52 protein-coding genes (2 of these 52 only partly in view) are annotated in these 57,671 nt (G+C 53.7%); 30 read left to right on the forward strand and 22 right to left on the reverse strand.

Translation table 11 applies throughout. The features are described 5' to 3' along the window. On the forward strand, window positions 1–1,853 hold the 3' portion of the coding sequence (locus tag ACFQPC_RS12155; protein ID WP_382272205.1) for a TonB-dependent receptor. 202 nt of this gene lie to the left of the window's left edge; the window shows 1,853 of its 2,055 coding nt (coding positions 203–2,055); its start codon lies beyond the left edge, outside the window; its stop codon occupies window positions 1,851–1,853. Between the two features lie 37 nt (window positions 1,854–1,890). Here ACFQPC_RS12155 and ACFQPC_RS12160 read toward each other — a convergent pair whose 3' ends face one another. Both ACFQPC_RS12160 and ACFQPC_RS12165 read right to left on the reverse strand, forming a co-directional pair. After that, window positions 1,891–2,376, reverse strand: coding sequence for an asparaginase domain-containing protein (locus tag ACFQPC_RS12160; RefSeq protein WP_382272206.1), 486 nt, complete (start codon window positions 2,374–2,376; stop codon window positions 1,891–1,893). Between the two features lie 170 nt (window positions 2,377–2,546). Continuing rightward, window positions 2,547–5,120, reverse strand: coding sequence for a chemotaxis protein CheW (locus ACFQPC_RS12165; RefSeq protein ID WP_382272207.1), 2,574 nt, complete (start codon window positions 5,118–5,120; stop codon window positions 2,547–2,549). A gap of 361 nt (window positions 5,121–5,481) precedes the next feature. On the opposite strand from ACFQPC_RS12165, the gene ACFQPC_RS12170 reads away from it, so the two are divergent. Then, the gene (locus tag ACFQPC_RS12170) at window positions 5,482–6,252 is read left to right on the forward strand and encodes an L-asparaginase (protein WP_382272208.1); all 771 of its coding nucleotides are present in this window, start codon (window positions 5,482–5,484) and stop codon (window positions 6,250–6,252) included. A gap of 28 nt (window positions 6,253–6,280) precedes the next feature. Here ACFQPC_RS12170 and ACFQPC_RS12175 read toward each other — a convergent pair whose 3' ends face one another. Both ACFQPC_RS12175 and ACFQPC_RS12180 read right to left on the reverse strand, forming a co-directional pair. Further along, window positions 6,281–7,252 (reverse strand): D-2-hydroxyacid dehydrogenase family protein, encoded by a 972-nt coding sequence (locus ACFQPC_RS12175; RefSeq protein WP_382272209.1) that lies wholly within the window; start codon window positions 7,250–7,252, stop codon window positions 6,281–6,283. 144 nt (window positions 7,253–7,396) lie between these two features. Continuing rightward, entirely contained in the window at window positions 7,397–7,639 is a 243-nt protein-coding gene (locus tag ACFQPC_RS12180) for a DUF2061 domain-containing protein (protein WP_382272210.1), read from the reverse strand. 184 nt (window positions 7,640–7,823) lie between these two features. Between ACFQPC_RS12180 and ACFQPC_RS12185 the strand changes: the two genes are divergently transcribed. Next, complete coding sequence (locus ACFQPC_RS12185; RefSeq protein ID WP_049831567.1) at window positions 7,824–8,186, forward strand: hypothetical protein; 363 nt, start codon at window positions 7,824–7,826, stop codon at window positions 8,184–8,186. A gap of 4 nt (window positions 8,187–8,190) precedes the next feature. On the opposite strand, the gene ACFQPC_RS12190 is transcribed toward ACFQPC_RS12185, so the two are convergent. From ACFQPC_RS12190 to ACFQPC_RS12200, 3 genes are read right to left on the reverse strand one after another with little or no spacing between them, the layout of a single operon-like run. Further along, window positions 8,191–8,895 (reverse strand): phosphatase PAP2 family protein, encoded by a 705-nt coding sequence (locus ACFQPC_RS12190; protein WP_382272211.1) that lies wholly within the window; start codon window positions 8,893–8,895, stop codon window positions 8,191–8,193. Beyond that, entirely contained in the window at window positions 8,892–9,755 is an 864-nt protein-coding gene (locus tag ACFQPC_RS12195; protein WP_382272212.1) for an acyl-CoA thioesterase, read from the reverse strand. The genes ACFQPC_RS12190 and ACFQPC_RS12195 overlap by 4 nt, the downstream gene beginning before the upstream one ends. Before the next feature lie 34 nt (window positions 9,756–9,789). After that, window positions 9,790–10,791, reverse strand: a complete 1,002-nt coding sequence (locus ACFQPC_RS12200; RefSeq protein WP_382272213.1) for an LLM class flavin-dependent oxidoreductase — start codon at window positions 10,789–10,791, stop codon at window positions 9,790–9,792. Between the two features lie 277 nt (window positions 10,792–11,068). On the opposite strand from ACFQPC_RS12200, the gene ACFQPC_RS12205 reads away from it, so the two are divergent. Continuing rightward, on the forward strand, window positions 11,069–11,383 hold the full coding sequence (locus ACFQPC_RS12205; protein ID WP_382272214.1) for a hypothetical protein: 315 nt from the start codon (window positions 11,069–11,071) through the stop codon (window positions 11,381–11,383). A gap of 65 nt (window positions 11,384–11,448) precedes the next feature. Here ACFQPC_RS12205 and ACFQPC_RS12210 read toward each other — a convergent pair whose 3' ends face one another. From ACFQPC_RS12210 to ACFQPC_RS12225, 4 genes are all read right to left on the reverse strand, one after another. Further along, window positions 11,449–13,476 (reverse strand): cache domain-containing protein, encoded by a 2,028-nt coding sequence (locus ACFQPC_RS12210; protein ID WP_382272215.1) that lies wholly within the window; start codon window positions 13,474–13,476, stop codon window positions 11,449–11,451. 12 nt (window positions 13,477–13,488) lie between these two features. Continuing rightward, on the reverse strand, window positions 13,489–14,877 hold the full coding sequence (locus ACFQPC_RS12215; RefSeq protein ID WP_382272216.1) for a sigma-54-dependent transcriptional regulator: 1,389 nt from the start codon (window positions 14,875–14,877) through the stop codon (window positions 13,489–13,491). 167 nt (window positions 14,878–15,044) lie between these two features. Then, entirely contained in the window at window positions 15,045–15,179 is a 135-nt protein-coding gene (locus ACFQPC_RS12220; protein ID WP_382272217.1) for an MFS transporter small subunit, read from the reverse strand. A 31-nt stretch (window positions 15,180–15,210) separates the two neighbouring features. Beyond that, the gene (locus ACFQPC_RS12225; RefSeq protein ID WP_382272218.1) at window positions 15,211–16,614 is read right to left on the reverse strand and encodes an L-lactate MFS transporter; all 1,404 of its coding nucleotides are present in this window, start codon (window positions 16,612–16,614) and stop codon (window positions 15,211–15,213) included. Window positions 16,615–17,052: 438 nt separating this feature from the next. Here ACFQPC_RS12225 and ACFQPC_RS12230 point away from each other — a divergent pair, with 438 nt between their 5' ends. From ACFQPC_RS12230 to ACFQPC_RS12245, 4 genes are all read left to right on the forward strand, one after another. Beyond that, entirely contained in the window at window positions 17,053–19,077 is a 2,025-nt protein-coding gene (locus ACFQPC_RS12230) for a TonB-dependent receptor plug domain-containing protein (RefSeq protein WP_382272219.1), read from the forward strand. A 10-nt stretch (window positions 19,078–19,087) separates the two neighbouring features. Next, complete coding sequence (locus ACFQPC_RS12235) at window positions 19,088–20,446, forward strand: ABC transporter substrate-binding protein (protein ID WP_382272220.1); 1,359 nt, start codon at window positions 19,088–19,090, stop codon at window positions 20,444–20,446. Continuing rightward, window positions 20,443–21,816, forward strand: coding sequence for a di-heme oxidoreductase family protein (locus tag ACFQPC_RS12240; protein ID WP_382272221.1), 1,374 nt, complete (start codon window positions 20,443–20,445; stop codon window positions 21,814–21,816). Before ACFQPC_RS12235 ends, ACFQPC_RS12240 begins: the two co-directional genes overlap by 4 nt. Window positions 21,817–21,902: 86 nt before the next feature. After that, window positions 21,903–22,100: a hypothetical protein gene (locus tag ACFQPC_RS12245; protein ID WP_041297232.1), complete on the forward strand. Its 198-nt coding sequence runs from the start codon at window positions 21,903–21,905 to the stop codon at window positions 22,098–22,100. 72 nt (window positions 22,101–22,172) lie between these two features. On the opposite strand, the gene modA (ACFQPC_RS12250) is transcribed toward ACFQPC_RS12245, so the two are convergent. Both modA (ACFQPC_RS12250) and ACFQPC_RS12255 read right to left on the reverse strand, forming a co-directional pair. Beyond that, window positions 22,173–23,018, reverse strand: a complete 846-nt coding sequence (modA, locus tag ACFQPC_RS12250; RefSeq protein ID WP_382272222.1) for a molybdate ABC transporter substrate-binding protein — start codon at window positions 23,016–23,018, stop codon at window positions 22,173–22,175. A 17-nt stretch (window positions 23,019–23,035) separates the two neighbouring features. After that, window positions 23,036–25,165: a TonB-dependent receptor gene (locus ACFQPC_RS12255; RefSeq protein ID WP_382272223.1), complete on the reverse strand. Its 2,130-nt coding sequence runs from the start codon at window positions 25,163–25,165 to the stop codon at window positions 23,036–23,038. A gap of 266 nt (window positions 25,166–25,431) precedes the next feature. Between ACFQPC_RS12255 and ACFQPC_RS12260 the strand changes: the two genes are divergently transcribed. Together ACFQPC_RS12260 and ACFQPC_RS12265 are read left to right on the forward strand one after the other, a co-directional pair. Beyond that, window positions 25,432–25,848, forward strand: coding sequence for a winged helix-turn-helix domain-containing protein (locus ACFQPC_RS12260; RefSeq protein ID WP_382272224.1), 417 nt, complete (start codon window positions 25,432–25,434; stop codon window positions 25,846–25,848). 345 nt (window positions 25,849–26,193) lie between these two features. Continuing rightward, on the forward strand, window positions 26,194–26,472 hold the full coding sequence (locus ACFQPC_RS12265) for a hypothetical protein (RefSeq protein WP_012081498.1): 279 nt from the start codon (window positions 26,194–26,196) through the stop codon (window positions 26,470–26,472). Window positions 26,473–26,551: 79 nt separating this feature from the next. On the opposite strand, the gene ACFQPC_RS12270 is transcribed toward ACFQPC_RS12265, so the two are convergent. From ACFQPC_RS12270 to ACFQPC_RS12280, 3 genes are all read right to left on the reverse strand, one after another. Continuing rightward, complete coding sequence (locus tag ACFQPC_RS12270) at window positions 26,552–27,061, reverse strand: HPP family protein (RefSeq protein ID WP_382272225.1); 510 nt, start codon at window positions 27,059–27,061, stop codon at window positions 26,552–26,554. A 151-nt stretch (window positions 27,062–27,212) separates the two neighbouring features. Next, entirely contained in the window at window positions 27,213–28,415 is a 1,203-nt protein-coding gene (locus ACFQPC_RS12275; RefSeq protein WP_382272226.1) for an NAD-dependent formate dehydrogenase, read from the reverse strand. A gap of 149 nt (window positions 28,416–28,564) precedes the next feature. Further along, window positions 28,565–29,503: a LysR family transcriptional regulator gene (locus tag ACFQPC_RS12280; protein WP_382272227.1), complete on the reverse strand. Its 939-nt coding sequence runs from the start codon at window positions 29,501–29,503 to the stop codon at window positions 28,565–28,567. A gap of 309 nt (window positions 29,504–29,812) precedes the next feature. Here ACFQPC_RS12280 and ACFQPC_RS12285 point away from each other — a divergent pair, with 309 nt between their 5' ends. From ACFQPC_RS12285 to modC, 4 genes are read left to right on the forward strand one after another with little or no spacing between them, the layout of a single operon-like run. After that, window positions 29,813–30,610: a TOBE domain-containing protein gene (locus ACFQPC_RS12285; RefSeq protein ID WP_382272228.1), complete on the forward strand. Its 798-nt coding sequence runs from the start codon at window positions 29,813–29,815 to the stop codon at window positions 30,608–30,610. Between the two features lie 30 nt (window positions 30,611–30,640). After that, window positions 30,641–31,396 (forward strand): molybdate ABC transporter substrate-binding protein, encoded by a 756-nt coding sequence (gene modA / locus ACFQPC_RS12290; RefSeq protein WP_382272229.1) that lies wholly within the window; start codon window positions 30,641–30,643, stop codon window positions 31,394–31,396. A 12-nt stretch (window positions 31,397–31,408) separates the two neighbouring features. Continuing rightward, the gene (modB, locus tag ACFQPC_RS12295; protein WP_382272230.1) at window positions 31,409–32,083 is read left to right on the forward strand and encodes a molybdate ABC transporter permease subunit; all 675 of its coding nucleotides are present in this window, start codon (window positions 31,409–31,411) and stop codon (window positions 32,081–32,083) included. Further along, the gene (modC, locus tag ACFQPC_RS12300) at window positions 32,080–33,156 is read left to right on the forward strand and encodes a molybdenum ABC transporter ATP-binding protein (protein WP_382272231.1); all 1,077 of its coding nucleotides are present in this window, start codon (window positions 32,080–32,082) and stop codon (window positions 33,154–33,156) included. The genes modB and modC overlap by 4 nt, the downstream gene beginning before the upstream one ends. Window positions 33,157–33,162: 6 nt before the next feature. On the opposite strand, the gene ACFQPC_RS12305 is transcribed toward modC, so the two are convergent. Beyond that, window positions 33,163–34,251, reverse strand: a complete 1,089-nt coding sequence (locus ACFQPC_RS12305; protein ID WP_382272232.1) for a substrate-binding domain-containing protein — start codon at window positions 34,249–34,251, stop codon at window positions 33,163–33,165. A 239-nt stretch (window positions 34,252–34,490) separates the two neighbouring features. Here ACFQPC_RS12305 and ACFQPC_RS12310 point away from each other — a divergent pair, with 239 nt between their 5' ends. The 6 genes from ACFQPC_RS12310 to ACFQPC_RS12335 all read left to right on the forward strand — a co-directional run bounded on the left by ACFQPC_RS12310 (window position 34,491) and on the right by ACFQPC_RS12335 (window position 41,450). Further along, window positions 34,491–34,970 carry a formate dehydrogenase subunit gamma gene (locus tag ACFQPC_RS12310; RefSeq protein WP_382272233.1) on the forward strand — a complete coding sequence of 160 codons (480 nt, stop codon included), beginning with the start codon at window positions 34,491–34,493 and terminating at the stop codon, window positions 34,968–34,970. Continuing rightward, window positions 34,967–36,523 carry a formate dehydrogenase beta subunit gene (locus ACFQPC_RS12315; protein WP_382272234.1) on the forward strand — a complete coding sequence of 519 codons (1,557 nt, stop codon included), beginning with the start codon at window positions 34,967–34,969 and terminating at the stop codon, window positions 36,521–36,523. Before ACFQPC_RS12310 ends, ACFQPC_RS12315 begins: the two co-directional genes overlap by 4 nt. Window positions 36,524–36,557: 34 nt before the next feature. After that, window positions 36,558–39,431, forward strand: coding sequence for a formate dehydrogenase subunit alpha (gene fdhF, locus ACFQPC_RS12320; RefSeq protein WP_382272235.1), 2,874 nt, complete (start codon window positions 36,558–36,560; stop codon window positions 39,429–39,431). 27 nt (window positions 39,432–39,458) lie between these two features. Next, a complete protein-coding gene (gene fdhD / locus ACFQPC_RS12325) occupies window positions 39,459–40,286 on the forward strand; it encodes a formate dehydrogenase accessory sulfurtransferase FdhD (RefSeq protein WP_382272236.1) in 828 nt (275 codons plus the stop codon). Between the two features lie 21 nt (window positions 40,287–40,307). Continuing rightward, on the forward strand, window positions 40,308–40,538 hold the full coding sequence (locus ACFQPC_RS12330) for a formate dehydrogenase subunit delta (RefSeq protein WP_382272237.1): 231 nt from the start codon (window positions 40,308–40,310) through the stop codon (window positions 40,536–40,538). Between the two features lie 99 nt (window positions 40,539–40,637). Then, complete coding sequence (locus ACFQPC_RS12335) at window positions 40,638–41,450, forward strand: ABC transporter substrate-binding protein (RefSeq protein ID WP_382272238.1); 813 nt, start codon at window positions 40,638–40,640, stop codon at window positions 41,448–41,450. A 97-nt stretch (window positions 41,451–41,547) separates the two neighbouring features. On the opposite strand, the gene ACFQPC_RS12340 is transcribed toward ACFQPC_RS12335, so the two are convergent. The 3 genes from ACFQPC_RS12340 to ACFQPC_RS12350 all read right to left on the reverse strand — a co-directional run bounded on the left by ACFQPC_RS12340 (window position 41,548) and on the right by ACFQPC_RS12350 (window position 43,025). Further along, a complete protein-coding gene (locus ACFQPC_RS12340; protein ID WP_382272239.1) occupies window positions 41,548–41,730 on the reverse strand; it encodes a hypothetical protein in 183 nt (60 codons plus the stop codon). Between the two features lie 543 nt (window positions 41,731–42,273). Continuing rightward, window positions 42,274–42,516: a hypothetical protein gene (locus tag ACFQPC_RS12345; RefSeq protein ID WP_382272240.1), complete on the reverse strand. Its 243-nt coding sequence runs from the start codon at window positions 42,514–42,516 to the stop codon at window positions 42,274–42,276. 20 nt (window positions 42,517–42,536) lie between these two features. Then, window positions 42,537–43,025 (reverse strand): hypothetical protein, encoded by a 489-nt coding sequence (locus tag ACFQPC_RS12350; protein ID WP_382272241.1) that lies wholly within the window; start codon window positions 43,023–43,025, stop codon window positions 42,537–42,539. Window positions 43,026–43,178: 153 nt separating this feature from the next. On the opposite strand from ACFQPC_RS12350, the gene ACFQPC_RS12355 reads away from it, so the two are divergent. Continuing rightward, window positions 43,179–44,138 (forward strand): LysR family transcriptional regulator, encoded by a 960-nt coding sequence (locus ACFQPC_RS12355; protein ID WP_012081482.1) that lies wholly within the window; start codon window positions 43,179–43,181, stop codon window positions 44,136–44,138. 29 nt (window positions 44,139–44,167) lie between these two features. Here ACFQPC_RS12355 and ACFQPC_RS12360 read toward each other — a convergent pair whose 3' ends face one another. Both ACFQPC_RS12360 and ACFQPC_RS12365 read right to left on the reverse strand, forming a co-directional pair. Beyond that, complete coding sequence (locus tag ACFQPC_RS12360) at window positions 44,168–44,785, reverse strand: type 1 glutamine amidotransferase (RefSeq protein ID WP_382272242.1); 618 nt, start codon at window positions 44,783–44,785, stop codon at window positions 44,168–44,170. A gap of 182 nt (window positions 44,786–44,967) precedes the next feature. Beyond that, complete coding sequence (locus ACFQPC_RS12365) at window positions 44,968–45,819, reverse strand: class I SAM-dependent methyltransferase (RefSeq protein WP_382272243.1); 852 nt, start codon at window positions 45,817–45,819, stop codon at window positions 44,968–44,970. A 73-nt stretch (window positions 45,820–45,892) separates the two neighbouring features. Between ACFQPC_RS12365 and ACFQPC_RS12370 the strand changes: the two genes are divergently transcribed. The 9 genes from ACFQPC_RS12370 to ACFQPC_RS12410 form a co-directional block, all read left to right on the forward strand. Further along, on the forward strand, window positions 45,893–46,330 hold the full coding sequence (locus ACFQPC_RS12370; RefSeq protein WP_382272244.1) for a helix-turn-helix domain-containing protein: 438 nt from the start codon (window positions 45,893–45,895) through the stop codon (window positions 46,328–46,330). A gap of 193 nt (window positions 46,331–46,523) precedes the next feature. Then, window positions 46,524–48,551, forward strand: a complete 2,028-nt coding sequence (locus tag ACFQPC_RS12375; RefSeq protein ID WP_382272245.1) for an AsmA family protein — start codon at window positions 46,524–46,526, stop codon at window positions 48,549–48,551. A gap of 1,140 nt (window positions 48,552–49,691) precedes the next feature. Beyond that, window positions 49,692–51,209 (forward strand): CoA-acylating methylmalonate-semialdehyde dehydrogenase, encoded by a 1,518-nt coding sequence (locus ACFQPC_RS12380; RefSeq protein ID WP_382272246.1) that lies wholly within the window; start codon window positions 49,692–49,694, stop codon window positions 51,207–51,209. Window positions 51,210–51,376: 167 nt separating this feature from the next. Beyond that, window positions 51,377–52,993 carry a GMC family oxidoreductase gene (locus ACFQPC_RS12385; RefSeq protein ID WP_382272247.1) on the forward strand — a complete coding sequence of 539 codons (1,617 nt, stop codon included), beginning with the start codon at window positions 51,377–51,379 and terminating at the stop codon, window positions 52,991–52,993. Window positions 52,994–53,054: 61 nt separating this feature from the next. Beyond that, complete coding sequence (locus ACFQPC_RS12390; protein ID WP_382272248.1) at window positions 53,055–53,816, forward strand: sulfite exporter TauE/SafE family protein; 762 nt, start codon at window positions 53,055–53,057, stop codon at window positions 53,814–53,816. A gap of 152 nt (window positions 53,817–53,968) precedes the next feature. After that, the gene (gene mnmG / locus ACFQPC_RS12395) at window positions 53,969–55,906 is read left to right on the forward strand and encodes a tRNA uridine-5-carboxymethylaminomethyl(34) synthesis enzyme MnmG (protein WP_382272249.1); all 1,938 of its coding nucleotides are present in this window, start codon (window positions 53,969–53,971) and stop codon (window positions 55,904–55,906) included. Then, window positions 55,903–56,565: a 16S rRNA (guanine(527)-N(7))-methyltransferase RsmG gene (gene rsmG, locus ACFQPC_RS12400; RefSeq protein ID WP_382272250.1), complete on the forward strand. Its 663-nt coding sequence runs from the start codon at window positions 55,903–55,905 to the stop codon at window positions 56,563–56,565. The genes mnmG and rsmG overlap by 4 nt, the downstream gene beginning before the upstream one ends. After that, window positions 56,562–57,110, forward strand: a complete 549-nt coding sequence (locus ACFQPC_RS12405) for a lipocalin family protein (protein WP_382272251.1) — start codon at window positions 56,562–56,564, stop codon at window positions 57,108–57,110. The genes rsmG and ACFQPC_RS12405 overlap by 4 nt, the downstream gene beginning before the upstream one ends. Before the next feature lie 65 nt (window positions 57,111–57,175). Then, window positions 57,176–57,671, forward strand: partial view of a ParA family protein gene (locus tag ACFQPC_RS12410; RefSeq protein ID WP_012081471.1) — the 5' portion only. The gene runs 275 nt beyond the window's last position; 496 of the gene's 771 nt are visible here — the first part of the coding sequence; it begins with the start codon at window positions 57,176–57,178; the stop codon falls past the right edge of the window.

The following is a 57,671-nucleotide window of genomic DNA, read 5'->3' on the forward strand; positions in this document are numbered from 1 at the left end:
GTGAACTATTGGAATTTGTGCCCGGCATGATCGTGACGCAGCACAGTGGCGACGGCAAGGCGAACCAATACTTTTTGCGCGGCTTCAATCTGGACCACGGTACCGACTTCGCCACCTACATCGACGATGTACCTGTCAATATGCGCACCCATGCCCACGGCCAGGGCTATACGGATATCAACTTCATCATCCCCGAATTGATAGACCGGATTGACTATAAGAAGGGGCCGTACTTTGCAGACGAAGGCGATTTCGCGTCGGCCGGTGCCGCGCATATGCGCCTGGCCGACAAGCTGACTTCAGGCATCGCTTCGATTACGGCGGGTAGCCACGGTTATCAACGCGCGGTACTGGCCGATTCTTTCGATGCCGGCAGCGGCACACTGCTGTATGGGCTGGAAGTCACGCGCAACAAGGGCCCGTGGGATAACCCGGAAGATTTGCGCAAGTACAGCGCTACCCTGAAATACACCGGCGGTAATCAGTACGAAGGCTTCAGCATTACCGGCATGGCTTACAAGAACAGCTGGAATGCCACCGACCAGATTCCGCAACGCGCGATCAATGCCGGCCTGATCGGCCGCTTTGGCGCAATCGATCCGACCGATGGTGGTAGCACTTCGCGCTACAGCCTGAGTTATGCGATGCATAAACGCAGCCAGGACAGCCTGTTCGAACTGAATGCGTATGCGGTGCAATCCAAACTCAATTTGTTTAGCAATTTCACTTACTTGCTGGACAACCCGCTTGATGGCGACCAATTCCAGCAGAGTGAAAACCGGCGCATGTATGGCCTGAATGCGGCGCAAACGTGGATAGATAAAATCGGCGGCATCACCATGCAAAACAAGATGGGTTTGCAGACACGCTATGACCGTTTGTCGCCGGTCGGCCTGTATGACACTATCGCCCAGGAGCGCACCGCCACTGTACGCGAAGACAAGGTGAAAGAAGCCAGCATAGGTGTCTACGCGGAGAACTCTGCGCAATGGCTGGAGAAATTCCGTACTGTGGCGGCATTGCGCTATGACGCATACCGCTTCAATGTCGACAGCGACATCGCCGGCAATTCAGGCAAGGCACGCGACCACACCGTATCGCCCAAACTGTCGCTGATCTTCGGACCGTGGGCCAAGACAGAATACTTCGTGAACTATGGCAAAGGCTTCCATAGCAATGACGCGCGCGGCACCACACAGACGCAATTGCCAAGCGGTGGCGCATCGACTCCTGTGACACCTTTGGTAGCCACGCGCGGCGCGGAAGTGGGGCTGCGTACCGAGATCATCCCCAACCTGCAAAGCTCGCTGGCCTTGTGGCGCCTGGATATTGATTCGGAATTGCTGTTTGTCGGTGATGCCGGTGAAACCGAACCAAGCCGCGCCAGCCGTCGCACCGGTATCGAATGGAATAACCATTACATCGCGTACCCCTGGCTCTTGTTTGACCTCGACCTCGCCTTGTCGCGCGCACGTTATCGTGATGCGGATCCGGCCGGTGACTACATCCCCGGCGCTATCGACCGGGTCGTGTCATTTGGCACTACCGTCACCGGGCTTGGTCGCTGGTATGGCGCATTCCAGTATCGCTATTTTGGCGCGCGCCCACTCATAGAAGACAATAGCGTGCGCTCCAGGGCAACTGCGATTGCTTATGCCCGTGTGGGATACAAGGTCAATCCCAAGACCAAAGTGACGCTGGATGTATTCAATCTGTTTGATCGCAAAGCCAGTGATATCGACTATTACTACAGCTCACGCCTGAATGGCGAAGTGGCCGGCGGCGTGAATGACATCCACTCGCACCCGGTCGAACCGCGATCGGTACGCCTGACCCTGACGCATCACTTTTAAGTGGCGCGCTGGTTTGCAGCGGATGGGGGAAATCCGGTCAGGTTTTTTCGAAGACGCCGGCACTGCGGTTCTTGCGCACATTATTCCAGGTGAAGATTTGCGCATTCATCGCGATGTACACACCATGCGGCAACGCTTGCGCAATGCCGCATGCGAAGCCGAAGTTGAACAGGGCGTCCGAATTCTTGACTTCATAGGGGATCATCGCACCGGTCAGGACGATGGTCTTTGGTAATTGTGCAGCGCCCAATACTTCGGCGGTTTCACGCATGGTGTCGGTGCCGTGCACCACGACGATGCTGGTTTCATCGGCACGCAGGCAGGATGCTGCAATGCGCTGGCGATCTGCATCGTGCATATCCAGCGAATCAAGGAAGGGGAGTTGTTCCAGCTGTAGCGGCACCGTAATGCGCGCGCGCTTGATGACCTGCGGCAGGTGACCATGACTGAAATTCAACTGGCCGGTAATTTCATCGTAATGCTTATCGAAAGTACCGCCGGTAGCGATGATGCGCAGTATCATTTAGGGTCACACAACAAAGATAGTCCAAAAGCGGATATCGCATCATAACGCGAGCCGGGCGATTGTGAAAAGAGGCGCGCAATTATTGGCCGATAAATTTACAAATGGATGGGCTTGCCTGCACGGCGATATCCGCGCCCATCCATTTTTCAGCTTAATTTCTTCTATGCTTATGCGGCGATTTTCATGGGTTCCGCACCGGCTGCTGCCGGCATCGGTATTTCTTCGTCGTTCAGCACTGCAAACAAATGATCGACGTTGATAGCCTGGATCAGCAAACGACCGCCATTGGCCTGGATGACTTCTGTCACCAGCATGCCATCGCTCGGGCTGGCCAAGGGCGTCGGCGTGATTTGTGACTCCTGGAATTCCGGCACGCCGTGCAATTCGCTGACCAGCAAACCTATGCTTTGCGAGCCGCGCCTGACAATGATGACCTGGCTGCTGCTGTCTATCTCGGAACGATAGCCGCGCATCAGGTGGCCGAGGTCAAAGACCCAGACGAAGCGTTTGGCTTCATTGTCATGATGCAGTCCTAGTATGCCTATGCGTTCTGCACGGCCACCCATCGAGACTGGCGATACGGCCGAAGCCGGCAAGGCTTCTTCCGCATGTTCGGCGGCAATCGCAAACAGCGAACCATCGATGAAGAAGGTGGCGAATTCACGGCCAGGCACCGCATTGATATCGACTTCCAGCGTGGTGTCGACATTGTTGCCGTTATTGAGTTTTTGCCGCTCTTCACCGAAGGATTTGTACACGACCGCCAATACGTCTTCGCGATAGCCATCCGAAGTCTTGAACTCGCGATAGCCGTGCGACACGGTGCAACCGAGGATCGCATAATGACCGTCATGGATCACGATGCGTGAAGTGCTGCTGCCGTTTTCCATCGCCAACAGTTCCGGCGCAATTTCCAGCACATCGCCGACCGGACGGGTCGGATCGGTACTGGAGATAATGCGGCCGCTGCGGTTGATGAAGAGGGCACTGACGTCTTCCTTGTCACCCAGTGCACCTTTGAGCATGGCGGCGAATTCCGGCTCCGCATCAAACACTATGCCGATGCCGCCCACCATTTGCGCCGTATGCTCGGGATGGCGGATCGCGGCGTGATACACATAAGTCGGACGTTCGCCGTACAAGGCCGTGCTTTCAAACGGCGTCACGTAGTACTGCTGGTCGCTGCGCAACATCGCCACGTTTTCCAGCGTCGTGCTGTCTATGCTGGTGCCGACCACTTCGAGGCCATCTTCCTTGAAGTCGGTGCTGGCAATGATCACACCTGCACTATCGTAGATAAAGATACGGGTGTAAACCGTGTAGAGCGAGTTGATGTAATCGAGTATCTCGCTCAGGCGCGCCACGCTCTCCGCCGATTTATGCGGTTCGGCCAGCGCCACTTGCAGCTCCGGCGTCAGTGCCCACCAGCGGCAATCATCCGAGCGTTCGTACAGGTTACGATCCAGCAAATCGACCATCAGGTGCGAGACGAATTCCGAATCGCTGAGGCTGGATGACAATACGGTTTCGTACAGATCGCGTATCGATTGCGAAAACAATTCATTGCTGCGCGCACCGGTTTCACTGATTTGTTCCAGGATGGTTTTGAGTTTCAGCAGCTCACCGTTTTGCCCGGCCGTCATGACTTGTCCATTCCAGACGACGCGCCGTATGGTTTCGGCCGCGCTCATGATTTCAAACAAGGGTGGGCAAAAGGATTGCGCATGCGACAGCAAGCCATCGGCCACATCCGCATCCAGCGATTTCAAAGCGGTGGTCGCCAAACCGGTAAAGCCGAGCTCAACCGGAATCATGACTTGCCCTTGCCAGCCCGGTGGCCCCATATAACCCTGGTAACCATCCGCCGAGAAAGTACGCGCCAGGTATTCACGCCCGCCATACACCACCAGGTGTGGATCGGCATCACGGTTCACCGGCACGGTCGCACCAACCGGGATCCACAAAGGATCAGCACTGGCAATCACGCGATTGCCGCCATCCAGCAGCAGCATATTCGAACGTTGCGCCGGGTCACGATGCGAGCGGAAGATGCCGGCCATCTCTTCTTCAAAATGGAAGCACAGGCAGAGGATGCCGACCACCGCACCGGTTTCCGGATGATGCATGCGGCGCGAGTAAACCAGCGCTTCATGCTTGCCCGGACGCAGGTCGGTGGCACGGAAGGTTTCGACATAGGTATCGGACGCCAGCGTCGCATGCAGCAGGGGATCGGTGGTGCCTTCCAGTGGCGTTGCTTCATCTATCTGCACCAGTACATTGCCGGCCACATCGATCAGCATGATTTCATCGTAGACGGTGTACTTGTTGCGATAGGCACGCAGGCGCGCCCGTATCATGTCGCGGTCTTCATGCAGGCCGGCGACGAAACTGCACAACTCACGGTCGGTCGCGAGGAAGCCGACGTCAGCGGTACGCTCATACAGATTGCGCACCACGATATCAATGACATATTGCGCCTTGGTGCCGATCTCTTCGAGTACATTTGCAACTTTTTCCCGTACCAGGCTACTCACCAGCTCTTGTTCCAGTCGGTTGAAACCCGCACGGGTTGCCGCCATGGTCGGCAGGATGGCCTTGGCCTCGACCGGGCAATTCATCTTGGCCGACGCTTCGATCATGCGCCACATCAGGTTCAACTCACGCAGGGATTGCTCGCAGCGGCTGACGTCACGCATATACGGCAGGAAGGTATCGATTTGTAGCGAGGCTTGCGGGTTCATCACGGGCTCCTGGTCTTAAATTATTCTGTAGCTGCCCCGCGTTTCCGGCTGCAGGACATGACACTAAAATTTCTCGCGTCTTTAGATGCTGCAAAGCAATTTACAGACCACCCGGGCGGCGCAAATCCGCACCTGGAAACGGCATTTCCTGCAGGTGTATTCACAGCTGTCGCCAACACGGTATACTTGGTCGCCGACCTTGCACCAGAACGGTGCAAGCGGGACAGGGCGCGCCATTTCCTTGCGCGAAAAATGCGGCAGCCCGAATATGTGCAACGGAAAATCCCGCTACACTAGCGCGGGGTCGCCAGCTTGATTCAACGCGTTTTGCCCAAACAACTTTATTGACACTGCTTTACCCATGAAACCTATCGCTCCAGGCACCGTCATCTTCCATCGCCATCGCGGCTATGGCGTGATTACGACCGTTAACTTGATGACGGGCTGGATCTCCGCGCGCTTCGGCAATGAAATGCGCACGCTCGACTTGAACCTGTCGACCGATGAGGTACAGCATGCTGATGGTGAAGCGATATTGTTTCGGCGCGCACCACCGGATCCGATGCCGCATGCACGCTTGATGGCGATGGTGCGCGAGTTGCATAAAGCGGGCTACCAGCGCCTGTATCTGTACAGCTGGCCCAAACCCTCCGGCCTGCATTGGCGCTGGCATTTATTCACCGGTCCGCGTAACTGGATGGAGCGTCCATGGCGCGAAGGCTGGTATGGCTCGGGCGCCGAGTACAACTGCAATCCGGTGATGGGTTGGGGTGATGCGCCGGGTGAAACCACTGAAGAATTGGCCAGCACCCTGGCGCAATTCGATCCGACCGGCCTGGCACAGGCACTGGGGCGCGATGAAGACCACGCCGCGTGGTTCGATATGGTGTGCGAAGCCTTGCTGCCGGATTACACCTTTTCGCTGGGCTGGGACAAACAGGATGGCCGCATCCCGGAAGCTTTACCGGTCATTCCGGTACGTCGTGGTGTCCCTGAATACAGCGGCCCCGCCTTGCCATGGCCACCGGGCTGGACCAAGTTGCTGGGCAGCGCACACCTCGCCAGTACCACTGCAACCGTATTGCCCAAGCCGGTGAAAAACAGCAAGGACAAACCCGATACCGTCAGATAAGCGACGGCGCGGTTCTCACACCAGAGCATTACTTCAATACATTCTTCGGCGTGCCATTCGCGAAGTCGACGATGTTTTGAAATGCACTGCCGAAATAGAGTTCGTAGCTGTCTTTCTCGACATAACCCAGATGCGGTGACGCCAATACATTCTCCATGCGCAGCAAAGCGGAGTCCGGCGGCAGCGGTTCATTTTCAAACACATCAAGTGCCGCATAGCCCGGGCGACCTTGCTCCAGTGCCGCCTGCAATGCATCCGCGGCCACCAATTCGGCGCGGCTGGTATTGACGAACAAGGCTTGCGGTTTCATGCACACCAGGTCGTCAGCGGTGACAATGCCCCGCGTCGCGTCATTCAGGCGCAAGTGCAGCGTCAATACATCGGCCTCCCTGAAAAATGCCTGCTGCGACGCCGCGGCGCGGTAACCATCGCGTATCGCCGCTTCACAACTGGCAGGGCGTCCCCACACCATCACATCCATGCCGAAAGCCTTGCCATAAGCTGCGATCATCTTGCCAATGCGGCCATAACCCCAGATCCCCAAAGTGCGGCCTTTCAGTACCGTACCCAGGCTGTTACGCGCCGGCGACAGCGAGGCAATTTGCCACAAACCATCCTTCAGGTTGTTCACGTATTGCGGCAGCTTGCGCATCGCCGCCATGATCAGGGTCCACGTCAATTCCGCCGGCGCCGTCGGGTCACCCACGCCTTCGACTATCGTGATGCCGCGTGCTGCTGCGGTCGGCAAATCGATATGGCCGCTGACCTTGCCGGTTTGTGAAATCAATTTCAGGTTCGGCAGTTTTTCCAGTAACTGGCGCGACAGGACCGTGCGTTCCCGTATCAATACCAGCGCATCGAAACTCGCCAGCCGGATCGCCAACTGACCTACGCCGCGTGCACCATTGGTAAAGATTTTTACTTCATGTCCGGCCAGCAGCGAGTAGCAATCAAGGTGACGCACACTATCCTGATAATCATCGAGTATCGCGATTTTCATGAACACATTCCTGTAGACGTGGGGCAAGTTGTAATGGCGAAGTCAGCACTGCTGAAGCTGCTTATTATCCGATAGCTTGCATCGCAGCGGCCAATAAAAAAGCCGCTGATACTCAGCGGCTTCAGTATGCAAATTTTAAGGCACTCAGACTGCCTGCATGCCGGCATCGGCAGATGAACGGGCGGCATTTGCCTTGCGTGCTTCGACCCGGGCGCGGATGCGCTCCCACATCTTGTCATGCAAGGGCAGCAACATGACATTACAAATAGGTTCGACCACGGCGGCCACACCGCCCAATGCGAGTGAACCGGTGGCGACATACATTACGGCGAATGCAACACTCATGTGCATTGCGACCTGACTAACGGCTTTAGCTGCTGTGACCATGTTGGAATCCTTTCTATCTTCTTTGCCTGAGCCTTGTAACAGATGATAGCGATTCTCATTTGATAGTACAAATTGATTTAATCAAAGAATTTGATAGAAATTGGCTATTTTTGCATTCCCAGCCGGTTCGGTCTGCTTCGCGTAGAATCAGGGTGAGATTCACCCTTTTCCTTTCGGATCCTACGTGCCACGTCGAATCATTGCTTCTATCGCATCTCCTTTTCGTCTGATCCGCAACTCAGCTTATTCACTGTGGGCCATCCAGAGCCGGGAACGTGTGCGCCTGTGGGATGAGATGACGCAGATGCGCGGCCTGTTGCCCTTGTTGATGAAACAACGCAATGGTTATCGCTGGACCGAGCTGGATCGCAAACGCATCAAGGTGCACCTGCACAAGCTGGTCGAACTAAGTCCTTACATGGTCTTGTTTGTGGCGCCTGGTGGTTTCATCGTGCTGCCTGTCCTTGCATGGTGGCTGGACCGACGCCGCCTGAAACACGATGAAGAAACTGCGGCACGCATCAGCAAAGAACTACAGCAACCCTAAACTTTTACCGTGCCACGCGCGCAGGTGGCAATATGATGCGCATCAGCGCATCAATCACGAAACAAGTCGCCCACACCAGCCACATACTCCATAAATTGTGCGACAGGAAGTGCGCACCACGCGCCATTTGCACCAGGCTCATCACCGCACCTATCCCCAGGCTGAACCATAAAATCGCACGCGCAAGTTTTGGCTTGCTGTCACGCAGCGCAAAGTAACCGGCCATCACGGCGAAGCCACCGGAAGCATGACCGCCGGGCCAGCACAGGCCGGAACCGGACATGGCACCGATTGGTCCAAACAGTGGAAACCATTGTGCGGTGCCACCGAAAGTATTGATATCCCACGGGCAGGAATGCACGCTCACGCCTTTCAGGGTTTGCACCACGAAGGCGGCACAACCGGCCATCAGTACAAACAGGAAGAGTGCACGGCGCCACGGCTTCAGTGCATCGACCCAATTGCTGACCACCAGCACGACGGCGGCGATGACGAGTATCCACACGGTAAATAATTTCAGCATCGTATGCCCCCAGAAATCCAGCGGGCCAGAAATACGCAATGGAAAACCATGCGTAACCGGATCGAAGAACAACTGCGCCAGCCGGAAATCCAGCGCGCCGTCGCGCGCGATCCAGGTAAACAATAAGCCACTCAACAGCAAGCCGATCAGGTTGAGCGCGGCAAAACGGACATAGGAAGATTTCATTTTTTATCGTCGCGCAAACGGATCAGGCCTTCTTGCGCCACGGTCGCGAGCAGTACGCCATATTGATTGTAGACATGCAGGAAACAGAGGCCGCGTCCGCCCGATGCATTCGGACTTTCCATTGCAAACAACAGCCAGTCGTCCATGCGGAGCGGGCGGTGGAACCAGATCGTGTGATCAAGGCTGGCGATTTGCAGGCGTGGATCGCTCATCTTGATGCCATGCGGTTGCAAGGCGGTCCACAGCAAACCGTAATCGGATACATATGCAAACAAGCTTTCATGCAGCAGTGGATCATCGGGCAATTCCATAGGTGCACGCGCCCACACCTGGCGTACCGCAGAGGCACGTTCACCACCAAAAATATCGTCAGCTACATTCGCACGAAAGTCCACCGGTGCCGGATGAAAGCTGCGACCACTCGCAATCCCGCGTTGCTGCCACAGCTTGACGCTGGATGGCAGTGTCTCCGGATCAGTCATCACCGGCGCGGCTTTTTGATGCGACAAACCTTCTTCTTCCGCCTGGAAGGAAGCCGACATCACAAAGATGCGGCGACCTTCCTGCGTCGCGACCACGCGCCGCGTACTGAAGGTGCCGCCATCGCGCACGCGTTCAACTTCGTATTCAATCGGTAACTGATGATTGCCCGGCAGGATAAACAGGGCATGCATCGAATGCGGGCGTCGCTGCGGCACGGTGCTGCAGGCGGCATAGAGTGACTGTCCCAAAGCCTGACCGCCGAATACATTCGGGCTGCCCATGAAATGGCTTTGCCCTATGAATTTATCGGTATCGGTTTGCTGCACGGCGAGCAGGCGCGTAATTTCTTCCGTGTTGTATAAGGATTTATCCAACATGAGCTGCCTCTTGGTAGCGACGCATTAAATTCAATCAGGCTTGCCAGACGTCTGCGACGATTTCATACGAGCGCACACGCTTGGCATGATCAAAGACCATGCTATTGATGATGATTTCATCGGCTTGCGTGGTGTCGAGGAAAGCTTCCAGCTTTTCTTTGACTATGCTGGCATCACCGATGATGGATGCACGCAACATGGACTCGACCGAAATGCGTTCATGCGGCAACCACGCATCATCCATATTCTCGATAGGCGGCGGCAGTTTACCCGGCGTACCGCGTACCAGGCTCAGGTGCATTTGCTGTTGCGAGGTGGCGAGGCGTTGCGCTTCTTCTTCCGTTTCCGCCGCAAACACATTCACACCGACCATTGCATACGGCGCATCCAGCGTTTCAGACGGACGGAAAGTCTGGCGGTACAAATGCAAGGCATTCAGCATGTAATCAGGTGAAAACTGACCGGCAAATGCAAACGGCAAACCGAGGTGGCCCGCCAGTTGTGCGCTATAGCTGCTGGAGCCCAGCAACCAGATCGGAATATCGATACCTGCGCCCGGCACCGCTTGCACCGCTGCACTTTCATTCGATGGCTGCAGGAAGGCACGCAGCTCATTCAATTGACGCGGGAATTCGCTACCGTCATCGCTGATCTCGCGACGCAAGGCACGTGCCGTCGCCTGGTTTGAACCAGGTGCACGCCCCAGGCCGAGATCAATCCGTCCCGGATACAGCGAGGCGAGGGTGCCAAATTGCTCCGCAATCACCAGCGGGGCATGATTCGGCAACATGATACCGCCGGAGCCGACACGTATCGTCGAGGTGCCGCCGGCGACATAGCCAATCACGACCGAAGTTGCGGCACTCGCAATGCCGGGCATGCTGTGGTGTTCAGCCAGCCAGTAACGGTTGTAACCACGCTTTTCCACATGCCGGGCCAGGTCGAGCGAACGATGGAAGGCATCGGCAGGCGTGCCGTCAACCAGGATAGGGGATAGGTCGAGAACGGATAAGGGAGTATTTTTCAGGGATTTCATAACAACTATCTGCCGGTGTATGGATGCAATCCGTTAGCGTAAGGAAATGCGCTTGGCGGATGAAAGATAGACAGCATAACGTGAATCGGAAAATCAGGTCGGCCACCGCGTGGCTTCGCACGGGAAGCTTGGTCCCACTTGCTTGTGGCAGCCCATCCCATGTAACTTTTACAAAATCTGCATTATCCGGACCGATTTCCTTATTAACAGTAAATAAACCTTTCCTTCTGTATTCCGCTCACTAGAATGGGACGACCAACCCACTGAAGGAGGTCACATGATGTTCTCCCGTTCCATTCTGGTTTCCGCTTGCCTGGCTTTATTCCTAATTGCTTGCAAGAAGGCAGAAACACCACCCGCTCCCAAACTCGATAGCAGCGGCTCAGTCGCCGCACCAGTCAGTGCGATGCCGCCATCCGAAGCCAGCACACCGGCTGCAGCCCCAGTCGCCGGTACCGGCAGTGGCGATGCCGGCGGATCTACGCAAGCGACGCCAAAAGAGTTAAGCAAGGATCAGGAATCGTCTGCGATGCCTTTATCCGGACAGGCAAACAATCACTCCACCGCACCGAGTGGCAGCGATAAGAAATAAATCTGTACTTGGAAGTAAATAAACCCGCCGGGAGATGGCGGGTTTATTATTTAAACTATCCATTTTCATGCCAGCAGGCGAACCGTAAATTCCGTGCCTGCACCTTCTTCGCTCCGCACCGTGATCGTGCCGCCATACCGTGCCACCAGCGTATAGCTGATCGACAAGCCCAGGCCGGTACCACCCTGGCGCTTGGTGGTGAAGAAGGCATCAAAGATGTGCGCGATATCTTCCTGCCGTATGCCGCTACCGGTATCCGCCACGCGTATCGATACGCCTTGCCTGCCATCCGCTTCACGCCAGTCACTGGTGCTGATGGTCAGGCGACCGCCATCCTTCATCGCATGAATGGCGTTGGTAAACAGATTAATGAGTACCTGCTGCAGTTCGCCACGGTTGATGGGTACTGTCAGCGTCGCTTCCTTCTTATGCACGACCACGATACGACTTTGATTCAACAAATGGCGTACCAGCACCAGCGAATCTGCAACGATTTCATCGATAGCGACGGTTTCGACGTAACCGGCGAATTCACCGGGACTGGCGAATTGCAATAACTTGGTGACGATGGTGTTGATGCGATAAATCTGTTGATCCATTAATTGCAGTTCACCTTGCACCGGTGCCGCCGCTGCACCCAGGGTATCGCGCAACACATCCAGATTACCTTGCAGCACGGCGACCGGATTATTGATTTCATGGGCCACACCGGCAGTGATCTCACCGATCGCCGCCAACTTTTCAGCCAACACCAACTGTTGTTGGGCCTGTACCAGCAGTTTATTGGTTTGTTCAAGTTCGGCGGTACGTTCCACCACTTTGCGATCGAGTTCATTACCCCATGTTTTCAACTCGGCGGTTTGCTGTTGTACCGTATCCAGCAAATCGTCCAGATGGCGCGATAGATTGCCGAGCTCGTCGCGTGCCTGCACGCCGGTGCGCGCATGCATATCACCCAATTCGACGGCCGTCATTGTGTGGTTCATGCTCTTCAGCGGACCATAGATATTGCGCGCCACACGCAAGGAGAAGTAGGCACCACCGATGCCTATCGCCGTGAACAACAGCGCCAGCAAGAGGATGGCGGTTTCCTTGGCCTTGCGGAACGGTTCTTCCAGATATCCGACGTACAGCATGCCGACGCGCTTGCCGAAGCTATCGCTGATCGGCTCATATGCGGAGATATACCAATCATGTACGACGAAGGCCCGATCCAGCCAGGTCTTGCCATCGTTGAGTACATGGTCACGTACGATTTTCGATGCGCGGGTACCGAGTGCACGCTTGTTACCAAACAAACGGACATTGGTCGCAATACGCACATCATCGATAAACAGGGTCGCGGTCCCGGCGCTGCCGTCCGGCAAAGACCCTTCCGCGTAAACCAGGCTATTGATGGTATCTACAAAACCGAGGTTCTGGTTCAACAGCATGCCGCCTTCCAGCACGCCCAGCAATTGGCCATCGTCGTCATATACCGGCGTTGCCGAGTGGATCACCATGCCGCTTTTTTCTGCGGTTTTGTTGGTCGGTGCCGCATTCGATGTATTGAGCAATTCCAGATACGCTTGTTGTGCAGCCTTGTCGCTGAGCTGGCGTAATTGTTCTTCCGAATAAATATCAATCTCGGTCGCTTTCCCGCCTTGCATCGCACTGAACACCACCGGCCAGCTCTCTGCAATCAATTCCGCCGGTTTGCCATTCGAAGATACGATGACGCGTCCTTGCGGATCGAGGAAATTCAGGAAATCGAGATCGAGCGCCTTTTGCTTATCCGCCAGCATGCGCTGCAAATCTGCATGATTATCATCCTGCACTGTGGTGACGAAACGATAGGAGTCACCGAGGCTGGAGACGTCCAGGCCTATGCGTTCACGGACATGGATAAAGTATTCATGTGCGACCGTAAGGTCACTGCTGACTTTGAAAGTAAGCAGGCGGTCGTAATAGCCGATGCCCCAATAAAAGATCAATGAAAAAAGTATCGGCAGCGCCGTCAGCAAAGGTACCAATGCCACCAATAGGAGCTTGGTACGAACCGACAAATTGCCAAGAAAATGACGGCTCGCAAGCCATAGCATCAAACGTTGCACTATCTCTCGCTTTTATACGCCCCACTCGGCGCACTTGCGCTCGAGGGTCTTGCGTGAAATCCCGAGGCGACGTCCGGCCTCGGTCTTATTGCCATCGACTTCGGCCAGTATTTTCAGGATGTGTTGTTTCTCTACCGCTTCCAGCGTGACGTCACTATTCGTCGTCGTACCGGGCGTCGTGTTGGCAGCTGTGACGTCGGAAATATTCCCGAGTATCAACCAACGCTCTATCAAATTGCGCAACTCACGCACATTGCCCGGCCAGCTGTATGAAGCCAAGGAAGCGAACAGTGCGCTGTCCGGTTTTTTCGCGGCCACACCCAATTGCTGCGCCAATTGCCGCACGAAGTACTCTGCCAACGCCGGGATGTCTTCAGTACGCTCACGCAGCGGCGGCATATGTAGTTGCACGACATTCAAACGGTAGTACAGGTCCTGCCGGAAACGGCCTTCCTGCACGGCTTCTTCTACATTCCGATTGGTCGCGGCAATGACACGCACGTCGACCGGTATTTCGCGTTCCGCACCGACCGGGCGTATTCTTTTTTCTTCCAGCACACGCAACAGTTTGACTTGCATCGCCAGCGGCAACTCTGCGACTTCATCGAGGAAGAGGGTGCCGCCTTGTGCATAAAAGAACAAGCCTTCACGCGATGATGCCGCGCCGCTGAATGCACCTTTGACGTGGCCGAACAATTCGCTTTCGATGATTTCCGGGGCAACCGCACCGCAATTGACCGGAACAAAATGGTTGGCGGAACGATTGCTGAGATTGTGCATCGCACGGGCTGCGATTTCTTTCCCTGTGCCTGACTCACCAGTTATCAGTACCGTACTGGGTACTGTTGCCAGCCGCTTGATGGCTTCACGTATCGGTTGCAAGGCAGCCGAAGCGCCGATCAGGCCATCGACACCAGCCAGGTCGACATGGGTATCCAGTTCACGCCGCAAGATAAAATTTTCCCGCCTCAGATGCGCGCGGTCGAAGCAACGTCCTATCGCGCTCAAGATCTGATTGACGCGGAAAGGTTTGAGCAGGAAATCGGCAGCACCGGCACGCAAGGCGCGGATGGCCGTTTCCAGGTCGGCAAATGCCGTGATCAACACCACGTCATTATGCAAACCCAGCTCGCGGATTTCCTGCAACCAGTCGACACCGGATTTACCAGGCAGTGAGTTATCCAGGATGATCAGGTCAAAATGATGCTGGTCCAGCAACACGTTGGCAGCCTCTACCGACTCCACCGTTTCAACACGACTGCAACGGCCAACCAGCGTGCGTTGCAAAAAGCTGCGCATGCCCGGCTCATCGTCCACGATCAGGATGGAACGTTCTTGCCAGCCGCCGAATGCTTCGACGAAGGGCTCTTCTGGATTGTTGACGGGGGTTGCAGCACTCATAATCAATTTTATGCGGGATAAGCCACGAACTATGGATAACGTTTTCTTATAACCCATAATTGCCCATCCTGCAGTGTGCGTCTAGCCCCCGGGCCGGCGAGGCGACGATAAGACAGAAAAAAGCGAGGTACATATGAGTACCTCGCTTTTGTTGGCAACTAATGACCTTAATGGAACAGTGCCATCGCCTTTTGCAGCGTGGACCACACACCCCATACCAACGGTATCGTGACGTAAGCCCAGAATATTGCGATCACTACAGGACTGCTTTGTTTGCTGCTAACGGATGTCTTGGCATTCATATCTTTCTCCTAATCGTCTATTGCGCAAGGCTTAGGCCGCGCTGGCAACTTGTGCGTTGCCGCCAAGCACAGGCTTGTCGGCTTTGGCGGCATCGTCACGCATATAGTGTTTTGCATCCACCGGCTTGATCAACATATTGCAGACGAAGCCAACCAGCAACAGGCCGGCCATGATGTACATGGTGACTGCGTATGCTTCACCTTTGGCGACGCCCTGGTCAATCTGGTATTGACGAATGTAATTAACCAGCACAGGGCCCAACACGCCGGCCGCCGACCATGCGGTCAACAAACGACCGTGGATCGCGCCGACAAACTTGGTGCCGAACAGATCGGCCAGGTAAACCGGCACCGTCGAGAAACCACCGCCGTACATGCTGACGATGATGCCGTAGAAGATGACGAACAAGGCCACGCTGCCGCTGTGACCGGTATATGGGATGCACGAATACAGGATGATGCCAACTGTAAAGAAGATGAAGTAGGTACGCTTGCGGCCGAGATAATCGGAAGCCGACGACCAGAAGAAGCGACCACCCATATTGAATACACTCAGCAAGCCGACGAAACCTGCTGCTGCAGCAACCGATACCGTGTCCTTGAAGGTTTCCTGGATCATCACCGATGCCTGGCCCAACACGCCGATACCGGCCGTCACGTTCAGGCACAAGACCAGCCACAACAAATAGAATTGCGGCGTTTTCATCGCTTGCTCGATGTCCACGTGATGTTTGGTAATCATCTTGTTTTCAACCACCGGTGGCACCCAGCCGGCCGGCTTCCAGTCAGGTGGCGGAATACGGATCGCCAACGCGCCGATCGCCATCGAAATGAAGTAAAGCACGCCCATCACGATGAACGTTTCTGTCACGCCGACCGAGGTCGCGGTCTTGAAATGATCCATCAGGTAGACCGAGAGTGGCGCGCCTATCATCGCGCCGCCGCCAAAACCCATGATCGCCATGCCGGTCGCCATGCCGCGACGATCCGGGAACCATTTGATCAGCGTTGAGACCGGTGAAACATAACCGAGGCCGAGGCCGATACCACCGATCACGCCATAACCCAGGTAAACCAGCCAGATCTGGTGCAATGACACACCGATCGCAGAAATCAGGAAGCCACCGCCGAAGCAGCAAGCCGCAACAAACATGGTCAGGCGCGGGCCGACTTTTTCCAGCCATTTACCGCCGAAAGCAGCCGCCAGGCCGAGGAAAACAATCGCGAGGCTGAAGATCCAGCCCAGCGTGGTCAACTTCCAGTCATCCGGGGCCGGGCTATCGATACCTATCAGTTTGGATAAGGGGCCATTGAATACGCTGAATGCGTAGGCCTGTCCGATACAAAGATGGACAGCCAATGCAGCCGGCGGCACCATCCAACGATTGAAGCCGGGACCGGCGACACTTTTATCTTTAGCAAAAAAATCGAGCATGTAAATCTCCTCATTTGATCTTGTTCGTAACATCACCGTGTTACGAGGCGTTTTTGACGGCGCTCATGCACCGTCTGCGGCGAAGCTTCTTCACCAGGCCCGGATCTATAGGCAATCGACATGCCAGTTGCCTGAATCAATACAAGCTATTGATTCATAAGGTTTGTTGCGGATGCACATAAATTTGGCGGCGCGACAATTTGGCCGCGCATAGCGACAATTTGACCCGACTCTTTGCGCAACAAGACTTTCCTTAAACCTGCCATACCAGCACGCAAATTGTGGCAAATAGTCATCAAACGCCGTTAATTTTCCGTTAAATCATTATGTCGTTTAGATGCATAACGTATATACTCTCGCTTTTTTAAAAAAGGTCGTTATTCCTGATTCGCTACAACGTGGCAGTCAGCGAGGCCATAAAATAGTAGAGGGAGTAAGATGAAATACCCGTTGTCTCGTACCACCATCGCAGCGTCCTTGCTGCTGGCGTTCGGTAGCAGCTTCGCTGCAGAACCTGCCAATGAATCCAATGTATTTAAGCTCGGTGAAATCAATGTAGCCGGTACCGGCTCCAAGGCTCCGGCCGTAGGTGGCGGCTCCGTCACCCGCGAAGATCTGGATGATTTCAATCGCGACACCCTGGTCGATGCGCTCGACTTGCTGCCGGGTGTCACCACTACAGGTGGCGGTCAACGCAATGAACGCATGGTGACAGTACGAGGCTTCGATAGCCGTCAGGTCCCGGTGTTCATCGATGGTATTCCTATCTATGTTCCTTATGACGGCAACGTCGATATGTCGCGCTTCACGACTTACGATTTATCCACCATTGAAGTTGCCAAAGGATTCAGCTCTGTACTCTATGGCTCCAATACCATAGGAGGTGCAATCAACCTGGTAACACGTCGCCCGGTAAAAGCATTCGAAGGCAACATCGGTGTCGGTGTGCGCAGCAACGACAAATTCAATAGCAATGGCAAGAGCACCAATGTCAATCTCGGGACCAATCAGGGTTTGTGGTACGCCCAACTTGGTTTGTCCTATCTGGATCGGGATGCCTACACATTGTCACGTGATTTCCGTCCTGTCACCGAGCAACCTGACCGCGAAAGGCGCAATTCCTACAGCACCGATAAAAAGCTCAACATCAAGGTTGGCCTGACGCCGAATGCAACTGATGAATACGCGCTGAATTACATCAACCAAAAAGGTGAAAAAGGCAGTCCACCTTATAGTGGCAAGGTTGATACCGCCCGATACTGGCAATGGCCGGCATGGGATAAGGAAAGCCTGTATTTCATTTCCAATACGGCAATCGGCCAGAATTCATACATCAAAACCCGTCTCTACTACGACAAGTTCACGAATCGCCTGACCTCATATGACGACGCAACTTACACCAGCGTCACAAAGGGCTATGCATTCCGCAGCTTCTATGACGACCATACCTATGGCGGTAGTGTGGAACTCGGCACCAAAATATCCGATGTGAATACACTGAAGGTCTCGCTGCATGTGAAGAAGGACTTCCACAAGGAACACAACCTTGGCGAACCTGAGCAACGCTCGGAAGACCGCACCACTTCGATTGGTATCGAGGATACGCATAAGCTCACGAACAAGCTGGATTTGATCGTGGGTGCCAGCTACGACAAGCGCAAGGAAGAGATCGCGCAAAAATGGGACAAGACACGCGGCCTGTATGAATTCCCGGTCAAGGATTCGTCCGCCTTCAATCCACAGGCAGGTTTGATTTATCACACCTCGGAAACCGGCAATGCCTACTTCACCATCGCACGCAAATCGCGCTTCCCGACGATCAAGCAACGTTACTCGGGTGGCCTGGGCACCGCCATTCCAAATCCGGATCTGAGCGTAGAACGTGCGATCAACTATCAGTTGGGCATTTCGGAAAAACTGAATTCGAAAGTGCGGGTCGATGCTGCCATTTTTTATAGCGATATCACCGACATGATGCAATCGAATATCGTGGCCGGCACAGTCTGTCCGGATAGCAAGAATGCAGGGAAAGCCTGTAATCAAATGCAAAACATCGGCAAGGTTGCAAGCAAGGGTATCGAACTCGGCCTGACCGCTGCAGTTACCAATACGCTGGAACTGGGTGGCAATTACACCTACCTCGACCGGAAAAACAAATCTGATTCGAAATTCCTGACCGATGCACCGGCACACAAACTGTTCACCTATGCGAAATGGGCGGCAACTCCTAGTATGAATGTGATCGGTAGTGCGGAATACAATTCCAAACGCTACAGCAATGACACCGGCACACGTATTGCGAACGGCTTCAGCATGGTCAACGCCAAGCTCAGCTACACGCTGCAAAAAGACGTTACGCTGGAAGCAGGCGTCAACAACTTGCTGGATCGCAACTATGCGTACTCCGAAGGCTATTATGAAGAAGGCCGTAATTTCTTCGCTAACATGAACTACCGTTTCTAAGAGTTTCACTATGCTACGCACATCACTTTCTCTCCGTAAGCTGCTCGCTGCTGCGATCTTCAGCTTTGCCTCTGTCCTGGTTTCAGTACCGGCATTGGCAGCAGATAAACCCGCTGGCAAGGTCGTGGTCATGACCAGCTATCCGGAAGAAGTGGTGGCGCGTTTCGAAGCTGCTTTTGAAAAAGCGCATCCCGGTACCCGCGTCGAAATACTCTGGCGTCGTTCCGGTGATGCGTTGTCTTACTTGCGCAAACCGAATCAAGGCGATGTCGATGTCTACTGGACACCGGCACAACGCAATTTTCAAATCCTCGCCAAAGAGGGTGCATTCCGCCGTCCCGATCTGGATATGACCGGCCTGCCTGCCAAAGTCGGCGGCTTTCCGATCTCCGATCCTGCCGGCTTCTATCTCGCAAGTGAAATTGCAGGTTATGGCTTTGCGATCAATCCGCAGCGCCTGCAAGACAAAAAATTACCGCAACCTAAACAATGGACCGACCTGACCGGCCCGGAATGGCAAGATGAGATTGTGTTCCCGGTCCCCGGCAAAGTCGGCTTTGCACCGATACTGATCGATATCATTCTGCAAGGATATGGCTGGGATAAAGGTTGGGCCCTGCTGCAATCCATAGGCAGCAATGCGCGCTTATTGGGCCAAGGCGGTGCAAATATTTCCGATGACGTCCGTAACGGCCAAGCCAGTGTCGGCGTGTCTATCGACTTCTTCATCAAATCGGCGATTGCCAATGGCGCGCCGCTCCAGTTTATCTATCCCGGCATTACCGGCTATTCACCGGCACATGTAGGCATCATGAAAGGCGCGCCAAATCCGGCTGCCGCGCGTGCCTTTGCCACCTTCGTATTATCAGATGAAGGACAAAAAATCCTGTTCCACCACGACATCCGTAAACTGCCGGTTCGCCCGGCCGTATATGCAGGCAAACCAGCCGGCTACTTCGATCCATTCGAAGCGGCCAAGGCGATGCCTTTTGTATTTGATACCGAACGCGCATTGGCACGCCAGGGCTTCAACAATACCTTGTTCGATGTACTGATCAGCAATGAACATGCACGCCTGCGTCAAGCCAACGATAAAGTCATACAGGCAGAACGTGCTGCCAACAATACCGAACTCAAGGCCAGGGCGGCACAGGCACGCAGCCTGCTCGATACGATACCCGTAAGCGAAGCGGAAGCCACTGCGCTCGCGCCACAGTTTGTTTTCGCTTTCGATGAAACGACGGATGTCCACCGCAATGATGCAGTCACAGCGCAATGGACTACACGCATCCGACAAAACCGTGAACGTGCAGAGCAACTCGCACAGGAAGTACTGAACGCAACGGCCAAGCAGGCGAGCGCACGGTGAAATTCGGACGTGTAGCCGGCTATCTCGGCATATTGCCGCTAGCCTTATTGTTGAGTGGTGCCGCCAGCGTAGATACCAAAGCACTGAGCGGCGGCAGCGGCACCGTCTTTGACGACAGCCGTGAAGCATACTCGCAAGCCAGTCCGGTGATGGATCCGGACAATATGGCGGCATTCATACAAGGCCGCGGCCTGTTTCGCCAATCCTGGGTAGTCGCACCGGCGAATGACAGGGCGGCCGGACTCGGTCCCTTATACAACCGTATTTCCTGCATTGCCTGTCACGCAAAGAATGGCCGTGGCGGCGCACCTGATGGCCCTGATGGCAGCATGCAAGCGATGCTCTTGCGCCTGAGCATACCGGGCAGCAATCCGCATGGCGGTCCGAAACCGCATCCGGCGTATGGCGATCAATTGAACGAACGGGGCGTGCCTGGCGTACCCGGTGAAGGCATCGGCTTCCTGATCTATGACGAACACGTCGAAACACTGGCGGACGGCAGCAAGGTCTCACTGCGCAAAGCCAATATTCATTTCAAGGAAATGGCTTACGGTGCACTCGGTGCCGATGTCATGGTATCGCCACGCGTAGGCCCGGTAATCTACGGCCTCGGTTTGCTGGAAGCAGTGAGCGACGACACCATACTGGCGCTGGCAAAACAAACCAAGCCTGATGGCATCGCCGGGCGCGTGAATATCGTCTGGGATGCGATGGCGCAGAAAGAAGCGATAGGGCGCTTCGGCATGAAGGCGAATGTCGCGACGCTGACCGAGCAAATTGCAAACGCATTCTCCGGTGACCTTGGTATTACTTCCCCACTGCTACCGCAGGAAAACTGCACCAAGGTACAAACTGCATGCCAGCGTGCGCCATCCGGTGGCGAACCCGAGCTGACACGCGCCGAACTATATGCAACGGTGTTTTACCAGCGCATGCTGGCGGTACCGGCACGACGCGACGTGAATGACAAGCAAGTCATCCAGGGCAGCCGTTTGTTCGTCCAGGCGCGCTGCATCGCTTGCCATGCCTCACCACTCCGCACCCGCCCTGATGCAGCTTTGCCGGCACTGTCCAATCAATTGATACGGCCATATACGGATTTGCTGTTGCACGATATGGGTCCCGGCCTGGCCGATGGCCGCAGCGATTATCTGGCGACCGGCAGGGAATGGCGCACACCGCCGCTATGGGGCATAGGCCTGACGCACAAGGTCAATCCGGATGCCGGTTACCTGCATGATGGTCGTGCCCGCACCTTGCTGGAAGCCATCATGTGGCATGGTGGTGAAGGCAATTTCTCGAAAGAAGCCGTGCGCGCAATGTCGACCGAAGATCGCAGCGCCTTGCTGCGCTTCCTGGAATCCCTGTAAGCACCTGAACGTGAAAAATCCTGCTTCCACTATCTGCGCTGTCATGTGACACTGTCAGCATCACTGAATATATGGAAGACAGGATCATGGCCAAGAAAGAAGAACTGGACCCGGAAACACTCGCACTGATTAACTGGTGCATAGAAGTCGAGGGCTTCCTGGTGGCCGGCGGTGCCACCGTCGCAGAAGCACAAGACCATATTGAAGAACAGATCGAATGGTTCACCGACCTGTTTTATGATGGCTTGACGCCGGAAGAAGCAGCCAAGGAAGCATTGGCCTGAAGTTCCGGCAACATCATATAAAAAGCGCGCCTGATTACCCAGGGCGCGCTTTTTTATTGTGTTCCCGCGGAATCAATTATCGGCGGGCACCGTGACTGGCGTAAAGCCATATTGCGCAATCAATTTTTGCGCCTGCGGACTCAGCAGGAAAAGTGCGAAGCGGTAAGCTGCATCGTGCGACTTTTGTTCACGGGTGATGACCGATAAACCATAGCTGGGCGTAATGGCCAAGGCGGCCGGCAATGGCACGCTACTGAATTTCGGATCTGGTGAGGTCGAACGCGAACTGCAATAGCCTAGCGATATCTGTACCTTCTTTTGTGCAAAAGCGTATTCCATAGCATTCACGCCGGCAGGCACCGGTGGATTATCTTTACCGCCTACCAATTGTTGCGCTTTCGCTTCGAGTATGGCTTGCGCACCCGGACGCAGTTTCTCTGCCTTGGCAAACATCTGCCATGCATAATCGCCGCCCGGATCTGCTTTAGGCGTTGAAGTACCGAGGCCGACTTTTGGATCAAGCAAGCGATCCAGTAAGTTCTTTGTAGTCAGTTTGTATTCCGGCAAAGCCTTTGCACACAGGCGATTGCGCAACATCACCACCGGCTGGGTAGCCCAGCCCTGGTCCGCCAATGCCTGCGGGTGTTCCATATTGGCCGATGCGAAGATGTCGGCCTGCTCGCCATTCTGTATGCGTTCACGCAGCAAACCCGCAGGTCCGAATTGCGCATCTATCTTTTGTCCGGTCTGCTGCGTATAGAGTTGCGCAAGGGCCGTCATCGCACCGGTCAGGCTGCCCGCTGCCAGCACTTTGATTGGCGCCGCTGAAGGCGCAGGTGCCGGCGTATCTGCCCAGGCGCATGTACCAAGCAAAATCAGCGGTAGCGCGAGGACAGGAAAATTGAATTGTTTCTTCATGTTCCGCTTTCAGTAAATTAGAAATCCATTTGCATGGTGGCACGTATGGTGCGTGGCGCACCCAGTGTTCCGGTGCCGGCACCAGTGCCGGTATATCCGTTCTGGCCGCTAGGTGTGATGTTGGCCCAGTAGCGTTCATCGGTAACGTTATTAATAGCTATGCGCCAGGTTGTAGGACGTCCCATCAACAAGGTCGAGTAACGCGCACCGAGGTCGGCCACGGTATAACCATCCACCTTGTATGTATTGGCACTGTTGCCTTCGCGGCTGCCGAGGTGGCTGACATTCAGGTTAACTGCAAGTCCCGGCACTGCTGCGATGCGATAGTCGAGCAGGATATTGCCGGCGATGCGCGGCAAGCCCATGATCTGCTTGTTCGTCGGTGTCGCACTAGCGGTATTCAACAAACGCGGATCCAGGTAAGTCAGGCCGGCGTACAACGTAAGGTCACGCGTCAGGGCACCGTTCGCCGTCAGCTCCAGCCCACGGTTACGTTGGTCACCCTGTACTGCAAATACGCCACCCGCAGGAGCAAACGCAAACGGACGTTCAATCTGGAATAAGGCGGCACCGAAGTTCAGCTTTTCATAGGCAAGCTTGTAACCCAGTTCCCATTGCTTGCTGCGATACGGTGCCAGGGTTATCGCGCCTGAGGTATCGCCTTGCTGCAAGCTATCCGCATACGACGCATAGACCGTCATATTCTTTTGCGGTTTATATGAAATAGTCGCGTTGCTGCTGAGACCGCCATCGTTGTATGACTTGGCAGGTGCCACGGTACCATTTGGATTGCTACCGTATTGATCTATCCAGCTCTGGCTCAGGAACAGGCCGGCCGACCATTGTTCATTGAAACCGATGGTGTCACCTACGGTAATCGCTTGTTGACGCGTGGTTTGTGCCTTGTACCGGTTTTTGAAATTGGGAATGTTACCCGGTTGATTGAAGACCGTCGGATTGTTCAGATTGGAAGTGCCCAACGTAATGGCACCCGTGGTGTACGGTGTATACCTGTCCCATTCAAATCCCGTCGTCGATACCACCACATCATGTGTCATGCCTGCGGCATTTACACGGCCGTTCAAGGCAAGCGTATAGCTGAGGATTTCATCCAGGCTAAAGGTAGTGGTAGCCACTTTTACGCTGTAAGCACCAGCATTATTCGTCAAAGTATTGGTCGGTACGGTCGAAGCACGATCGCTGCTTTGCTTCAGTATGCCTGCCGTCAGGTTCCAGTTTTGATTCAGCCTGTGCTTGATGCGTGCACTGTAAGTTTCGGTGACATTGTCATCGCCGGCAAATGGCTGGCCATAGCCTACGCGTTTTGGATCCGGCGCAGTCGGATACACCACACCGGTACCCAGCTCAAACGTACCCGGCAAACCCTTGCTCGTGTAATGGTAGCGGCTGACATTGGTTTCCAGCTTGGTATCACTCGTCAGTTGCACATCAAACGCCAGGCTCGCCAGCTTGCGATCCAGCTTGCTGCGATCGACATAGCTTTCACCGCCTTCATCCAGCAAATTGACGCGGAAGCCGAAGCGCTTGTCTTCGCCAAAGCGATCACTGATATCGGCGGTAACCGAGCCTGAACCCTGGCTGGCATAACCGACCGAGAAGCGACGCAATGGGGTTTCAGTAGGGCGCTTCAATACATAGTTGAAGGTACCGGCCGGGCTGGCAGGTCCGTATAAAGCACCGGCGAGGCCGTTCAGAACCTCGATGCGATCGAATTGCTCTATCGGGTAATCGGTCGTAGCCGCGATGTTCATGCCGTCGATGCGGGTGTTTTGCACCACACCTGCTTGCAAGCCACGCGTTTGCGGGCGTATGTTTTCACCTTGCACCGAAGGCATGTAGCGGAAAGCTTCGCGCACACTTTTCAATTGCTGGTTCTCCAGCAGTTCGGCCGGAATGACGTTAATTGCGTAAGGCGTATCAAGGACGCTCTTTTCACCCAGTGGCCCGATATTTGCCGTTTCTGTTTTATAGGCTGGAGCGCCTGTAGCGACGACATCAACTGCCTCGAGTACGGCGGCCTTGTCTTCAGCATGGGCAGGTAAAAAGACGCTGGCAACAGCAAGCGCCAGCACCGTCATGCCCGTAGCGCGACGGGCGATATATGGTGTATTTGTTTGGATTTTCATGGCTAATCAAAGGAAGGCGGCAATGTACGCGTGGGCGTGCCGCACGAGGAAATCTGGTTCTCCGCGATGCAAGGTCGTCCTGCATCCGGCGCCAGATTCTAATCGATATAACTATTAACTACATAATGCAATCGTGCCAAGCGTTGTATTTATGATGATATTACGGCCCGCATGATTGTTAAGAAACCAAGAAAATCTATCCACATAGCCTGTATATTCAGATCAAATCTGGGCGAAAATACGCCATCCATTAAAGAGTCCAAGCCATGCCGAAAAGCCAGACTAAAAAATCCAATGCCCCCCAACCACGTGTACGCGTATTGATGGGCGAATTGACCGCCATGGGGCCGGGGCGCGCCGACCTGATCGATGCAATCGAACGCACCGGCTCGATCTCTGCCGCCGGCAGGGAAATGAATATGTCTTACCGCCGCGCATGGACTTTGGTGGAAACCACCAATGCATCCTTCATCGAACCATTGGTAGTAACCAGCACCGGCGGTAGCGGTGGTGGTGGTGCCCAGGTTACCGACTTCGGGCGCGGTGTCGTCGAACGCTATCGCGCGATGGAGCGCAAGGCATCCAAAGCCATCAGCAGCGACTTTGCCGTCTTCAGCAAATTGCTGTCCACCACACCGCCTCCGGCCGCCAAGGGCAAGGCTGCAAAGACCCCACCGAAATAAGGGGCTCTGCAGCAAATTGCCAGCTCATAGCGTCTTGCTATCTACTTGCTCGTTTTGCTTAGCAATAATGCTGCTGCAACCATGCGACATTTCGGCTAATCTTCCTTGATGCATCACAAGGAAAGGCCTGTAAATACTTGCGTTATGTATGTTAACGCTATATCCTTGTGAGCATAACGAAATCGGTTTTGCTCGCTCTGCAAAATACATACCCTTCCGGCACAATTTTCCACGCAAATTACCGACCCCGTTATTGCCTTGGGTTTTCGACCATTGCATCTGAAAATGCAATGAATGAGTCGGCACCCTGGCATATCCAGTTGTATCTTTAACAGGACAAATATCGTGGCTTTGCTTGAATACAAAGGGTACGTTATCTCGGTAACGGCAACCGAACAGACATGGGGCTTCTCATTTGGAGAATGGGGCGGTACCTATCGCGTCTGGCATAAAGAAAACCTGCAACCGATAGAAGGCGTCATTGAAGGATGCGAGACTTCTGCGTTCGAAGCGGAACAACGTACCTTGCGCATCGTCAAGGTCGCGATTGATGAAGCGACATCCAAAACCAGTGAACAACTGATGCAATCGCTCAGCCAGTTGGGCGAGCGTTTTGCGATGTAAGCAAACCCCGCATTGCATCTATTCTTTCATCTGATCTGATGCCATTACATACGACATCAGATCAGCCACTCACTACTGCTTACCAATACTTCGGATACTTATTCTTGCGTACGATATTGTTGTAGAACATCGCAACCAGCACCAGTATGCAAGCACCTATAAGTGTCGGGAAGATCAAAAAATTCCAGCCTGGCATCCCGAGAAATACAATCACCGGATTTGAACCGGCAGGTGGATGTACGACACGAAAAGCCATCATCACGATAATGGCGGTCGCGACGGCCAGCGCCAGAGCCCACCAGTGTTGACCAAATACATACAGATAAAACAAACCTGACAAACTGCTCAGGAAATGGCCGGCGATGACATTGCGCGGTTGCGCCAACGGCGTATCGGGCAATGCAAAAACAATCACGCACGACGCACCGAATGATCCGAGGATCAGGATCGCCTGCGTGTAGTCCGCTGCCAGTGCGATGACACTGATCGCAATGAAACCACCGAGGCCGGACAGCATAACGTTGGTGAATGTAGGTTGGGGTGGCAGCGCCATGCTGCTGGTAAAGAACTTCTTGATAGGATTGGACATGCGGGACCTTGGCTAATAGATGCCTGTAGGCACAGTGGCACGGGCAAAGGCATCTCTAATGAAAAAAATGCCGACGTCAGCACTGCACGTCGGCACTAGTAATTTTTGGCAGTCAGCAGATCCGGTCATCTGCTGGCTTGCCGATTCAGAATTACGCTACTTTGAATTTCGCAGCTTCTTCCGAACCTTTGGTTGCGTTACCGTCACTGTAGGAGTGAGCGCCGACGCCTGCCAGTTTGCCGCCTTGAACGATCAGGTATTCATCACGGATAGGACGACCTTCAAAGTAGCATTCCAGGATTTCGCGGGTACCTGCTGCGTAGCGTGTTTGCGCTGTCAGGCTGGTGCCGGAAATGTGTGGTGTCATGCCGTGGTGCGGCATGGTGCGCCATGGATGGTCTTTTGGCGCTGGTTGTGGGAACCAGACGTCGCCGGCGTAACCTGCCAGTTGACCGCTCTTCAGTGCATCGACGATTGCGTCGCGATCGCACAGTTTGCCGCGTGCCGTGTTGATGATGTACGAACCACGCTTGAAGTTTTTCAAGGTTTTTTCGTTGATCATGTGCTCTGTTTCTGGATGCAGCGGGCAGTTCAAGGTCACTACGTCACACACTTTGGTCAGGCTGTCGAGCGTGCTGTGGTAAGTCAGGTTCAGTTCTTTTTCAACTGCTTCCGGCAGACGGTGACGATCCATGTAGTGCAGCTTGACGTCAAATGGTTTCAACAGACGCAGTACGCGCAGACCGATACGGCCGGCAGCGACAGTACCCACGCTCATTGCTTCCAGATCGTAGGAACGTTCTACGCAGTCAGCGATGTTCCAGCCACCGTCGATTACTTGTTTGTACGAAGGGATGTAGTTACGCACTTGCGACAGGATCATCATGACGACGTGTTCTGCAACGCTGTGGCTGTTGCAATATGTCACTTCGGCGACGGTGATGTTGTGCTTGTTTGCTGCTTCCAGATCGGTGTGATCGGAACCGATACCGGCTGTCACGATCATCTTCAGTTTTTTAGCTTTGGCGATGCGTTCTGCTGTCATGTATGCAGGCCAGAATGGTTGCGAGATGATGATCTCTGCATCGTGCAGTTCTTTGTCGAGGACGCTGTCTGCGCCGTCTTTGCTGGATGTAACAACCAGGGTATGGCCATTCGATTCCAGGTATTTACGCAGGCCGAGTTCGCCCGATACGCTACCCAGCAAGGTGCCTGGTTTGAAGTCGATACCTTTTGGTGTCGGCAGAGTTTGGCCGTCAGGATAGATCGATGGTTGCGCTACGTCGTCACGCGCATAAGTCTTCGGGTAACCGTTGACTGGATCATCGTACAAAACACATAATACTTTTGCCATGTTACTTCTCCATAAGATTGGTTGCATAAAATTGCTGGCTACACCGAATCGAAAATTGCTGGCGGTAGCTGAATTCTCTTTTTCTTCTGCAAGCGGACATCAAGATGTATGTCCAGCGCAGTCATCTTAGGGAGTAAGTTTTTTGCGGTCTAATCGTTTGATGTGATGGGCTGATAGCCGCCACTTATGTATGCATCGAATTGGGCCTGCAGATTGATCTTCTCGGCAATATTGCGTGCCGCCACGACGATAGGCGAACACGGATCATGATCAAGTGAGATTAATCCTATCGAACGGCTTAACTCGGGCACGATCGGAATCGCGACCATTTCATCACGCAATTCAAACAGGCACAGCAAACTATGCGGCACCACGCTGAATAGGTTCGCGTGTCGCACGTGTGAATATAACGCGAATACGGAATCGGTTTCGACCACCACATTCGGATGCACCTCGGCACGGCGGAAGGCGGCATCAACGATACGACGGTTCTGCATATGTGATGTCAGCAGGCACAGCGGAAACTCGGCCGCTTCTTCCCAGCTGATTTCCGCCTTGCCATCCAGCATGGTGCCTTCACGCGCCAGCAACATATAACGTTCGCGATATAAAGGTTGTACATGGAAACCATTCAGGCGCTGATCTTCCAGATAAGTCAGGCCGACATCCAGCTCAAAGTCATCGAGCCGGCGCATGATTTCCTCCGTGCTCAGTGACAACACCAGTTGCCGCAGGTCCGCGTGTTGCGCACGACACTGTCCGGTCAGCAGCGATACGATCGGCATGGTGGTCGGAATTGCGCCGAGCCGCAGGGTACCGGTCAGCTTGATGCGTGACATCGACGCTTCCTGCTTCAGACCTTCCAGTGCTGCCAGGGTCTGGCGCGCCCAATCCAGGATGCGCTCACCTTCCGGCGTGAACCCCTGGAAACGCTGGCCGCGCTGCACGATGGCAATCCCCAGCTCGGTTTCCAGATTCCTTACCGCCGCCGACAGGGCCGGTTGTGACACACAGCAAATTTCCGCAGCGCGGGCAAAGTGTTTTTCCCGGGCGAGGGTGACGAGATAATCAAGCTGACGTACAAACATCGGGATAGCCTGTAGTGAGTGATGACATAAGTAATGTCATGAAGTAATGACAGCGGGGAAAAAGGGCAACGCTGGTTTCATCTTATCCGCTAAAACGCGATTTTCCCGAATGCCCCTGCTGCCAATATGTGCAATAGGCGACCGGAATTCACGATACACAAATAGAATGGCAGTACTTCACCCTGTTCTCGTTATGTCGTTAAAAGTTATATCGTGTATGATACCAATCTTTGTACCTACTTTGATGCCAACTTTTATAGCGACTTTTGCTGAACAGCCCTTCATCATTTTTTAAAGATATAGCCTGTTATGAGCAAGACAACTTCATCCATTATTAAACTGGAAGGTTTGTCCAAGCCGCGAGGTAAGCGCTGGGATCATTTGGAATTACTGGAAAGAATCGACGCCTCCGGGTCAATTTCCGCCGCCGCCACTGCGATGGGAATGAGCTATAAAGCCGCCTGGCAAGCTGTAGAATCGGTGAACAACCTGTCGCACGAACCGCTGGTGATACGCCAGCCGGGCGGCAGTACCGGTGGTGGCACCTGTCTGACCGAATATGGCCGACGGGTCGTTGCAACCTACCGCCGATTGGAGCAGGAATGGGCCGCAGTGCCGGCAACTATAGGCCGCACTATGGATGACTTTGACCAGTACTACACAATGAGCCGGAGATTCGATATGCAAACCAGTGCACGTAATCAATTCCTAGGTACCGTTACCGCCGTCAAAAAAGGCGCGGTCAACGCGGAAGTAACACTCGATATTGGCAACGGTGCAAAACTTGCCGCCATTATCACTAACGACAGCGCCGATCATTTGGCGCTGGAAGTCGGCTCTGAAGCCTATGCGCTGGTTAAGGCGCAATGGATCATCCTGACAGTAGAAACAAATTTTAGAACCAGTGCACGCAATTCCCTGACCGGCACCGTCGTCCGTTGCCAGGAAGGTGCAGTGAATGCAGAGGTTGTGATCGAGCTGCCGGGTGGCAAAACCGTCGCTTCGATCATTACCAATGAAAGCGTGAAAGTACTCGGTTTGAAAGAGGGTGTGCAAGCCACCGCATTGATTAAGGCGTCGCACATCATTCTGGCGGTACCCGCCTAAAAGGTTTTTTAACTCGTTTTACTCATCACCATGAAAAAACTCTCGTACTCACTCCTGTCCGGTCTCCTCGCCCTCGGTATCTCCGCTTCTGTTTCGGCAGAAGAAGTGCAAGTAGCTGTTGCCGCCAACTTCACCGCACCGATGAAAGTCATCGCGGCTGATTTTGAAAAAGCAACCGGCCACAAAGTGACGCCTTCGTTCGGTGCTACCGGCAAGTTCTACGCGCAGATCACCAATGGTGCGCCATACGATGTGTTCCTCGCGGCTGATGATGAAACACCAATCAAGCTGGAAAAAGAAAACGGCATCGTGCCTGGTTCGCGTTTCACTTACGCAACCGGCAAACTGGTGCTGTGGTCAGCCAAGCCAGACTTCGTTGATGCCAAAGGTGAAGTACTGAAAAAAGGCAACTTTGCCCATATCGCCCTGGCAACTCCGAAGCTGGCTCCTTACGGTCTGGCTGCAGAAGAAGCGATGAAGAAACTGGGCGTGTATGACAGCCTGCAAGCGAAATTTGTCCAAGGCGAAAGCATCGGCCAAACCTTCACCTTCATCTCCACCGGCAATGCCGAACTCGGCTTCGTCGCTCTGTCCCAGGTATTTGAAGGCGGCAAAATCAAAAGCGGTTCGGCCTGGATCGTTCCTGCCAACCTGCACAATCCGATTCGCCAGGACGCTGTCATCCTGAACAAAGGTAAAGACAATAAAGCTGCTGCTGAATTCGTCAACTACCTGAAAACAGAGCCAGTTAAAGCAATCATCCGTAGCTACGGTTACGATCTGTAAGAGAGGTATCAATTGTTCACCGATCCTAATATCGGTGCGATTGTCCTGACCCTCAAGCTCGCCAGCCTCACCACAATCATTCTGCTCTTGATTGGCACGCCCCTGGCGTGGTGGCTGGCGCGCACACGTTCCTGGTTGAAAGGCCCGATAGGCGCGATTGTTGCGCTGCCTATCGTGCTGCCGCCTACCGTCATCGGCTTTTACCTGCTGGTGACGCTGGGCCCCAACGGCCCCATCGGACAACTGACTCAGGCTATGGGCTTCGGCACCTTGCCATTCAGTTTTACCGGTCTGGTTGTCGGTTCGGTTTTTTACTCGATGCCCTTCGTTGTACAACCTATCCAGAACGCTTTTGAGGCTATGGGTGATCGCCCGCTCGAAGTGGCCGCCACCTTGCGCGCGTCGCCACTCGATACTTTTTTCAGTGTCACCCTGCCATTGGCTAAACCCGGTTACCTGACCGCTATCGTGATGGGCTTTGCGCACACGGTAGGTGAGTTCGGTGTGGTGCTCATGATAGGCGGCAATATCCCGAATCAGACACGCATGATTTCTGTACAAATTTACGACCACGTTGAAGCACTTGAGTATGCACAGGCACATTGGCTCGCAGCCGGTATGTTGGTGTTCTCGATGCTGGTGCTGATCATACTGTACACATTGAATCCGACCGGGCGGCGCAAATGAGCGATATCCGTGCACGTTTCAATATCAATTACAGTGCGTTCAAACTTGATGTCGACCTGAGCTTGCCCGGCCGTGGCGTGACCGCTTTGTTCGGTCCGTCCGGCTCCGGCAAAACGACCTGCCTGCGGGCGATGACCGGCCTGGAGCGCTTTGCCGGCTCCTATCTGGAAGTCAATGGTGAAGTGTGGCAGGACGATGAACGCGATATCTTCCTGCCGACTTACAAACGCCCGCTCGGCTATGTATTCCAGGAAGCCAGCCTGTTCCAGCACCTGAGCGTCCAGCGTAACCTGGAATACGGCAGGCGTCGGGTTCCTGCCAGCACGCACCAGGTATCGCTAGAGCATGCGGTAGCCTTGCTGGATATCGGCCACCTGCTACAACGCAATCCGGATAAATTGTCCGGCGGCGAACGCCAGCGCGTGGCCATTGCGCGTGCCCTGGCAACCAGTCCGCGCATCCTGTTAATGGATGAGCCGCTGGCCGCGCTCGACAGCAAGCGCAAGGAAGAGATCATGCCTTACCTGGAAAGGCTGCATGATGAGCTGGATATTCCGGTGATTTATGTCAGCCACTCGTCTGACGAAGTGGCGCGCCTGGCCGATCACCTGGTCTTGCTGGAAAGCGGCAAAGTCATTGCACACGGCGCCACCAGCGATTTGATGACACGCCTGGATCTCAACTTTGCGCATGGCGATACGGCCAGCGCATTGGTGGTCGCGACGGTGGCAACACACGATGCCGCATTCCACCTGACCTCAACCGAGTTCTCTGGTGGCCAATTGTTATTGCCACAGCAGGCAGCCACCATCGGCCAGCAACTACGCATACGGATACAGGCACGTGACGTCAGCCTCAGCCTGACACCTCAGCGCGATAGCAGTATTTTGAATATTGTTGCCGCGACCGTGACCGAGCTTTCTGACGATGCACCGGGACAAGTGATGATAGGGCTGGATGCAAATGGTACCCGCCTGCTGGCGCGCATTACCCGCAAATCATGCGAAGCAATGCGCCTGGCACCCGGCAGCCAGGTGTTTGCGCAGATCAAGGGTATCGCTATTCTTAAATAGCAATGTTCAGCTGGCCGGGACTTTCGTATGTCCGAAAGCTTCCGACAGCAACAGGATCTTGCCGGTGTCGCCTGAGTCGTAACCGGCAAGTCCATTAATCACTTTACGGAAGTAGCCCGATTGCACCACGTCTATGACCAGCTGGATCAGCGGGTCATCCATGATGGACAGCGGCAGGGCGAGGAAGTAGCGCTCCCGTATCAAGGGTATGAAATCCAGGCTAAAGCGATGTGCGGCTGTTTGCACGCCGACCCCGACATCCGCCATTCCGCTTGCTATATAAGCAGCAACCGCCGAATGGGTAAATTCATTACTTTGGTAGCCTTCAATATCGAAGGGCGAGATATTCGCGCCGGCCAGCATCAGTTCCAGCAACATCCGCGTACCTGAACCGATTTGGCGATTGACGAAGCGTACGCCGGGCCGTGTCAGGTCTTGCAGGGTTTGTATGCCTTTCGGATTGCCGGGTGCCACAAACATACCCTGGGTACGTACCGCAAGATGGATCAGGCAATGTTCGCGTGGGTTGAGCCATTGTGTGTAGCGCTCCACCGCCTTTTTCTCGAATTCACCGAGCGGAACGTGGAAACCGGCCAGGTCACATTCATTACGTGACAAAGCGGCAACAGCATCGGTGCTGTTGCGATAACGCAAATCGACCGGCAAGTTCGCTTCGGTCAATTGATGTAACAAGGCATCGACCGCAAAACCATGGCTGGCATCGAGCCGGATCGGCTTGGTTTTACCGACGATGGTCTTGCCGATTTCGCTTTCCAGCTCGGAAGCCAGGCTTTCCAGGGTGGGGGACAGGCGCGCACGAATCCGGCGATCAGCCCAGATCAGCTTTTCCGCCAAGGGCGTCAATGTTGTCCCGCGACCACGATCGGTATTTAACAAAGCCGTACCGAAAAGCTTTTCCGCCTCGCGCAACAGGCCCCATGAATAGCGATATGACAAGTCGACCAGGCGCGCAGCCTTCGAGATAGATCCGGTTTTCTGGATCGACATCAAGAGATTGAGCAAAACCGCAGTATCCAGCGGCGCGTCGTTGGTGTGGGTAATTTCCCAGTGGGGATTAATGACAACTTTAAACATACGTCATACCGCCTATGTAGCGTTTACGCCTCTTTTCAGGTTATGCAAAAGATAGCCTATTGAAGCGACTGTTTACGAGTGCTACCTTTCACATGTTGCAAAGGTGCGCCCGCAAACTATATGCTATTAAAAGCATATATACAAGATAATTTTTAACAAGGAAGCAGTATGGTTTCGTTCGATTTCACGACCTCGCGGCATGCGGTATTGCCATCGGTGTCGCTAGCAGGAGACTCTAAGTGAACACCCAAACCCCATTCGATTTGGCCGCGGTCGAGGCCATTATTGCACAGCGCAAAGCTACACCTGGCGCGCTTTTGCCTATCCTACACGACATCCAGGGCGTAGTCGGTTACATCCCGCCTAGCATCGTTCCTGCGATCGCTGAAGGTTTGAACATTTCGCGCGCGGAAGTGCATGGCGTGATCACCTACTACCACTTCTTCCGTCAACACCCGGTCGGCGAACACGTCGTGCAAATCTGCCGCGCCGAAGCTTGCCAGGCACGCGGTTGCGAGGCGCTGGCTGACCATGCGAAAGAATTACTGGGCTGTGATTTCCACGGCACCACTGACGATAACAAATTTACCTTGCAAACCGTGTACTGCCTCGGCCAATGCGCGAGCGGCCCGGCAATCCAGATCGATGACGATCTGTATGCCCGCGTCTCCAAGGAAAAATTCAATAGCCTGATCCAGGCCAAGCGAGGTGTGCAATGACCGTAACCATATTTGTTCCACGCGACTCGACCGCCCTGGCGCTCGGCGCCAATGAAACCGCGGCAGCGATCGCCCGTGAAGCCAAAGCTCGCGGTATCGATATCAAGCTGGTGCGTAACGGTTCACGCGGCATGTTCTGGCTCGAGCCACTGGTTGAAGTTGCAACCGATGCCGGCCGTATCGCTTTCGGCCCGATCGAAGAGCACGAAGTGGCGGGCCTGTTCGACGCCGGCTTCACCACTGGTGGCAGCCATCCGAAAGCACTCGGCCTGACCGAAGAAATTCCTTACCTGAAGAAACAGGAACGCCTGCAATTCGTACGTGTAGGCGTGACCGATCCGGTTTCGCTGGACGACTACCTGGCACATGAAGGCTATGTCGGCCTGAAAAATGCGATTGCGATGGAACCTGCTGCGATCGTGCAGCAAGTGACCGATTCCGGCCTGCGTGGTCGCGGCGGCGCAGCTTTCCCTACCGGCATCAAATGGAAAACCGTACTCGGCGCAGAAGCCCCGCAAAAGTACATCGCCTGTAATGCCGATGAAGGCGACTCCGGTACTTTCTCCGATCGTATGGTGATGGAAGATGATCCATTCATGCTGATCGAAGGTATGACCATCGCTGGTCTGGCCGTGAAAGCAACCGAAGGCTATATCTATGTGCGCTCCGAATACCCGCATTCGATCGCCAATCTGAACGAAGCCATCGTCGCTGCCAACAAAGCTGGCTACCTCGGTGAAAACATCCTCGGCTCCGGTCGCACATTCAACCTGCAAGTACGTAAAGCTGCTGGTGCTTACGTCTGCGGCGAAGAAACCGCGATGCTGGAAAGTATCGAAGGCAAACGCGGTATGGTTCGCGCCAAACCACCACTGCCGGCGCTGCAAGGCCTGTTCGGCCAGCCTACCGTTATTAATAACGTCATTTCGCTGTCGGCTGTACCACTGATCATGTCACGCGGCGCAGAATTCTACAAAAACTACGGTATGGGTCGCTCGCGCGGTACCTTGCCTATGCAACTGGCCGGCAACCTGAAATACGGCGGCCTGGTAGAAAAAGCGTTCGGCGTGACCCTGCGCGAATTGCTGTACGACTTTGGCGGCGGTTCTGAATCCGGTCGTCCTATCCGTGCAGTACAGGTGGGCGGCCCGCTCGGTGCCTACATGCCTGAGTCGCTGTTCGATACACCGTTTGACTATGAAGCATTCGCTGCTGTTGCCTCTACCGTAGGCCATGGTGGCTTGGTCGCCTTCGACGATACCGTCGATATGGCCAAACAAGCACGTTACGCTATGCACTTCTGTGCAGAAGAATCGTGCGGCAAGTGCACCCCGTGCCGGATTGGTTCGACACGTGGTGTAGAAGTTATGGACAAAATCATCGCTAACCAGAATCGGCCACAGCAAATCCACCTGCTGCGTGATTTGTGCGATGTGATGGTAACGGGATCGCTGTGCGCGATGGGCAACATGACACCATTCCCGGTGTTGTCTGCCCTGAACCATTTCCCAGAAGATTTCGGCGATCAAAAAACATTGGCAAACGCAGCTTAAATCAGCAGCCTAAGCTTAGAAACTGGAGCGAAAAATGAATCAACTTAACGGTATCGACTACGGCACGAAAAAAAGCACGTCCGAAGTCATGATCTCCCTGGAAATCGATGGCGTTGCCATCACCGTGCCGCAAGGCACTTCCGTCATGCGTGCAGCAGCTGAGTACGGCATCAACGTACCTAAGCTGTGTGCCACCGACAGCCTGGAATCTTTCGGTTCCTGCCGTCTGTGCCTGGTCGAAATCGAAGGCCGTCGCGGCTACCCGGCATCGTGTACGACTCCTGCCGAAGCCGGCATGAAAGTCAAAACACAAACTCCCAAGCTGGCAGACATCCGCCGTGGCGTGATGGAACTGTACATCTCGGATCACCCGCTGGACTGCCTGACCTGCCCGACCAACGGCAACTGCGAACTGCAAGACATGGCTGGTGTAGTCGGCCTGCGCGACGTACGTTACGGCTACGATGGCAGCAACCATCTGAAACTGGAAAAAGACGAATCCAATCCTTACTTCACCTACGATGCATCGAAATGTATCGTGTGTAACCGCTGCGTCCGCGCTTGCGAAGAAACCCAGGGTACATTCGCTCTGACCATCGACGGCCGCGGCTTCACCTCGCGCGTTTCGGCTGGTCAAAAAGAAGACTTCATCGATTCGGAATGCGTATCCTGCGGCGCTTGCGTAGACGCATGCCCAACTGCAACGCTGACCGAAAAAACCGTCATCATGATGGGCCAGGCAGAACACAGCAAAGTAACCACCTGCGCATACTGCGGCGTTGGTTGCTCGTTCAAGGCCGAGATGAAAGGTAATGAAGTTGTTCGCATGGTACCTAACCCGAACGGTCAGGCCAACCAGGGTCACGCTTGCGTCAAAGGCCGCTTCGCATGGGGCTATGCAACGCATAAAGACCGCATGTTGAAACCGATGATCCGCAGCAAAATCACCGACCCATGGAAAGAAGTATCGTGGGACGAAGCGATCAACTACGCTGCTTCCGAACTGAAACGCATCCAGGCTAAATACGGCAAGGATTCGATCGGCGGCCTGGTTTCTTCGCGTTGCACCAACGAAGAAGGCTACCTGGTCCAGAAGCTGGTTCGTGCTGCATTCGGTAACAACAACGTTGATACCTGCGCCCGCGTTTGCCACTCGCCTACCGGTTACGGCTTGAAAGTAACGATGGGGGAATCCGCTGGTACGCAAACCTTTGAATCGGTGATGAAGTCTGACGTCATCCTGATCATCGGTGCGAACCCTGCATCCGGCCATCCGGTATTTGCATCGCAAATGAAACGCCGCATCCGTCAGGGCGCGAAGCTGATCGTTGTCGATCCACGTACCACTGAAATGGTTAAGTCGCCACACATCCAGGCTGACTACCACCTGAAACTGAAACCAGGCAGCAACGTTGCTATCGTCAACGCGCTGGCGCACGTCATCATCACCGAAAACCTGCACAAACCTGACTTCATCGCAGCACGCTGCGAAGTTGACTCGTTCGAAGAATGGGCAGAATTCGTTTCGTTGCCGGAAAACTCACCAGAAGCAATGGAAGAAGTATCCGGTGTACCGGCTGCTGACATCCGTGGCGCAGCACGTTTGTTCGCTACCGGCGGCAATGCAGCGATCTATTACGGTCTCGGCGTTACCGAGCACGCACAAGGTTCGACCACTGTTATCGGTATCGCCAACCTGGCGATGGCAACCGGCAATATCGGTCGTGACGGCGTCGGCGTGAACCCATTGCGCGGTCAAAACAACGTGCAAGGTTCTTGCGATATGGGTTCTTTCCCGCACGAACTGCCAGGCTATCGTCACGTTTCTGACTCGGTCGCACGTGCTGAATTCGAAGCAGTATGGGGTTGCACACTGGAATCCGAACCAGGCCTGCGTATTCCTAATATGTTCGATGCAGCGATGGACGGCACCTTCATGGGTCTGTACTGCGAAGGTGAAGACATTGTTCAGTCCGATCCGAATACTCAGCACGTTACCGCTGCTCTGGAAGCCATGGAATGCATCATCGTTCAGGATATCTTCCTGAACGAAACAGCAAAATACGCGCACGTCTTCCTGCCAGGTTCGTCCTTCCTGGAAAAAGACGGTACCTTCACCAATGCAGAACGTCGCATCTCGCGCGTACGCAAAGTGATGCCACCGAAATCGGGCTACGGCGACTGGGAAGTCACCCAAATGCTGTCGAACGCACTCGGTTATCCAATGAACTACAAACATCCACGTGAAATCATGGATGAGATCGCTGCCCTGACCCCGACCTTCACCGGCGTCAGCTTCAAGCGTATCGACGAATTGGGCGGCAGCATCCAGTGGCCTTGCAACGCGGAAGCGCCAGAAGGTACCCCAACCATGCACACCGAAGAATTCGTGCGCGGTAAAGGTCGCTTCATCAATACCAAGTACTTCGGTGCTGGCGAGAAGGTCAATAAGAAATTCCCATTGATCCTGACCACCGGTCGTATTTTGTCGCAGTACAACGTTGGTGCACAAACCCGTCGTACCTTCAACAATATGTGGCACAGCGAAGATCGCCTGGAAGTCCATCCACACGATGCGGAAGAACGCGGCATCAAGCAGGACGATTGGGTTGGTATCGAATCGCGTGCCGGTCAAACGGTATTGCGTGCAGACATCACCGAGCGTATCCAGCCTGGCGTCGTCTACACCACGTTCCACTTCCCGGAATCGGGCGCTAACGTGATTACGACCAACTCGTCCGACTGGGCGACCAACTGCCCAGAGTACAAAGTTACCGCGGTGCAAGTAATGCCGGTGGCCCAACCTTCGGAATGGCAACGCTCGTATAATCGCTTCAACCGCGAGCAAGAAAGTTTTGCCGCTGAGAAGATGATTCCACGTGGCTCGGAGTTGTCCACATCGAAGTAAGCTGACTAAACCTTAAAGGTCTGTGTGATGAATGCAAGCACTGACGACGAACGTACGGCACTGGTTCGCGTCCCGGTAGAAAAATGGGATGCGGACCGGCACACCATCTGCGAAGATGACGTCGCAGAAGAAGTGCCAATCGCGTTGGAATACAACGGGATTTCGCATGCCGTCATGCTTGCTTCGCCATACGACCTGGAAGATTTTGCACTCGGCTTTTCGCTGAGTGAAGGCATACTGAAAGACAAGTCCGAACTATACGATTGCGAAGTTGTACCTGGTTGCGAAGGCATACAGGTACAAATGCGTATCGCGACGGAACGCTTTGTCACACTGAAAGACAAACGTCGCAATATGACCGGACGTACCGGTTGTGGTTTGTGCGGCGCAGAAACACTGGAACAGGCAATTCGCCATCCGCAGGCTACGGTTGGACATGCAATGTTTTCGGCCCGGCAGATTTATGCCGGCATGAAAGCGATGAAGTCACAACAACGGCTGCAAAAGCATACCGGTGCCACCCATGCTGCGGCATGGTTGAATCTGGATGGTTCGGTTGACCTGGTGCGCGAAGATGTGGGTCGCCACAATGCACTGGATAAGCTGATAGGTGCGATGGCTGACGACAAGCGTGATTTCACGCAAGGTGCAGCCTTGATTACCAGTCGTGCCAGTTATGAAATGGTACAAAAATCAGCCACTATGGGTATCGGATTCCTGGCGGCGATTTCAGCACCAACCAGCCTGGCCATACAGCTGGCCGAAGAAACCAATGTCACATTGATTGGTTTTGTGCGTGACCAGAGCCACGTCGTTTATGCGCAAGCACATCGCCTGATACGCGAGTCGAAATAAATTAAATTAAGGAAGAGCAGAATGAGCGGTAGCACATTAGATAATCTCATCAAGATGGCGAACCAGATCGGCGACTTTTTTGAAACCATGAGAGACCGTAACAAGTCCCTGGAAGAAATCGCCGGCCATCTGAAACGGTCGTGGGATCCACGTATGCGTCGCGCATTGATGGAACATGTAGACCAACACAATGGTGAAGGCTTGAAGCCTATCGTACTGGATGCAGTACGTACCCACAAAATGCTGAACTGATTCCTATCGGGTTGTCCTGACAGCCCAATACGATTACCATGGCTGCGCTACCCTTTGGGCTCGCAGCCATTTTCATTTATAACACCTACAGGAGAAACCATGTCACGTCGCCCACTATTGCGTTTTGCCGCTGTTGTTCTGGCATCTGCATTCGTCGCGCCATTCGGCTTCGCACAACAAATCATCAAACTCTCGACCACCACCAGTACCGATAATTCGGGCCTGCTGCCTTATCTGTTGCCGGAGTTTGAAGCCAAGACCAATTCCAAGGTGCATGTGATCTCGGTTGGCACCGGGAAGGCACTGGAACTGGCCAAGAACGGCGACGTCGATGTGACGCTGGTACATGCACGTTCCGCGGAAGATAAATTCGTTGCAGAAGGCCACGGCGTTGATCGCCGTGACGTCATGTACAACGACTTCATCATCGTCGGCCCTGTCAGCGATCCGGCCGGCATCAAAGGCAGCAAGGATGTATTGGCATCGATGAAGAAGATCGTCGACAGCAAAGCCAAATTCATTTCACGCGGTGACAATTCCGGTACCGACGTAATGGAAAAAGCGTACTGGAAAGAGATCGGCGTCAAACCGGAGGGCAGCGCTTATGTTTCCGCTGGCCTCGGTATGGGTGAAGTACTGACGATGGCTGGCGAGCTGCAAGCCTACACCTTGTCGGATCGTGCTACCTACGGCGCGTACAAGGCCAAGACCGGCCTGGCGATCGTCGTGCAGGGTGACAAGAAGATGTTTAATCCGTACGGCGTGATCGCAGTTAATCCGGCCAAGTACAAAGACATTAACTACAAGGGTGCGAAGCAGTTCATCGATTACCTGACCTCACCTGAAGGCCAAAAGAAAATCGCTGCTTTCAAGGTTGACGGTGAACAGGTTTTCTTCCCATCGGCCAAGTAAGAAGAATGCATTACGCATGGAACCATGCGTAATGCGCAAGACTCTGTAGCTGACGGGTCTGCATAAAACAAAAGCGCGGAATTCCGCGCTTTTTTATTTACAGCTGTTCAAACAAGTCGTCGCTGGCGGTCTTCAATTCTTTCGCCTCTTCCAGCATCCTGCGGTGTTCTATGCGCTTGCGCATGATGTCGGCATGCTGCTTGGCCGTCATCGGCGGCGTTGTCATCAAATCCTTCAACAAAGCGATATTGGAATAGTTGTTTTTGATCAGACGGCCCAAGTTGCTTGACTCCGTAATTAAGTATCAACATCACTGCACTATCGGAACTGAAGCAGACCAGATAGATGATGTGTAAAACGATTACCTTGCTGTATTTTGCACGAAATTAGCTTCTTTATCATGACATCGGAAAAAATAGCCGATTTAAACAACAGTCATGCTTTAGCGCTATGCTTTGCTACAGACGAAAAAAATCCCGCCGAGCTTGGGGCTCGCGGGACCATGGGTACTTCCTTGAGAGGGAAGAGAGACTTAGAACTCATTTCACCCATATGCGTGAGATGCGTTCTTACCAAAAGCGGTGCTGGCAAGGCGTGCGACGCGTCGCATAGTGGCCTATGCGCAAGGAGCACAACGCGGCCAGCGCCGTTTTTGGTAAGAACCCGAAGGGAACGGGCTATTTGGACGTATTGCTGCGTTGCGCCGCTTGCCAAGGGGACCACCCTTGGCGGCGCGACACGCCTTGCACTACCTCCCAAATAACCGCGTTCGCACTCGCGCATATGGGTGAAATGAGTTCGATAAAAGCGTTTACCGAAACGATCATCCTTGTGGGCTGACCGCTTCGGTATCGGCGTTAAAACTTTTCCGGATGCGCGCAATTCGTGGTCGCAACGCCCGGGTGATGAGAACTGCGGCAAAGCTGCCACCGCCATTCAGCACCACGCCAGATAACAGCGCTTGTACTGCAGGTGACCAACGTAATGCGTGTACGACGTAACTGGCATAAACGTTGCATGCTACCAGTCGCATTAAATTGATCAGATATATTTGATTACCGTTCAACTAAAACTCGAGCTCAGGCGTTAAGCGTAAGCAGCTTGCATACGCAGCTTGGCTGCCAGTTCAGGTTGAGTCTGGGCAATCTGGTTCGCTTTGCGGTTCAGTGCAAATGCGGTTTGAACCGGTGCTTGTGCCGGCACTGCAACGCGCTTGCTGATGCGTTGTGGTGCAGAGTAAGCAGCACGCATACGCAGTTCCGCAGCCAGGGCAGGTTGCGTTTGTGCGATCTGGTTCGCTTTACGATTCAAGGCAAATGCAGTTTGTACCGGGCTTGCTACAGCAACAGCACTTTTCTTCGCGACCGCAACCGATGCGCTAGGTGTGATTGCCAGCAAAACCGTACGCAGCAGCGACAGGGTCAGTGGTTTGAACAGTACTGCCAGCGCCACCACAGCGGCTACCGCGATAATCGCAGGGCGGGCCGGGGTGTAAGCAAGGCCGATTGCAGCCAAAACAGCAGGAACGGCGATCAGCGCCGGGTTCGTGTATGAGTTATTCGATAAAGTTGACATGATGGTTTCCTTTTTTCTCTAATAGTCCTTGTTGTTGCATTGCAGTATAGGTAGGATAGAGATATAAATCTAATTTCAATTTAGGATACCAGTCATCGTTTTCGTGAATATGTCTGCCGGACTCCTGATTGAGCTAATTTTGGTAAAAATAATATGAGTTTTCTGACCCTCGACCTGAACCTCTTGCGCGTCTTTGACGCTGTCATGACGGAGCAAAACCTGACCCGCGCCGCCAATTTGTTGGCAATGACGCAACCTGCGGTCTCCAACGCCTTGCGCCGCTTGCGCGATACCCTGGGCGACGAGCTGGTGATCCGCACCGCACACGGTGTCAAGCCGACGTCGCGGGCCGAAGAGCTATGGCCGGTGGTGCGTCGCGCCCTGTCTGACCTGGAAGCCGCAGTCACGCCCGATACATTTGATGTATCCCGTGCCAACACAACTTTCCGCATGGCAATGGCTGACGCCACCGCCGCCTTATGGTTGCCCTTCCTGGTGAGGGCGATCGAAAAGGACGCGCCGGGCTTGAATGTACGCATGGTGCCGCTGACGACGCGCGAACCACGACCTATGCTGTTGCGCGGCGATATCGACCTGGCAATCGGCTTTTTCCCGGGCGTTGCGGCGCAATTGGCCAGCGGTCAGAACACTGCCGTTTCGCAGATCCGCCATGAACGCCTATATACCGGTGAATATGTCTGCGTGATGCGAAAAAACCATCCTTTGGCCAAAGTCGAACTGACACTGGACAATTATTGTGCGGCGCATCATTTATTGGTGAGTTTTTCCGGCCGGGCGAAAGGTTTAATGGATGAGGCGCTGACCAACCTCGGTCGTGAACGCCGCATCCTGCTCACCGTGAATCAATTCTTCACCGCCGGCCGCGTCGTCGCCAGTTCCGACCTGATCACAGTCTTGCCGCGCCATCTCATTGCTTCCACCGGTATGGCGGAAGCATTGATTGCCAAGGATTTGCCATTTGAATTGCCGGACGTACACGTCGACATGCTGTGGCACGAACGGGATGCGCGTAATCCTGCGCATAAATGGCTGCGTGAACAATTGAGCGCCAGCACCGAAGAAGGCATAGGACGCGTCAAAAAGCGGCGTTAAACCGCCACCACCACCTGCTTGAACTGGGTTTAGTCTATATCGCAGACCAGGTATTCAAGGATGGAAGCCATCAAGGCATTGATTTCCACATAGTTGCTCGGGCTGGCATTGCGCAAGGCCGCTTCGCTTTCAATATAGCGTTGCGGAACCAGTTCTTCGCCACAATGCCGGATGATGGCATCCGCACTTTCAGGCGTGGTTTCCAGATGGAATTGCAAACCGATGACGCGGGTCCCGACCTGGAAGGCCTGGTTGCGACACGCGGCACTACTGGCCAGGTGGATTGCACCTTCCGGTAAGTCAAAGGTTTCGCCATGCCAGTGGAACACATCAACGCTGGCAGGGAAGGCCAGTGCATCCAGCATCGCCGGCTCCGCCACAATCGGGAACCAGCCTATCTCTTTCTGTGCCGCCGGATAAACCTTCGCGCCCAGCGCATTTGCTATCAGCTGTGAACCGAGGCAAATTCCGAGTACTGCCTTGTGGCTGGCAATCGCCTCCGCGATAAAGAACTTCTCGGCGCGCAACCACGGCAATTCTTCTTCATCGTTCACACTCATCGGCCCACCAAGCGCAATGATCAGGTCTATCCCATCCAGGGGTGGGAAGCTCGCGGACTCGAACAAACGCGTGTAGCTGATGCTCATGTTGCGCTGCTGCAGCCATTCTTCTATGCTGCCCAGGCCTTCAAATGGAACATGTTGTAGAACGTGTACGTGCATACCGTGACCAATGTGTGGGTTGATCGGAGAGACGCGGTAATGAAGCCATGCGCATCATTGGACAAGGACTTTAACATGCGTTTGATTTTCGTTCTTGCGACGCGCCTTTATTGCGCATGGGCAGTCACTTTCCAGCAAGCAGCTGTAAATATCACTTGATCCCCAAGCACATAAGATTCAAAGGCATCGCGCACAGTCTCGATCACCCGCTTGCGCGTCACTTCATCTTGCTGCGGCAGAATACGGCCGACCGGTCCCATACGACTCAGGTACAAAAGTAAATCCTGCTCTGCGAAAGAACAAACGATATCGATAGCTTCTATCCTGATTTTGCTCCAGCCGCCCTGTAGCAGGATATCAAGGATGCGCTCCTGATCCGCAAAGGCAAACTGACCCGGCTCGTCCTGTGCGCGTTCAGGGAGTTGTGGCAACAACGGCCTGGCGGCACGTTCCGCAGCCATCATGAATGGATTTTCATCCGCGCTGCGCCACGCGATGAATTTGCACTCTGCCTGATCATTTGCCGCATGCCTCAGGTTTTTAAACGCGGCAATAGGGTCATCAAAAAACATCACGCCAAAGCGCGAAATAATCAAATCAAAACTTGCAGGTGCAAACACATACGTTTGTGCATCAGCGCATATAAAACGCGTCGCCAAAGTTTGTGCCTGCGCAGCTGCTTCAGCTGCTGCAATCATCTGCCGTGAAATATCAAGGCCGACACATAAGCTGTTTGCTCCCAGTTGTCGCGATAACGCCAGAGTAGTGCCGCCGGTACCGCAACCGACATCCAATACCTTTTTTACAGCCTGGCCTGGGTGGCAAACATCCTCAAGCAATAAGCTTTCAATCGGTTTAAACATGTGCTCGACCAATTGCTGTGTCTCAACCCATGCGCTGCCGGCATCACCGTTCCAGATATTTTTTTGTTCGTTAGCGCTATTTGATTCGGCGTTCATGTTGATGTCCTTTCATTAGCTCGCAAGACGCGGAAATGATATCGTGCAACTTAAAGTCAACTTGAGGTCAAGCATGGCAAGACTCGATATCGCTGAAGTCGCCGCACAAGCAGGCGTGCCGGCATCAACTTTGCGCTTTTATGAAGAAAAAGGTTTGATCGCTTCGATCGGTCGCAGTGGCTTGCGCCGCGTTTTCGACTCGACCGTATTGGAGCGCCTGGCTTTGATAGCGCTGGGACGTGCCGCAGGCTTCGCCCTGGATGAAATCGCACTTATGTTCAAGCCGCAAGGCAAACTGGCGATAGATAGAAAGATGCTCGTCAACAAGGCTGATGAACTGGATCACACCATACAACAACTGTCTGCCATGCGCGACGGATTGCGGTATGCCGCCAAATGTTCCGCTCCCAGCCATATGGAATGCCCGACTTTTCGCAAGATCCTGCGCGCGGCCGCTTTGGGTGTAATCGGTGAAAAGAAACAGGCTCCTGTCCGCGTCAGGAAAAAATAGTCTTGCAAAAACGGCCTCGCCTGGATTTCTGCAATGCAATTCTTATCGCAATTGCTGCCGAAGTCCGTGCGGTAACCCACCGCACAACTTGCCCGATAGGCGCACACTGGATATTTCTTCCCGGAATATCTTATTGAACTCGCAAGTTATCGAGGGGTCGTATTAATTCGTTGTCTACTATTTGAGTCCTCCTATGTCTCGTACAAGAAAAATAATGATGTGGAGCGCCATCGTATCTGCCGCGCTATTACTGGTCTGTGTGCTCTTCCTGTTGATGTTTGACTGGAACCGGGCCAAACCGTGGCTCAATGAACGTGTCAGCGAAGCAACCGGCCGCCGCTTTGCCATTAATGGCGATTTGATCCTGACCTGGCAACGCGCAGAACCTGCCACCGGCACCTGGCGCGACTGGATACCGGCACCGCGCCTGAGTGCGCATGACGTTACGCTCGGTAATCCTGAATGGGCGAAAGCAGACAGCAATATGGCGGAGATTGGCCATATCACTTTCTCCGTCAATCCTTTACCGCTGCTGAATAAAACCATCGTCATTCCATCGCTACAACTGGATGACCCCAATCTTGCCTTGCGACGGATAAGCAAGGGCAAGGATAACTGGACCTTCAAGCAAAGCGAGCCTTCCGCGTGGACGCTGGATCTGCAACGCCTGTATTTTTATCGCGGTGAAATTACACTGAAGGATGAAGTCGAACATATCGATGCGAAGGCAAACATCGATACGCTTGAGCCTACAGCCGTCAACGACTTTGTAATGGGTTGGAAAATTTCCGGGACGTTCAACGGTGCACGCATCACCGGTGACGGCAAAGCCGGTGCCTTGCTGGCTTTGAAAAATGTGGATAAACCGTTCCCGCTCGAAGCGAAATTGAATGTCGGTAAAACCTCGATACGCGTCAACGGTACGGTTACCAAACCCCAGGAATTGGCCGCCATCGATATGCGCCTGCATCTGTCAGGCGCCAGCATGGCCGACCTGTATCCACTGACCGGCATCACACTGCCAAAAACACCTGAATTCTCGACCGAAGGCCATTTGATCGGCGTCACCAATAAAGCCGGTGGCAAGTGGGCCTATGAAAAATTCAAAGGCAAGGTGGGCGATAGCGATATCGCCGGCACCCTGGTGTATGAAGCCAAGCAACCACGTCCACTTTTATCAGGCACGGTGGTTTCCAACTTGCTGCAATTAAGCGATCTCGGTCCGGTGATTGGTGCTGATTCAAATGAGAGTAAAAAAGAACGTGGCGTCGCGGCAAATCAGCCTGCGGATAAAGTCTTGCCGGTAGAAAAATTCACCACTGAACGTTGGGGCAGCATCGATGCCGATGTGCAAATCATCGGCCACAAAATCGTGCATAGCGCATCGCTGCCTATCGAAAACCTCGATACGCATTTGAAGCTGCAAGATAGTGTCGTTACCTTATCGCCACTGAAATTCGGTGTTGCCGGCGGTACCCTGATAGGCGATATCAAACTGGATGGTCGTAACAATGTGATCAAGGCTGAAGCAAAAGTCTCGGCCCGTCATTTGAAACTGAAGCAGCTATTCCCGACTTTCCAGCCTATGCAAGCCAGTTTTGGTGAAGTCAATGGTGATACTTCCTTATCCGGTACCGGTAATTCAATCGCAAGCCTGCTCGCAACATCCAACGGTGAAATCAAATCGCTGATCAATGAAGGCACCATCAGCAAACTCTTGCTGGAGCAAATCGGTTTGAATATCGGCAATATCGTGATTTCCAAATTGTTTGGCGATAAACAAGTCAAACTGAATTGCATGGCGACGGATCTGTCTGTCACCAACGGCCTGGTACAAACTCGCACCTTCATTGTCGATACCGATGATGCAGTGATGTATATCACCGGCACGGTCGATCTGGCGAAAGAGCAATTGAACCTGACCATCAAACCGGAAACGAAGGGCTTGCGCATAGTTTCCCTGCGCGCGCCTATCTACGTGACCGGTGAGTTCGCCAAGCCCAAGGTCGGGGTGGATACCGGTGTACTGGCATTGAAAGCGGGTAGTGCGGTGGCACTGGCGGTAGTTGCCCCTGTAACGGCCTTGCTGCCATTGATCAATGTCGGCAATCCGGAGGAAAACAAGTGCACCAGCTTGTTGAAGGAAGCGCGCGGCAAACCTGTCGCGCCGCCACCTGGCAAAACATATAAAGCCAAAACACCTGCCAAGGCACAACCTTAAGCGCTTATCCCCGATTGCCTGTAAACCAGCACGGGGCAAGGAATATGTTGTGCATAAAGCCCTGCAGAAGCGGTGGATAGCTTGTGGATAATCCTGTGGAAAAGGAGGGCTGCATTTTTATCCAACATCTATCCTAGCCAAGTACACCGTTTATGCAGGCTTTATCCAAATTCCAAGTATTTGATTTCAATCAGGCTTTAGTACTTATCCACAGAAAAGTGCCTGTGTTAACTATTACTACTAAACATATATATAAACAATTAACTTAAAACCAGAATCGCGTTTTCTTCTTGAAATTCAAAAAACCAAAGTCAAAAGCCTGGTTAAAAACCAACCAAACATCTACTTTCAGTTCTGGCTTCCTCTCTGCAATAAGAAATTGTCCGTATGCCTTGGTTTTTTCTTTTGTACAGCAGCTACTTCATTCTGATTCTCTTCGTCCCGGTCTTTTTAAAGACAGTTTCTCCTGCTCATAGGAAAACGTAAGTAAATTTCCCCCTGTTTGCCCACTTGTCTTGTTTTTGCAGATCAAATTTTTCTGCTCAATCAAAATTTTTTGCTCCATTCCTTGCTTCAATAAGATCCTGGTCTTCATTTGATGGGCTTGTAGCTGCCATCCTTGGCATTTACAACTGATCGTGACGGGGAAGGGACGTGATTTGACTTAAAAATCGCTGCAGGGCCTTTAAAACCATTTTTGCCTTCATTTTTTATAAACAGTTGTAATCAAAGAAGTCTCGATCGACAGGATGAGTTTGTTTTGGATGTAAGCAATGATTTGCAAAGAGGCTGTTGCTTTTGGTTTTTAAGGTTTGGGGTTTAAAAAGAGGGTTTCCGGTTTTAAGTTAATTGTTTATATATATGTTTAGTAGTAATAGTTAACGCAGGCGCTTTTCTGTGGATAAGTACCAAAGCCTGATTCAAATCAAACACTTGGAATTTGGATAAAGCCTGCATAAACGGTGTACTTGGCAGGGATAGATGTTGGATAAAAATGCAGCCTTCCTTTTCCACAGGATTATCCACAAGCTATCCACCGCTTCTGCAGGGCTTTATGCACAGCGTTTTTCTCTTATTGCCATGTTAATCTTGAGCGGATTACTAGCCGGCATGATGAAACCCTATTAGAAGGAAGAGCTGATGACGACGAGCGCCACGATCAAGCATTACATCAATGGTCGCCTGACAGATACCGCAGGTGGCAGGCAACAGGATGTATTTAATCCGGCTACTGGTGAAGCAAGTGCGCAAGTCGTACTGGCCAGCGATGCAGATGTACAGGCAGTGGTGGCAACGGCAAAAGCGGCGGCGCCGGCATGGGCCGATACCGCTCCCCTGAAACGTGCGCGCATCCTCTTCAAATTCAAGGACCTGATTGAAAAACATCATGATGACCTAGCAGCCGCTATCACCCGTGAACACGGGAAAGTCTTTTCCGATGCGAAGGGCGAGGTGACGCGTGGGCTGGAAGTGGTTGAATTTGCCTGCGGCGTGCCACAACTGCTGAAAACCCAATTTACCGACAATATCGGCGGCGGGATCGACAACTGGAATTTGCGCCAGCCGCTGGGTGTAACGGCCGGTATTACCCCTTTCAATTTCCCCTTCATGGTACCGATGTGGATGGCACCGGTCGCATTGGCAACGGGTAATACATTCATCCTCAAACCGTCTGAGCGCGATCCGTCACCCTCGTTGATGGTAGCCGAGCTGTTACAGCAAGCGGGCCTGCCTGACGGCGTTTTCAACGTCCTGCAGGGCGATAAGCTGGCCGTTGATGGCTTGCTGCAGCATCCGGATGTGAAAGCGGTATCTTTTGTTGGTTCTACCCCGATTGCTGAATACATCTATGCCACCGGTGCCGCACGCAAAGGCGGCAGTTATCCGTTGCGGGTACAAGCATTGGGCGGTGCCAAAAACCATCTGGTCGTCATGCCGGATGCCAACCTGGAACAGGCGGTTGATGCCTTGATCGGTGCCGCTTATGGTTCAGCCGGCGAACGCTGTATGGCAATTTCAGTTGCGGTCGCAGTCGGTGACGTTGCGGACAAACTGGTCGCTGCATTGATTCCGCGGGTCAAATCGCTGAAGGTAAAGAATGGCATGGAAGCCGATGCTGAAATGGGACCGGTTGTCAGCGCCGCGCATAAAGCCAAAATCGAAGGCTATATAGATGCTGGCGTAAAAGCAGGTGCCAAGTTGCTGGTCGATGGCCGCGGCTTGAAAGTAGCCGGGCATGACCAAGGATTTTTCCTTGGCGGTTGTCTGTTTGATCATGTCACACCTGAGATGACAATTTATCAAGAAGAAATATTCGGACCGGTGCTTTGTGTATTGCGTGTCCCGAATTTTGCCGCTGCACTTGAGCTGATTAACCAGCATGAGTTTGGTAACGGGGTTTCGCTGTTCACTTCTGACGGTAATACCGCACGCGAATTTTCACGACGTGTTGAAGTCGGCATGGTCGGTATTAATGTTCCTATCCCGGTACCTATGGCCTGGCATTCATTCGGCGGCTGGAAGCGCTCGATGTTTGGCGATACCCATGCGTATGGGGAAGAGGGCATCAAGTTTTACACCCGTTATAAATCCATCATGCAGCGCTGGCCGGAATCGATAGGGAAAGGCGCGGAATTCGCAATGCCTACCAGTAAGTAATATGTGCTGCCTTTGCTTATGTATGCTTCCTGGCGCTTGAATAAATCCAAATAAAACCAAGCGCAATAAAATTCAGCAAGTCCGTTTATCCATTGTCAGTCGACTGTAAGTACTGTCGGTGATGATGGCGTTTATCCAACGCAACTTCAACACTACTGATTGAGACTATGGCCGAATCTGCAGGGAAGTACGATTACATTATCGTTGGAGCCGGCACTGCCGGCTGCGTATTAGCCAACCGACTGACACAGGATAAAGGCGTGTCAGTATTGTTAATAGAAGCAGGGGCGAAGGACGACTATATCTGGGTGCACATTCCCCTGGGTTTTCGCCACATGATAGATAACCCACGTACCGACTGGCGGTATCGCACGCAACCGGAAGCCGGCTTGAATGGACGCAGCCTGCTTTATCCGAGTGGCAAAATCCTTGGCGGCTCTTCCTCCGTCAACGGCATGATTTACCAGCGCGGCCAATCGCAAGACTACGATAACTGGGCTGACCTGACCGGTGACATGAGCTGGCGCTGGGAACAAGTCTTGCCGCTATTCCGCAAAACCGAAGACCATGCAGAAGGCGCAGATACCTGGCATGGTGTTGGTGGCGACTGGCATATCGAAAAACAAAAGACTTCATGGAAGATACTGGATGCCTTCCGCGAAGCCGCAGCGCAAACCGGAATCCCAAAGATAGATGATTTCAATCGCGGTGAAGGTTGTGCTTACTTCTATATCAATCAAAAAAACGGCTTGCGCCGGAATACGGCACAAGCTTTCCTCCGCACAATTACCCGTCGCGGCAACCTGGAGATCATGACCGGGTCGCAAGTAAAGCGATTGATCATCGAAGATACCGAGCAGGGCAAAGTATGTACCGGAGTAGAATTTATTGGTGGTGGTAAGGAATGGACTGCTGATGTTTCACGTGAAACAATCCTGACAGCCGGTACTTTTGGTAGCCCGCAAATATTGCAACGGTCCGGCATAGGCCCGACCGACTTGCTGCAGGAACATGGCATCCGGGTTTTGCAGGATCTGCCAGGTGTAGGGGAGAATGTGCAGGATCACATGCCTTTGCGCATGCGCTTCAAGATCGCCGGCGCCAAGTCACTGAATACCAGTGGTCGGGGTTACCTGGGGATGGCGGCGATGGGCCTCGAATATATCTTCAAGAAACACGGACTGGTTTCTACCGTACCGTCCCCTTTGGGAGCAATGGTGCGTTCCGATGCAGGGCAGGCCAGACCTAATCTTTCCTATCAAATCCAGCCATGGTCACAGCAGGAAGTAGGGACGGACATGGATGCTTTCCCGGCTTTCACCGTCAGCGTCAGTAATCTGAAGCCAAGTTCACGCGGTCAGGTGAGGATAGGCGCCGCGGACTTGGTGGTTGCACCGACCATCCGGATGAACTACCTCAGTACCGCAGACGACCGGAATATTGCTTCTGCTGCCATCCAATTGACGCGTAAAATTGTGGCTGCACCAGCCTTGCAGCCTTATTCACCGCAGGAAGTAAATCAGGAAACTGACCTCCATCGCCTTGTTAGCGAGATAGCGGTAGCCGGTAGTAATCCGGTCGGCAGCTGCAAAATGGGCGCAGCCGATGATGTCCAGGCTGTGGTCGATAGTGAGCTGAAAGTCAGGGGAGTGGCTGGTTTGCGGGTGGCGGATGCCTCCATCATGCCTGTCATTACAGCTGGCGATACCGGTGCGACCACCATCATGATTGCAGAAAAAGCAGCACAACTGATACGCGCATCAAGCTTAAGTACCCAAGCCTAAGCTATTGCAACCCGCCAGCCCTGGCTATGGGCAAGCGGTTTTATGAACATTTGGATCAAGCATGACTGATTATGTATTTCTGGCTGCGGCCGCATTTGTAGCCGGAATGATAGATGCAGTCGTCGGTGGTGGTGGCTTGATCCAGATTCCCGCCTTGTTTTCCGCTTTCCCGAATGCATCGATGGGTACTTTGCTAGGTACCAATAAGCTGGCCAGTGTTTGTGGTACCAGTGCGGCAGCAGTTGGATTTGCCCGTAAAGTGAAGCTGCAGTGGAGTACCGCGGCACCGGCTGCGATGGCGGCATTCGCCTTTGCTTTCCTTGGCGCTTTCACCGTGACGCAAATTCCATCGGAATTCATGCGCAAACTGCTGCCTTTCATCCTGGTTGCTGTAGCCATTTATACCTACAAAAAGAAAGACTTCGGCAGTATCCACGCACCTATGCATATAGGTTCAAAAGAGAAGTGGATCGCGATTTTGGTTGGTGCGGGGATTGGTTTCTATGATGGTTTTTTTGGTCCAGGTACCGGTAGCTTCCTGGTTTTCCTGTTTGTACGCTTCTTTGGCTTTGATTTCCTGGGGGCGTCTGCTGTCGCCAAGATAGTCAATGTCGCCTGTAATATCGCGGCGATCCTGTGGTTCGGCTATAGCGCCGAATTGTTGTGGAAGCTGGCAGCGGTGATGGCGGTATGTAATGTGCTGGGTTCCTTGTTGGGAATCCGCCTGGCGATTCGGCATGGCAGTGGTTTCGTCCGCAAGATATTCCTGGTCGTCGTATCGGCTTTGATCCTGAAGAGTATTTACGATGCTTTCCTTGCCTGAGCACGCTTAACGGGTGGCAAGCTTTTGTTTCACGTGAAACAAAACGTGGCTTAATTTACGGCTAAATTCGGCTGGCGGGGAAATTAAAGCAAAAAGACTTTATAATCTCGCCTCTGCTTAAGGTCTTACTTAAGATCTCATCGAGGCGCACCATGATCTTTCCTACCAAATTTGATGTCATCGTAGTTGGCGGCGGCCATGCCGGGACGGAGGCTGCCTTGGCTTCCGCACGCATGGGGCAATCAACCCTTTTGCTCTCGCACAATATCGAAACGCTGGGGCAAATGTCCTGTAATCCATCCATCGGTGGTATCGGCAAAGGCCATCTGGTCAAGGAAGTCGATGCGATGGGTGGTGCAATGGCGATAGCTACCGATGAAGCGGGTATCCAGTTCCGCATCCTAAACTCGTCGAAAGGGCCTGCCGTCCGCGCTACCCGCGCCCAGGCTGACCGTATCCTGTACAAACAGGCGATCCGTTCCCGTCTGGAAAACCAGCCTAATTTGTGGCTGTTCCAGCAGGCGGTCGATGATTTGCTGGTGGAAGGGGATCGTGTCGTCGGTGCAGTAACGCAAGTCGGCATTAAATTCTATGCCCGCGCAGTAGTGTTGACTGCCGGCACCTTCCTCGATGGCAAGATCCACGTTGGCTTGAATAACTACTCGGCCGGACGCGCCGGTGATCCGCCGGCCATTTCCTTGTCGGCCCGCCTGAAAGAATTGAAGCTGCCGCAAGGTCGCCTGAAAACCGGTACACCGCCACGGATAGATGGTCGCTCGATCGACTTCTCCGTAATGCAGGAACAGCCGGGTGACCTGGATCCTATCCCGGTATTCTCGGTGATGGGTTCGGTTGCCATGCATCCTAAGCAAATGCCTTGCTGGATTACGCATACCAATGAAAAAACCCATGACCTGATCCGTAGCGGACTGGATCGCAGCCCAATGTACACGGGCGTAATCGAAGGAGTGGGGCCTCGCTATTGTCCCTCCATCGAAGACAAGATCCATCGCTTTGCAGGCAAGGATTCGCACCAGATCTTCCTCGAACCGGAAGGCCTGACGACCAATGAATTTTATCCAAACGGCATCTCGACCAGTCTGCCCTTTGATATCCAGCTGGCACTGGTGCAATCGATGCGCGGCCTCGAGCATGCACATATCTTGCGCCCGGGTTATGCAATCGAATATGACTACTTTGATCCGCGCGGCTTGAAATCGACGCTGGAAACCAAGGTGATCCAGGGCTTGTTCTTCGCCGGCCAGATCAATGGCACCACCGGTTACGAAGAAGCGGCCGCACAAGGTATGTTGGCCGGTATCAATGCCGCCTTGCAAACGCAGGAACGTGATGCCTGGACTCCGCGCCGTGACGAAGCCTACCTCGGCGTCATGGTCGATGACCTGATTACCAAAGGTGTGCTTGAACCTTACCGCATGTTCACCAGCCGCGCCGAGTATCGCCTCAGCTTGCGTGAAGACAATGCCGATATGCGCCTGACCGAAATCGGGCGCCAGCTAGGTTGCGTCGGCGATGCACAATGGGCGGTGTTTGAAACCAAGCGCGAAGCTGTCGCACGCGAGCTGGAACGCTTGCGCTCGACCTGGGTCAGCCCCCGTATATTGGCTGAGGCAGAAGCTGAACGCGTGTTGGGTAAAGGCATAGAGCGTGAGTATGCGCTCGCTGACTTGTTGCGTCGCCCGAATGTCAGCTATGAAACCCTGATGAGCCTGAAGGGCGTTGACGGGCAGGATCTGGCCGGTCCTGGCGTAGCGGAAGACGCGGTACGCGAGCAAGTTGAGATCCAGTTGAAGTATGCCGGTTACATCGATCGCCAGGCCAAGGAAGTCGAGCGCCACGATTACTACGAGAATCTGAAGCTGCCACAGGAATTCGATTACATGGAAGTCAAAGGCCTGTCCTTTGAAGTGCGGCAAAAGCTGTGCAAGCACAAACCGGAAACGCTGGGCCAGGCGTCCCGCATATCGGGTGTAACGCCGGCTGCGATCTCGCTCTTGCTGGTACATCTGAAAAAAGGCGGTTTCAAGGAATTCGCTGCTTTGCCACCTACCTCTGAAGCTGCTGCATGAAGGCATTTGATCGTCCCGCATTAACCGTATTGCTCATCCAGGGCGCGCGTGACTTATCGCTGAACCTGAGCGAAGCGCAAATCAACAAGCTGATCGATTACCTGGCCCTGATGGCGAAATGGAATTCGGTTTACAACCTGACCGCGGTACGCGACCCGGTGCAGATGGTGACCCAGCATTTGCTGGATTCACTGGCAGCTGTATCAGCGTTCAGCAATGCGAAGAATGTTCTGGATGTGGGGGCAGGTGGTGGCTTGCCTGGCATCGTGCTGGCAATCTGGGCGGCGGAAGCGCACCCGGAAATGCGTATCTCGATGATAGATACCGTGCATAAGAAAACCGCTTTCCTGACGCAAGTAAAAGCCGAGCTGGGCCTGGCCAATGTCAGCGTGCATACGGCGCGCGTGGAACAATGGCAGGCGCCGCAAAAATTTGATGTGATTACTTCGCGTGCCTTCGCTGACTTGTCGGACTTCGTCAATTGGTCGGAACATTTGCTGGCAGATGGCGGACAGTACATCGCGCTCAAAGGCGTGGCACCGGATACAGAAGTAGCAGGCTTGCCGGCAGGCTGGCAAGTCAGGGAAGTGCGTGCATTGCAGGTACCAACGTTGCAGGCGGAACGTCATCTGGTCTTTATTGAAAGGACAGTGCCATGAAAAAGCTGCTGGTCGCTACCGCATTATTTGCCGCTTGCCTGAGTGCCCCATCATGGGCGCAGCAGGTGAGTACCGTCGTCAGTGTTGACCTGGCGCGCTATACCGGCAAGTGGTATGAGATCGCACGCTTTCCGAATCGCTTCCAGGATGACTGCATTGCGAATGTAACGGCACAATATGACAAGCGCGCCGATGGTGATATCGATGTCACCAATCGCTGCCTGCAGGCAGGCGGCAAGATAGATGAAGCAGTCGGGCGCGCACGCGTCGACGATAGCGGTACCAATGCAAAACTGAAAGTACGTTTTGTACCTGACTGGCTGGGCTGGATCCCTTATGTCTGGGCTGACTACTGGATCATCGATCTGGACCCGGCTTATACATTGGCGGCAGTGGGCGGTCCCACGCGTGATTACCTGTGGGTGCTGTCACGTACACCGATAGTGCCGGAAGCAGAGTATGAAGCATTGGTGAACCGCGTAACGGCGCAAGGATTTGATACGGCCAAGCTGGTCAAGACACGGCAGGATAGTGCAGGCAAGTGAAGCAGGATGCAGTAGATGTACTTTGATTGATCCAGGAATGTTTGACCACTAACTAGAACGAGAATATGGCAAAAATATTTTGCGTTGCGAATCAAAAGGGCGGGGTCGGTAAGACCACCACAGCAGTGAATCTGGCAGCAGGTCTGGCGCAACTGAATCAGCGCGTATTGCTGGTGGATCTTGATCCGCAAGGTAATGCCACGATGGGTGCAGGGATCAACAAGGCGGAGTTGCAATCATCTATCTACGAAGTCTTGCTGGGTATGGCGGATGTAGCAACGGCACGGGTGACTTCAGAGACCGGCAAGTTTGATGTCTTGCCTGCCAATCGCGAACTCGCAGGTGCGGAAGTGGAAATGGTCGAACTCGACAATCGCGAAAAGCGCCTGAAGGATGCGCTGGCCGTGGTCGATGCGGAATACGATTTCATGTTGATCGATTGTCCGCCGGCTTTATCGATGCTGACACTGAATGGTTTGTGTGCGGCGCATGGCGTCATCATTCCGATGCAGTGCGAATACTATGCACTGGAAGGTTTGTCGGACCTGGTGAATACCATCA

It is taken from the genome of Herminiimonas glaciei (assembly GCF_042664955.1).
GTDB classification, from domain to species: Bacteria; Pseudomonadota; Gammaproteobacteria; order Burkholderiales; family Burkholderiaceae_D; genus Oxalicibacterium; species Oxalicibacterium glaciei.

What these genes read in the sequence shown, in the direction of transcription:
- ACFQPC_RS12375 (WP_382272245.1), top strand. Translation starts at nt 46,524, where the DNA reads ATGTCTCGTACAAGAAAAATAATGATGTGGAGCGCCATCGTATCTGCC.
- ACFQPC_RS12255 (WP_382272223.1), bottom strand. Translation starts at nt 25,165, where the DNA reads ATGAAAATCCAAACAAATACACCATATATCGCCCGTCGCGCTACGGGC.
- rsmG (WP_382272250.1), top strand. Translation starts at nt 55,903, where the DNA reads ATGAAGGCATTTGATCGTCCCGCATTAACCGTATTGCTCATCCAGGGC.
- ACFQPC_RS12205 (WP_382272214.1), top strand. Translation starts at nt 11,069, where the DNA reads ATGATGTTCTCCCGTTCCATTCTGGTTTCCGCTTGCCTGGCTTTATTC.
- ACFQPC_RS12370 (WP_382272244.1), top strand. Translation starts at nt 45,893, where the DNA reads ATGGCAAGACTCGATATCGCTGAAGTCGCCGCACAAGCAGGCGTGCCG.
- ACFQPC_RS12200 (WP_382272213.1), bottom strand. Translation starts at nt 10,791, where the DNA reads ATGAAATCCCTGAAAAATACTCCCTTATCCGTTCTCGACCTATCCCCT.
- ACFQPC_RS12195 (WP_382272212.1), bottom strand. Translation starts at nt 9,755, where the DNA reads ATGTTGGATAAATCCTTATACAACACGGAAGAAATTACGCGCCTGCTC.
- ACFQPC_RS12365 (WP_382272243.1), bottom strand. Translation starts at nt 45,819, where the DNA reads ATGAACGCCGAATCAAATAGCGCTAACGAACAAAAAAATATCTGGAAC.
- ACFQPC_RS12230 (WP_382272219.1), top strand. Translation starts at nt 17,053, where the DNA reads ATGAAATACCCGTTGTCTCGTACCACCATCGCAGCGTCCTTGCTGCTG.
- ACFQPC_RS12305 (WP_382272232.1), bottom strand. Translation starts at nt 34,251, where the DNA reads ATGTTTAAAGTTGTCATTAATCCCCACTGGGAAATTACCCACACCAAC.
- ACFQPC_RS12390 (WP_382272248.1), top strand. Translation starts at nt 53,055, where the DNA reads ATGACTGATTATGTATTTCTGGCTGCGGCCGCATTTGTAGCCGGAATG.
- ACFQPC_RS12180 (WP_382272210.1), bottom strand. Translation starts at nt 7,639, where the DNA reads ATGGTCACAGCAGCTAAAGCCGTTAGTCAGGTCGCAATGCACATGAGT.
- ACFQPC_RS12160 (WP_382272206.1), bottom strand. Translation starts at nt 2,376, where the DNA reads ATGATACTGCGCATCATCGCTACCGGCGGTACTTTCGATAAGCATTAC.
- ACFQPC_RS12350 (WP_382272241.1), bottom strand. Translation starts at nt 43,025, where the DNA reads ATGTCAACTTTATCGAATAACTCATACACGAACCCGGCGCTGATCGCC.
- ACFQPC_RS12385 (WP_382272247.1), top strand. Translation starts at nt 51,377, where the DNA reads ATGGCCGAATCTGCAGGGAAGTACGATTACATTATCGTTGGAGCCGGC.
- ACFQPC_RS12380 (WP_382272246.1), top strand. Translation starts at nt 49,692, where the DNA reads ATGACGACGAGCGCCACGATCAAGCATTACATCAATGGTCGCCTGACA.
- ACFQPC_RS12260 (WP_382272224.1), top strand. Translation starts at nt 25,432, where the DNA reads ATGCCGAAAAGCCAGACTAAAAAATCCAATGCCCCCCAACCACGTGTA.
- ACFQPC_RS12165 (WP_382272207.1), bottom strand. Translation starts at nt 5,120, where the DNA reads ATGAACCCGCAAGCCTCGCTACAAATCGATACCTTCCTGCCGTATATG.
- modA (WP_382272222.1), bottom strand. Translation starts at nt 23,018, where the DNA reads ATGAAGAAACAATTCAATTTTCCTGTCCTCGCGCTACCGCTGATTTTG.
- ACFQPC_RS12245 (WP_041297232.1), top strand. Translation starts at nt 21,903, where the DNA reads ATGGCCAAGAAAGAAGAACTGGACCCGGAAACACTCGCACTGATTAAC.
- ACFQPC_RS12275 (WP_382272226.1), bottom strand. Translation starts at nt 28,415, where the DNA reads ATGGCAAAAGTATTATGTGTTTTGTACGATGATCCAGTCAACGGTTAC.
- ACFQPC_RS12215 (WP_382272216.1), bottom strand. Translation starts at nt 14,877, where the DNA reads ATGAGTGCTGCAACCCCCGTCAACAATCCAGAAGAGCCCTTCGTCGAA.
- ACFQPC_RS12170 (WP_382272208.1), top strand. Translation starts at nt 5,482, where the DNA reads ATGAAACCTATCGCTCCAGGCACCGTCATCTTCCATCGCCATCGCGGC.
- mnmG (WP_382272249.1), top strand. Translation starts at nt 53,969, where the DNA reads ATGATCTTTCCTACCAAATTTGATGTCATCGTAGTTGGCGGCGGCCAT.
- ACFQPC_RS12335 (WP_382272238.1), top strand. Translation starts at nt 40,638, where the DNA reads ATGTCACGTCGCCCACTATTGCGTTTTGCCGCTGTTGTTCTGGCATCT.
- ACFQPC_RS12235 (WP_382272220.1), top strand. Translation starts at nt 19,088, where the DNA reads ATGCTACGCACATCACTTTCTCTCCGTAAGCTGCTCGCTGCTGCGATC.
- fdhF (WP_382272235.1), top strand. Translation starts at nt 36,558, where the DNA reads ATGAATCAACTTAACGGTATCGACTACGGCACGAAAAAAAGCACGTCC.
- ACFQPC_RS12330 (WP_382272237.1), top strand. Translation starts at nt 40,308, where the DNA reads ATGAGCGGTAGCACATTAGATAATCTCATCAAGATGGCGAACCAGATC.
- ACFQPC_RS12285 (WP_382272228.1), top strand. Translation starts at nt 29,813, where the DNA reads ATGAGCAAGACAACTTCATCCATTATTAAACTGGAAGGTTTGTCCAAG.
- ACFQPC_RS12190 (WP_382272211.1), bottom strand. Translation starts at nt 8,895, where the DNA reads ATGAAATCTTCCTATGTCCGTTTTGCCGCGCTCAACCTGATCGGCTTG.
- ACFQPC_RS12175 (WP_382272209.1), bottom strand. Translation starts at nt 7,252, where the DNA reads ATGAAAATCGCGATACTCGATGATTATCAGGATAGTGTGCGTCACCTT.
- ACFQPC_RS12270 (WP_382272225.1), bottom strand. Translation starts at nt 27,061, where the DNA reads ATGTCCAATCCTATCAAGAAGTTCTTTACCAGCAGCATGGCGCTGCCA.
- modA (WP_382272229.1), top strand. Translation starts at nt 30,641, where the DNA reads ATGAAAAAACTCTCGTACTCACTCCTGTCCGGTCTCCTCGCCCTCGGT.
- ACFQPC_RS12360 (WP_382272242.1), bottom strand. Translation starts at nt 44,785, where the DNA reads ATGAGCATCAGCTACACGCGTTTGTTCGAGTCCGCGAGCTTCCCACCC.
- ACFQPC_RS12280 (WP_382272227.1), bottom strand. Translation starts at nt 29,503, where the DNA reads ATGTTTGTACGTCAGCTTGATTATCTCGTCACCCTCGCCCGGGAAAAA.
- ACFQPC_RS12405 (WP_382272251.1), top strand. Translation starts at nt 56,562, where the DNA reads ATGAAAAAGCTGCTGGTCGCTACCGCATTATTTGCCGCTTGCCTGAGT.
- ACFQPC_RS12355 (WP_012081482.1), top strand. Translation starts at nt 43,179, where the DNA reads ATGAGTTTTCTGACCCTCGACCTGAACCTCTTGCGCGTCTTTGACGCT.
- ACFQPC_RS12315 (WP_382272234.1), top strand. Translation starts at nt 34,967, where the DNA reads ATGACCGTAACCATATTTGTTCCACGCGACTCGACCGCCCTGGCGCTC.
- ACFQPC_RS12220 (WP_382272217.1), bottom strand. Translation starts at nt 15,179, where the DNA reads ATGAATGCCAAGACATCCGTTAGCAGCAAACAAAGCAGTCCTGTAGTG.
- ACFQPC_RS12225 (WP_382272218.1), bottom strand. Translation starts at nt 16,614, where the DNA reads ATGCTCGATTTTTTTGCTAAAGATAAAAGTGTCGCCGGTCCCGGCTTC.
- modC (WP_382272231.1), top strand. Translation starts at nt 32,080, where the DNA reads ATGAGCGATATCCGTGCACGTTTCAATATCAATTACAGTGCGTTCAAA.
- fdhD (WP_382272236.1), top strand. Translation starts at nt 39,459, where the DNA reads ATGAATGCAAGCACTGACGACGAACGTACGGCACTGGTTCGCGTCCCG.